The organism is Bradyrhizobium sp. SZCCT0231 (genome assembly GCF_018130245.1).
Lineage (GTDB): Bacteria > Pseudomonadota > Alphaproteobacteria > Rhizobiales > Xanthobacteraceae > Bradyrhizobium > Bradyrhizobium japonicum_F.
The window spans coordinates 167,693-225,363 of the sequence record NZ_JAFCKP010000001.1 but is presented as its reverse complement, the minus strand read 5'-3'; the positions used below and the strand labels follow the sequence as shown (position 1 = coordinate 225,363).

At 64.6% G+C, this 57,671-nt stretch carries 46 protein-coding genes and 1 pseudogene (2 of these 47 running past the window's edge); 19 read left to right on the top strand and 28 right to left on the bottom strand.

The annotated features are described in order from the left end of the window. Together JQ566_RS01060 and JQ566_RS01055 are read right to left on the bottom strand one after the other, a co-directional pair. On the bottom strand, positions 1 to 1,012 hold the 5' end (the start) of the coding sequence (locus tag JQ566_RS01060; RefSeq protein ID WP_212368333.1) for an amylo-alpha-1,6-glucosidase. 1,193 nt of this gene lie to the left of the window's left edge; only the first 1,012 of its 2,205 coding nucleotides appear in the window; its start codon is at positions 1,010 to 1,012; its stop codon lies off the left edge, out of view. A gap of 58 nt (positions 1,013 to 1,070) precedes the next feature. Further along, positions 1,071 to 2,834 (bottom strand): ABC transporter ATP-binding protein, encoded by a 1,764-nt coding sequence (locus tag JQ566_RS01055; RefSeq protein ID WP_212368331.1) that lies wholly within the window; start codon positions 2,832 to 2,834, stop codon positions 1,071 to 1,073. A gap of 276 nt (positions 2,835 to 3,110) precedes the next feature. On the opposite strand from JQ566_RS01055, the gene JQ566_RS01050 reads away from it, so the two are divergent. Further along, positions 3,111 to 4,181, top strand: coding sequence for a glycosyltransferase family 4 protein (locus JQ566_RS01050; protein ID WP_212368327.1), 1,071 nt, complete (start codon positions 3,111 to 3,113; stop codon positions 4,179 to 4,181). Positions 4,182 to 4,367: 186 nt separating this feature from the next. Here the strand turns inward: JQ566_RS01050 and JQ566_RS01045 are convergent, their stop codons facing one another. From JQ566_RS01045 to JQ566_RS01025, 6 genes and pseudogenes are all read right to left on the bottom strand, one after another. Continuing rightward, positions 4,368 to 6,296: an alkyl/aryl-sulfatase gene (locus JQ566_RS01045; RefSeq protein ID WP_212368324.1), complete on the bottom strand. Its 1,929-nt coding sequence runs from the start codon at positions 6,294 to 6,296 to the stop codon at positions 4,368 to 4,370. A gap of 235 nt (positions 6,297 to 6,531) precedes the next feature. Continuing rightward, complete coding sequence (locus tag JQ566_RS01040; RefSeq protein WP_212368321.1) at positions 6,532 to 7,680, bottom strand: GGDEF domain-containing protein; 1,149 nt, start codon at positions 7,678 to 7,680, stop codon at positions 6,532 to 6,534. A 127-nt stretch (positions 7,681 to 7,807) separates the two neighbouring features. After that, positions 7,808 to 9,088, bottom strand: a complete 1,281-nt coding sequence (locus JQ566_RS34940; protein WP_249139231.1) for a TRAP transporter large permease — start codon at positions 9,086 to 9,088, stop codon at positions 7,808 to 7,810. A 216-nt stretch (positions 9,089 to 9,304) separates the two neighbouring features. Then, positions 9,305 to 9,784, bottom strand: a pseudogene (locus JQ566_RS34935) (TRAP transporter small permease); the annotation flags it as partial. Between the two features lie 149 nt (positions 9,785 to 9,933). Then, a complete protein-coding gene (locus JQ566_RS01030; RefSeq protein WP_212368315.1) occupies positions 9,934 to 10,935 on the bottom strand; it encodes a DctP family TRAP transporter solute-binding subunit in 1,002 nt (333 codons plus the stop codon). 197 nt (positions 10,936 to 11,132) lie between these two features. Next, positions 11,133 to 11,903 (bottom strand): methyltransferase domain-containing protein, encoded by a 771-nt coding sequence (locus JQ566_RS01025; protein WP_212368312.1) that lies wholly within the window; start codon positions 11,901 to 11,903, stop codon positions 11,133 to 11,135. A 146-nt stretch (positions 11,904 to 12,049) separates the two neighbouring features. On the opposite strand from JQ566_RS01025, the gene JQ566_RS01020 reads away from it, so the two are divergent. Together JQ566_RS01020 and JQ566_RS01015 are read left to right on the top strand one after the other, a co-directional pair. Continuing rightward, entirely contained in the window at positions 12,050 to 12,793 is a 744-nt protein-coding gene (locus JQ566_RS01020; RefSeq protein WP_212371431.1) for an SDR family NAD(P)-dependent oxidoreductase, read from the top strand. A 135-nt stretch (positions 12,794 to 12,928) separates the two neighbouring features. Then, a complete protein-coding gene (locus JQ566_RS01015; RefSeq protein WP_212371429.1) occupies positions 12,929 to 14,656 on the top strand; it encodes a SulP family inorganic anion transporter in 1,728 nt (575 codons plus the stop codon). Positions 14,657 to 14,940: 284 nt separating this feature from the next. On the opposite strand, the gene JQ566_RS01010 is transcribed toward JQ566_RS01015, so the two are convergent. From JQ566_RS01010 to cax, 6 genes are all read right to left on the bottom strand, one after another. Beyond that, positions 14,941 to 15,558, bottom strand: coding sequence for a hypothetical protein (locus tag JQ566_RS01010; protein ID WP_249139153.1), 618 nt, complete (start codon positions 15,556 to 15,558; stop codon positions 14,941 to 14,943). Between the two features lie 25 nt (positions 15,559 to 15,583). After that, on the bottom strand, positions 15,584 to 16,213 hold the full coding sequence (locus JQ566_RS01005) for a hypothetical protein (protein ID WP_249139152.1): 630 nt from the start codon (positions 16,211 to 16,213) through the stop codon (positions 15,584 to 15,586). After that, positions 16,210 to 17,244, bottom strand: coding sequence for a TAXI family TRAP transporter solute-binding subunit (locus JQ566_RS01000; protein ID WP_434057809.1), 1,035 nt, complete (start codon positions 17,242 to 17,244; stop codon positions 16,210 to 16,212). Before JQ566_RS01000 ends, JQ566_RS01005 begins: the two co-directional genes overlap by 4 nt. A 72-nt stretch (positions 17,245 to 17,316) precedes the next feature. After that, positions 17,317 to 18,951, bottom strand: a complete 1,635-nt coding sequence (locus JQ566_RS00995) for a coiled-coil domain-containing protein (protein WP_212368305.1) — start codon at positions 18,949 to 18,951, stop codon at positions 17,317 to 17,319. A gap of 407 nt (positions 18,952 to 19,358) precedes the next feature. Continuing rightward, on the bottom strand, positions 19,359 to 20,927 hold the full coding sequence (locus JQ566_RS00990) for a calcium-binding protein (RefSeq protein WP_212368302.1): 1,569 nt from the start codon (positions 20,925 to 20,927) through the stop codon (positions 19,359 to 19,361). A gap of 1,048 nt (positions 20,928 to 21,975) precedes the next feature. Then, the gene (gene cax / locus JQ566_RS00985; RefSeq protein WP_212368299.1) at positions 21,976 to 23,076 is read right to left on the bottom strand and encodes a calcium/proton exchanger; all 1,101 of its coding nucleotides are present in this window, start codon (positions 23,074 to 23,076) and stop codon (positions 21,976 to 21,978) included. A 164-nt stretch (positions 23,077 to 23,240) separates the two neighbouring features. Here cax and JQ566_RS00980 point away from each other — a divergent pair, with 164 nt between their 5' ends. After that, entirely contained in the window at positions 23,241 to 23,453 is a 213-nt protein-coding gene (locus tag JQ566_RS00980) for a hypothetical protein (RefSeq protein ID WP_212368282.1), read from the top strand. Between the two features lie 52 nt (positions 23,454 to 23,505). Next, positions 23,506 to 24,894, top strand: a complete 1,389-nt coding sequence (locus JQ566_RS00975) for an MFS transporter (RefSeq protein ID WP_212368265.1) — start codon at positions 23,506 to 23,508, stop codon at positions 24,892 to 24,894. Between the two features lie 3 nt (positions 24,895 to 24,897). Here JQ566_RS00975 and JQ566_RS00970 read toward each other — a convergent pair whose 3' ends face one another. Further along, positions 24,898 to 26,499, bottom strand: a complete 1,602-nt coding sequence (locus tag JQ566_RS00970; RefSeq protein WP_212368248.1) for a B12-binding domain-containing radical SAM protein — start codon at positions 26,497 to 26,499, stop codon at positions 24,898 to 24,900. 338 nt (positions 26,500 to 26,837) lie between these two features. Here JQ566_RS00970 and JQ566_RS00965 point away from each other — a divergent pair, with 338 nt between their 5' ends. The 7 genes from JQ566_RS00965 to soxA all read left to right on the top strand — a co-directional run bounded on the left by JQ566_RS00965 (position 26,838) and on the right by soxA (position 33,010). Further along, on the top strand, positions 26,838 to 27,287 hold the full coding sequence (locus tag JQ566_RS00965; protein ID WP_212368245.1) for a (2Fe-2S)-binding protein: 450 nt from the start codon (positions 26,838 to 26,840) through the stop codon (positions 27,285 to 27,287). Positions 27,288 to 27,299: 12 nt separating this feature from the next. Then, entirely contained in the window at positions 27,300 to 29,486 is a 2,187-nt protein-coding gene (locus tag JQ566_RS00960; RefSeq protein ID WP_212368242.1) for a xanthine dehydrogenase family protein molybdopterin-binding subunit, read from the top strand. Positions 29,487 to 29,538: 52 nt separating this feature from the next. After that, positions 29,539 to 30,810, top strand: coding sequence for an NAD(P)/FAD-dependent oxidoreductase (locus tag JQ566_RS00955; protein ID WP_212368239.1), 1,272 nt, complete (start codon positions 29,539 to 29,541; stop codon positions 30,808 to 30,810). 216 nt (positions 30,811 to 31,026) lie between these two features. Beyond that, entirely contained in the window at positions 31,027 to 31,446 is a 420-nt protein-coding gene (gene soxX, locus JQ566_RS00950; RefSeq protein ID WP_212368236.1) for a sulfur oxidation c-type cytochrome SoxX, read from the top strand. Positions 31,447 to 31,449: 3 nt separating this feature from the next. Beyond that, a complete protein-coding gene (locus JQ566_RS00945; RefSeq protein WP_212368234.1) occupies positions 31,450 to 31,917 on the top strand; it encodes a SoxY-related AACIE arm protein in 468 nt (155 codons plus the stop codon). Continuing rightward, entirely contained in the window at positions 31,917 to 32,234 is a 318-nt protein-coding gene (gene soxZ, locus JQ566_RS00940; RefSeq protein WP_212368231.1) for a thiosulfate oxidation carrier complex protein SoxZ, read from the top strand. Before JQ566_RS00945 ends, soxZ begins: the two co-directional genes overlap by 1 nt. Then, on the top strand, positions 32,231 to 33,010 hold the full coding sequence (gene soxA, locus JQ566_RS00935) for a sulfur oxidation c-type cytochrome SoxA (RefSeq protein ID WP_212368229.1): 780 nt from the start codon (positions 32,231 to 32,233) through the stop codon (positions 33,008 to 33,010). The genes soxZ and soxA overlap by 4 nt, the downstream gene beginning before the upstream one ends. Before the next feature lie 53 nt (positions 33,011 to 33,063). On the opposite strand, the gene JQ566_RS00930 is transcribed toward soxA, so the two are convergent. From JQ566_RS00930 to JQ566_RS00920, 3 genes are all read right to left on the bottom strand, one after another. Then, on the bottom strand, positions 33,064 to 34,731 hold the full coding sequence (locus JQ566_RS00930) for a regulator (RefSeq protein WP_212368226.1): 1,668 nt from the start codon (positions 34,729 to 34,731) through the stop codon (positions 33,064 to 33,066). Between the two features lie 10 nt (positions 34,732 to 34,741). Continuing rightward, positions 34,742 to 35,440, bottom strand: a complete 699-nt coding sequence (locus JQ566_RS00925; protein WP_212368223.1) for a cysteine hydrolase family protein — start codon at positions 35,438 to 35,440, stop codon at positions 34,742 to 34,744. Between the two features lie 307 nt (positions 35,441 to 35,747). After that, positions 35,748 to 36,689, bottom strand: coding sequence for a hypothetical protein (locus JQ566_RS00920; RefSeq protein ID WP_212368221.1), 942 nt, complete (start codon positions 36,687 to 36,689; stop codon positions 35,748 to 35,750). Between the two features lie 157 nt (positions 36,690 to 36,846). On the opposite strand from JQ566_RS00920, the gene JQ566_RS00915 reads away from it, so the two are divergent. Then, on the top strand, positions 36,847 to 40,323 hold the full coding sequence (locus tag JQ566_RS00915) for an indolepyruvate ferredoxin oxidoreductase family protein (protein WP_212368218.1): 3,477 nt from the start codon (positions 36,847 to 36,849) through the stop codon (positions 40,321 to 40,323). Positions 40,324 to 40,649: 326 nt separating this feature from the next. Here the strand turns inward: JQ566_RS00915 and JQ566_RS00910 are convergent, their stop codons facing one another. The 4 genes from JQ566_RS00910 to JQ566_RS00895 all read right to left on the bottom strand — a co-directional run bounded on the left by JQ566_RS00910 (position 40,650) and on the right by JQ566_RS00895 (position 45,768). Beyond that, entirely contained in the window at positions 40,650 to 42,380 is a 1,731-nt protein-coding gene (locus JQ566_RS00910) for an FAD-dependent oxidoreductase (protein ID WP_212368215.1), read from the bottom strand. Between the two features lie 59 nt (positions 42,381 to 42,439). After that, the gene (locus JQ566_RS00905; protein WP_212368212.1) at positions 42,440 to 43,459 is read right to left on the bottom strand and encodes a S1C family serine protease; all 1,020 of its coding nucleotides are present in this window, start codon (positions 43,457 to 43,459) and stop codon (positions 42,440 to 42,442) included. Between the two features lie 92 nt (positions 43,460 to 43,551). Further along, the gene (locus JQ566_RS00900; protein WP_212368209.1) at positions 43,552 to 44,001 is read right to left on the bottom strand and encodes a hypothetical protein; all 450 of its coding nucleotides are present in this window, start codon (positions 43,999 to 44,001) and stop codon (positions 43,552 to 43,554) included. Between the two features lie 168 nt (positions 44,002 to 44,169). Further along, a complete protein-coding gene (locus JQ566_RS00895; RefSeq protein WP_212368206.1) occupies positions 44,170 to 45,768 on the bottom strand; it encodes a GMC family oxidoreductase in 1,599 nt (532 codons plus the stop codon). Positions 45,769 to 45,968: 200 nt separating this feature from the next. Here JQ566_RS00895 and JQ566_RS00890 point away from each other — a divergent pair, with 200 nt between their 5' ends. After that, the gene (locus JQ566_RS00890; protein ID WP_212368203.1) at positions 45,969 to 46,757 is read left to right on the top strand and encodes a thermonuclease family protein; all 789 of its coding nucleotides are present in this window, start codon (positions 45,969 to 45,971) and stop codon (positions 46,755 to 46,757) included. 230 nt (positions 46,758 to 46,987) lie between these two features. On the opposite strand, the gene cyoD is transcribed toward JQ566_RS00890, so the two are convergent. Genes cyoD through JQ566_RS00870 form a run of 4 tightly spaced genes read right to left on the bottom strand, consistent with a single transcriptional unit; the run spans position 46,988 to position 50,835 of the window. After that, the gene (gene cyoD, locus JQ566_RS00885; protein ID WP_212368200.1) at positions 46,988 to 47,374 is read right to left on the bottom strand and encodes a cytochrome o ubiquinol oxidase subunit IV; all 387 of its coding nucleotides are present in this window, start codon (positions 47,372 to 47,374) and stop codon (positions 46,988 to 46,990) included. Next, positions 47,371 to 48,012 (bottom strand): cytochrome (ubi)quinol oxidase subunit III, encoded by a 642-nt coding sequence (locus tag JQ566_RS00880; protein ID WP_212368197.1) that lies wholly within the window; start codon positions 48,010 to 48,012, stop codon positions 47,371 to 47,373. The genes cyoD and JQ566_RS00880 overlap by 4 nt, the downstream gene beginning before the upstream one ends. Next, positions 48,012 to 50,012, bottom strand: coding sequence for a cytochrome o ubiquinol oxidase subunit I (cyoB, locus tag JQ566_RS00875; RefSeq protein WP_212371423.1), 2,001 nt, complete (start codon positions 50,010 to 50,012; stop codon positions 48,012 to 48,014). Before cyoB ends, JQ566_RS00880 begins: the two co-directional genes overlap by 1 nt. Next, entirely contained in the window at positions 50,002 to 50,835 is an 834-nt protein-coding gene (locus tag JQ566_RS00870) for a cytochrome ubiquinol oxidase subunit II family protein (protein ID WP_212368183.1), read from the bottom strand. The genes cyoB and JQ566_RS00870 overlap by 11 nt, the downstream gene beginning before the upstream one ends. A gap of 245 nt (positions 50,836 to 51,080) precedes the next feature. On the opposite strand from JQ566_RS00870, the gene JQ566_RS00865 reads away from it, so the two are divergent. Further along, entirely contained in the window at positions 51,081 to 51,881 is an 801-nt protein-coding gene (locus JQ566_RS00865) for an SDR family NAD(P)-dependent oxidoreductase (RefSeq protein ID WP_212368180.1), read from the top strand. A 54-nt stretch (positions 51,882 to 51,935) separates the two neighbouring features. Here JQ566_RS00865 and JQ566_RS00860 read toward each other — a convergent pair whose 3' ends face one another. Further along, the gene (locus JQ566_RS00860; RefSeq protein ID WP_249139230.1) at positions 51,936 to 53,246 is read right to left on the bottom strand and encodes a PQQ-dependent sugar dehydrogenase; all 1,311 of its coding nucleotides are present in this window, start codon (positions 53,244 to 53,246) and stop codon (positions 51,936 to 51,938) included. 265 nt (positions 53,247 to 53,511) lie between these two features. On the opposite strand from JQ566_RS00860, the gene JQ566_RS00855 reads away from it, so the two are divergent. The 4 genes from JQ566_RS00855 (at position 53,512) to JQ566_RS00840 (ending at position 56,695) form a co-directional block, all read left to right on the top strand. Next, positions 53,512 to 54,702 carry a urate hydroxylase PuuD gene (locus JQ566_RS00855; RefSeq protein WP_212371421.1) on the top strand — a complete coding sequence of 397 codons (1,191 nt, stop codon included), beginning with the start codon at positions 53,512 to 53,514 and terminating at the stop codon, positions 54,700 to 54,702. Between the two features lie 144 nt (positions 54,703 to 54,846). After that, positions 54,847 to 55,704: a VOC family protein gene (locus JQ566_RS00850; RefSeq protein ID WP_212368174.1), complete on the top strand. Its 858-nt coding sequence runs from the start codon at positions 54,847 to 54,849 to the stop codon at positions 55,702 to 55,704. A 77-nt stretch (positions 55,705 to 55,781) separates the two neighbouring features. Then, entirely contained in the window at positions 55,782 to 56,069 is a 288-nt protein-coding gene (locus JQ566_RS00845) for a hypothetical protein (protein WP_212368171.1), read from the top strand. Between the two features lie 167 nt (positions 56,070 to 56,236). Further along, positions 56,237 to 56,695 (top strand): NUDIX hydrolase, encoded by a 459-nt coding sequence (locus tag JQ566_RS00840; protein ID WP_212368169.1) that lies wholly within the window; start codon positions 56,237 to 56,239, stop codon positions 56,693 to 56,695. A 24-nt stretch (positions 56,696 to 56,719) separates the two neighbouring features. Here the strand turns inward: JQ566_RS00840 and JQ566_RS00835 are convergent, their stop codons facing one another. After that, positions 56,720 to 57,671: the 3' portion of a Bug family tripartite tricarboxylate transporter substrate binding protein gene (locus JQ566_RS00835; RefSeq protein WP_212368166.1), read on the bottom strand. The gene runs 32 nt beyond the window's last position; 952 of the gene's 984 nt are visible here — the last part of the coding sequence; its start codon lies off the right edge, out of view; it ends in the stop codon at positions 56,720 to 56,722.

The window sequence follows — 57,671 nt, the reverse complement described above, 5'->3', positions numbered from 1 at the left end:
GCGCGAGCCGGCGCAAGACGCCCTTGGCAACGCGCGGATCGACCCAGAGCATCTGAAGCGCGGTGATGAGGCCGTCGCGCCCGAACGTCGTCGAGTACCAGGGAATGCCGGCATAGGGGTACCGCCCCTGCGGGGTCTCGGTCATCAGCATGTTGAGGTCGGCCATGGCCTGGCACAGCACCTCATTGAAGATGTTGTTTGAAGTCTCGATGCTGGCGGCACCTACCGCCTGATGCCGCATCTCGCGGCGGTGCGCCAGCAGACCCGGGAAGAACCGCACCGGCTTTTCCGTCACCGGCCGGTTGCAGGACACCGCCACGAACAGCGATTTGGCCTGGTGCGGCTCCAGGTCGAGCTCCCAGGTCGCGGCATTGACCGAGAGCCGCGTCGGACGCGGATCGAAATGCAGTCCGGTGGTACGTTCGGCGTCATCGAGGCCGCGATATTCGAACAGGACGTCGGTCGGCCCGAGCAGCCGGCTCGTTCCGATCCCGCGGCGCGGTCGCCGCTCGCCGCGGACCTCGAACAAATCGGCGAAGTCATTGCCGAACAGCAGCGTCAGGTCGAAGCTGCTGCGCCGGTCGCCATGGTTCTGCACGCCGATGCGCTGATAGGCCGTGCCGCGCCACAGGAAGATCGTTCGCACGATGTGCAGCAGGTCCTTCTGCAGAACCAGGCCGCCCTGCCGGTAGATGTCCGGATTGGTGAGGTCGACGGTCAACGCCGAATTGTCGTCGCGCAGGTTCGAGCCGAGCAGCAGTGGCTGGAGATCATCGAGCACGAGCTCGAGCCGCGCCAGATAGCGCGTATCGTGATGGAACAGGCCATCCGGCCCGCCGGCGGACGCGCCGATGTCGCCATGGCTGTCGAGCACGATGAAAGTGTCGTCGTGCTTGAGCGAACGCCGCGGGCGCGCCGAGGGCCCGGTCATCGGAATGTAGAAAGGCTGTTCCGCGACCTGTTCCGAGGTCCGCGTCACGGAGACGAATTGGGTTACGGCTTCGGCCGACATGAGCTGCTCCCCTGCGCTTGTTTCGCAACGCAACCGACTCGAGAACGCGCCTGTTGGTTTACGCGGCGGCTTGCGCGAGCCGGCTCATTTCCTGCGTGACCAGCTCACGATACGGCCCATGGCCCTGCATCAGACGTTCGGGCGAGCCGTCCTCGATGATCTTACCATTCCTCAGCACCACGACGCGGTCGAAATTGCGCAGCGTCGCGAGCCGATGCGCGATCGCGATCACGGTGCGGCCGCGCATCAGGCGCGACAGCGCCTCGCGGATCGCCTCCTCGGATTCGCTGTCGAGCGCGGCAGTCGCCTCGTCCAGCAGCAGGATCGGCGCATCCTTCAGGAAGGCGCGCGCGATGGCGATGCGCTGGCGCTGGCCGCCGGACATCTTGACGCCGCGGTCGCCGACCATGGTGTCGAGGCCGTCCGGCAGGCTCTCGACGAAGTCGCAGCGCGCCGCGATCGCCGCGCGCAGCACCTCGTCGTCGGTCGCGTTCGGCCGGCCATAGCGGATGTTCTCGCGAATGGAGCGATGAAACAAGGAAATGTCCTGCGGCACGACGGAAATCGCCTCGCGCAGGCTCAGCTGCGTCACCTTCGAGATGTCCTGGCCGTCGACGGTGATACCGCCATCGTCGACGTCGTAGAAGCGCTGGAGCAGCGTGAACAGCGTCGATTTTCCGCCGCCGGACTGCCCGACCAGTCCGACGCGCTGGCCGGGCTGGAGCCGCAGGCTGAACCGCTCGAAGATCTTCTCGCCGCCGGGATAGCCGAAGGTGACGTTGTTGAATGCAATGGCGGCCCCGCTCTTCACCAGCGGCTCGGCCTCGGGATGGTCGCGCAATTCGTGCGGCACCAGCAGCGTGGCGATCGCCTCGGTCAGCCGCGCGACGTGCTGGGTGACGTCGACCAACGCCACCGCGAGATCGCGCGTGGCGCTCAGGATGGAGATGCCAAGCGTACAGACCAGCACGACGTCGCCGGTCGTCGCTTCGCCCTTCTGCCAGAGCGAGATCGCCCAGGCCATCAGCGCAATCGTCAAAAGCACGGTTATGGCGGCATGCAACAGCCGCAGCTTTTCCAGATAACGCAGGCTGCGGCTTCGCGCGGTCAGCTCCTGGTTCACCGTCGCGTCGAACCGCTCATGCTCGTGGCTGATGCCGCAGAAGGCGCGCACCAGCGGCATGTTGCTGATGACGTCGATCATCTCGCCGTCGACCACCGCGGCCTTGTCGGCGAAATCGTCATGCAGCGGCTTGCCGGCCGCGGCCAGACGAAACATCGCAACCACCATGCCGCCGGCGATCGCGATCAGGCCGAGCGCCATGTAAGGACTGACGGTTCCAATCAGGGCAATTGCCGCAATTGTGGCAATGCAGGGCGGCAACACATTCCAAACGAACATATTCTCGACGGTGAACACGGCGTTCGATGTCGCCGTGATGCGGCTCGTCAGCATGCCGGGCATCCGGTCCGAGAAGTAGCTCGGCGCATGTCCGGTCAGATGACGAAATATGTCACGGCGTAAATCGCCCGTGACACGAACGAAGGTGAAGCTCGCCGTCCAGCTCGCGATCCGCCACAGGAAGTTGTCGGCCGTGATCAACGACATGAGTAAAATGAATGCCAGCCATACGCTGCCACCATATGATGGGCCGGCGGACAGGCTGTCGACCAGGGATTTGACGCCGTACTGGGTGCCCACGGAGCAGGCGACGGCCGCCACGACCGCGGTCAGGATCACCAGATGCGACGCGAGGCGACGCCGGAGATAGCGCAAGACAAAGGCAAATGGCCTGCGCGCGTATCCAGAAAGCTGATCCATATGGCCATCGCCCCGTTATGCTGATTTTCGTTTCGTCACTGGTCGAGTGAACATCGACCACTTCGCCTCGGTTCCCGGGCAAGCTCATCACGACATGCGGATGCGGACGATCTGCGAAGATGTGGTGGCAGCATCGCGACGATCTCCCGACGTGTCGAATATGTAACGTTTGGGGGAAGGAACTTCGCAGGTGCGGGAACGTTCCCTCGTCTGGCATTTGCCGGTGCCGTACAGGCGGGGGGTTTCAACATTCATGATCGCAGAGGAGATGGCGAGATGCGCATCGCGCAGGTAGCTCCGTTGACGGAGGCTGTTCCACCCAAGCTGTATGGCGGCACCGAGCGGGTGGTGCATTGGTTGACGGAAGAGCTGGTGGCCCTTGGACACGACGTGACATTGTTCGCCAGCGGCGACTCGCAGACGTCAGGCAAGCTGGATGCGTTGTGGCCGAAGGCGCTCCGTCTCGACGGTTCCGTGCGCGATCCCAATGCGCTGCACATGGTGCTGCTGGAGCGGGTGCGGCAAAAATGTGACGACGAGGAGTTCGATTTCCTCCACTTCCATCTCGACTACTATCCCTGGTCGCTGTTCCACCGGCAGCCGACGCCATTCGTGACCACGCTGCACGGCCGGCTCGATCTGCCGGAGCATCAGCCGGTCTTCAACACCTTCCCCAAGATGCCCGTCATTTCGATCTCCAACGCGCAGCGACGGCCGGTGCCGCAGGCGAACTGGGTGACGACGATCCACCACGGGCTGCCGGAGAATCTGCTGACGCCGAAACCGGCAAAGCAGGAATATCTCGCCGTGCTCGGCCGGATCGCGCCGGAAAAGGGCGTCGACCGCGCCATCAAGATCGCGACTCATTGCGGCATTCCGCTGAAGATCGCGGCCAAGGTCGATCGCGCCGACCAGGATTATTACGACGAGCTGATCCGGCCGATGATCGAGAACAATCCACTGGTGGATTTCATCGGCGAGATCAGCGATCACGAGAAGTCGGATTTCCTGAGCGGCGCGCTCGGCCTCCTGCTGCCGATCGACTGGCCGGAGCCGTTCGGTCTGGTCATGATCGAGGCGATGGCGTGCGGAACGCCGGTGGTCGCCTTCAACCGCGGCTCGGTGCCGGAGATCATCGACGAGGGCCTCACCGGCTTCGTCGTCGAGGATGTCATCAGTGCCGCGGGGGTGGTAAACCGCCTTCCGCAACTCGACCGCGCCGCGATCCGCAAGCAGTTCGAGACGCGCTTCACGGCACGGCGCATGGCGCTGGACTATCTCGCAGCCTATCGCAGCCTGACCGAGGCACAGGCGCCGCGGATCAAGCTGGTGAGCAGCGCGGAGTAAGGCAGAACCAAAAACGGTGTCGTCCCGGACAAGCGCGCCCAAAGCGCGCGCAGATCCGGGACCCATACCCACAGGACGTTGTTCGGCGAAGACTCGGAGTGACCAGTTTCGCCCGACAACTTCTCCCTGGGGTTATGGATCCCGGCCTTCGCCGGGATGACACTGAGTGTGTTGCGGCGGTGGTGGCTACCCCACCCCCGCCCGCTTCGGCTCCACGATCTCGAACATCCTTGGAAATTCGTCCATCAGGCCCATCAGCTCGGCGAGCTTCATTGGATTGCCCGCAAGCTTGACCTTGCCGGCAGCGACCGCCTCGGGGAAGCTCGTCAGCTTCGCGATCACCTCGTCGAGCGTTGCGCGCGCCAGCGTGAAGCTGGCGTCCGCATTCTCCGCCTGCACGCCCTCGGCGTAAGTGAGCGCGCAGTTCTCCAGATTGAGCACGAAGGTCTCGCCGGTGTCGGAAAAGCGCCAGTTCAGGACGATGTGCTTGCCTTCCGCCTTGGGACCGTTGAGGCGGATGCCGAGCACGTCCCAGAGCTGGGAGGTGCGCAGCGCGGCCAGCGTCTCGCGCGGCATCGGCGGGCGCGCCGGCACCTTCGGCATGCCCTGGCGCAATTCCTGCGCGCCGAACAGATAGGCGTTGCGCCAGGTCGCACTCTCGGCGGCATAACCGAGCTGCTCCAGGGTATCAGCCAGGAGTGAGCGCGCCGCCGCATTGTCAGGCTCGGCAAAGACGAGATGGCCGAGCACTTGGGCGACGAAACGGAATTCCCCGTTGTCGAAATCCGCAGCCGCCCGCGCGAGGATGGCGTCCGCACCGCCCATGTACTCGACATATTTCCTGCCGGACTCGACCGGCGGCAACGGATCGAGATTGACCGGATTGGCGTCGTACCAGCCGAGATACTTTTGGTAGATTGCCTTCACATTGTGCCGGATATGACCGTAATAGCCACGGCCGTGCCAGGCGCCCTCCAGGCTCTTCGGCAGCTGGATCGTTTCGGCGATTTCGGCCGCGGTGAGGCCATGGTTCATCAGGCGGATGGTCTGGTCATGCGCGAACTTGTAGAGATCGCGCTGCTGCCGGATCATCGTTCCGATGCGCTCAGCCCCCCACACCGGCCAGTGGTGCTGGCCGCACATCGCCTCCGCCTTGCCGTCCCACAGCCGCAAGGCCTCGCCCAGATATTTCGACCAGGCCAGCGCGTCGCGCACGTCGGCGCCGCGGAACGGCAGCAGATTGTGGAAATTATGCGTGCAGTTCTCGGCGAGGTTCAGAAGCTTGTAACGCGGGATGAAGAAGTGCATCTCCGCCGGCGCTTCGCTGTTCGGCGCCATCTGGAATTCGAACTCGACGCCGTCGATCACGCGCCGGTCGCCGGTCGCCATGATGAGGTCGGTCGGCCGCAGCAGCGCGACCGAGCCTGCCGCCATCGACTTGCCGAGACCGCAATCGACCTGCCCGCGCACGCCCTTGGCGAGTAGAGGCCCGAACTGATACTGCGCCCGGCGCAGCATCGCAGGTCCCGCGATGATGTTCTCGGAGACGGCGTGCTCCATGAACAGGTTCGGCGCGATGATCGGCACGCTACCAGCGGCGAGCGCATCCTCCTCCAGCACGCCCCGCGCGCCGCCCCAATGGTCGGTGTGGGTATGGGTGAAGATGATCGCCGCGACCGGCCGCGTGCCGCGGTGCTTGAAGTAGAGATCGAGCGCGGCGCGCGCGCCCTCGATCGAGGTCAGGGTGTCGACGACGATGACGCCGCTGTCGCCCTCGATCAGCGTCATGTTGGCGATGTCGAGGCCGCGCACCTGGTAGACACCGGGCACGACCTCGAACAGGCCGTGCTGCATGTTCAGCCGCGACTGCCGCCACAGGCTCGGATTGACCGTGGGCGGCGCCTGCTCGGCGGCTAGGAAGCCGTAGGGCTCGAGACTCCAGACCGTCCTGCCTTGCGGGCTGGTGATCTCTGCGTCTTCGATCGTGCCGAGGAATCCGCGCGCGGCATCGTCGAAATCCCGCGTGTCGGAAAACGGCAGCGCGGCCAGCATCGCCGTTTGCTGCGCGATGACGGACGGCGAGGCGTCCTTCGGCTCGCTGCTGGCTTCAGTCATGCTTATGTCCTCCCCGGCGTGCTGCGGGGCATCTAACCGCATCTCGCGGTTGATTGCCATCGCCGGTGAATGAGGACGCGTAGATCCGGATGGAGCGAAGCGCAATCCGGGGATCGTGCCGCAAGCGAGTCCGCCGCGGATTACGCGGAGCCTGTCATCGGGCGGCGCTTCGCGCCAACCCGTTGGCTCCATCCGGGCTACGGCTCTGCTCGCAAGGCTATTCGTGACGACTCGTCTACGCGGCCAGTCCTGAAGCCGCCGGCACGATATTGTCCGCCATCCGCAGGTCCCGCGCCAGCACATAACCGCCGCGTTCCTGCTTCGCCCGGTACATCGCCTTGTCCGAGCGCGATAGCAGCGCCTCCGCGGTGCGGCCGTCGTCGGGCGCGATGGCGACGCCGACGCTGACGCCGAGCTCGATCGCCTGTCCCTCGACATCATAGGGCGCGCCGATCGACTGCACGATGCGCTGCGCCATCGCCTCCGCATCATCAGCCGCGCGCTGCACCAGGACGAACTCGTCGCCGCCCATGCGGACCACGAGATCGTTGGCCGCAGCAAGCGCTTTGAGGCGCCCGGCGACCAGCTTGAGCAGCGCATCGCCGACGGGATGGCCGAACCGGTCGTTGGCTTCCTTGAAGCGGTCGAGATCGAGCGTATGGACGGCAACCATCCCGGCCGCGAGCATGGCGGGCAAGTCCGTCGCCAGCACCGAGCGATTGGACACGCCGGTCATGGAATCCGAGCGCGCGAGCTGCTCGAACTGCCGCTTCAGCGTAATCTGGTTGATCGAGGCGTTGAAGCTGAGCCGCACCATCTCGAAGCTCGCTGCGACATACATGAGGATGAGGAGCCCGAGCCCGACATGGCGCAGATCGGGCTGCATGAAGGTGACGATCGCGGCGGGGGCGGCGATCGCGACGAGATCGAGCAGCGCCGCGACGGGACGCAGCGCCAGCCGCGCCACCACGCCGGCGCCAAAGCCGAATCCGATGCCGATCGCCATCACCGAGCAGAGCGCATCGCCCAGCACGATGCTGCGCGCAGCAAACACGCCAAGCACTGCTGCCGTCGCGACGGTTCCGGCAATGTAACTCCGCTCCCAGCGCGCCGCTTCGGCCCGGCCGAGCTGCGGTGGGCGCGCGAGGCGACGACGGAAGGCAAAGATTTCGAACAGGCGGACAACGGCCACCACGACACCGGCGACCGTCAGGGCTGCCGTGACCATGTCGCCGGTCTCGTAGGTCGTGATGGTGCCGACCATCGCCTGGCAGGCCGCCGCGAGAACGGTCGGCATCGTCGTGCCGTGAAGGCCCGTGATGACTTCCATATGGACGGCGTCGGAAATCGACGCCCGTCCGGATTCCATTCTGTTGAACAACATGCCAGCCCCATCCCGCTGGCATGTTCCTACCCTATATCCGTAAAATGCGTTCCCCGCGCGAATGCAGCATTTGAACGCGCGGGTTTACCGCGCGTTAACCATGCCCTTTGGCGTCTCCGTCCGCCCCCTACATCCCCAGCAGCCGCGGCAGCCACAACGACAGGCCGGGCCAATAGGTCACCACCACCAGGAATCCCAGCATGGTCAGCAGCCACGGCCACACCGCAACCGTGAGCTCGGTGATGCCCATCTTGGCGATGCCCGAGGCGACGTAGAGGTTGAGGCCGACGGGCGGATGGCACAACCCGACCTCCATGTTGACCGTCATCAGGATGCCGAAATGAATCGGATCGATGCCGAGCTTGATCGCGACCGGAAACAGGATGGGCGCCATGATCAGGATGATCGAGGACGGCTCCATCACGTTGCCCGCCAGCAGCAGCAGGACGTTGACGAGCAGCAGGAAGCCGATCCACCCCAGGCCCTGGTCGATCATCCATTGCGCCAGCGCCTGCGGCACGTTCTCGTAGGTCATCAGGAACGAGAACAGCACCGCGTTGGTGATGATGTAGAGCAGCATCGCGGAGAGATTTGCCGACGACAGCAGCACGCGCGGCACGTCGCGCAGCTTCAAATCCTTGTAGATGAACACCGCGACGATGAAGGCGTAGACCGCGCTGACGGCGGCGGCTTCGGTCGGCGTGAACAGGCCGCTGTAGATGCCGCCGATCACGATCACGATCAAGAGGATGCCCCAGATCGACTTGCGGAATGCATCGAGACGCTCGACGAAGGTGGCTTTGCGCATCCGCGGATAGTCGTTGCGCCAGGCGCGATAGAACGTCGTGGCGCCGAGCAGCGAGGCCAGCACGAATCCCGGCACGATGCCGGCGATGAACAGCTTGCCGACCGAGCTGTTGGTCGAGACGGCATAGAGAACCATCGGGATCGACGGCGGAATGAGAATGCCGAGCGAGCCCGACGTCGTGATCACGCCCGCGCCGAACCGCTTCGGAAAGCCTTGCGCGACCATCGCGGGCAGGATCACCGAGCCGATCGCCACCACGGTTGCCGGCGAGGAGCCGGAGATCGCGGCGAACAGCGCACAGGCGACCACGCCGGACAGCGCGAGGCCGCCGTACCAATGGCCGACCAGCGAGGTTGCGAAGGTGATCATCCGCCGCGCGACGCCGCCATGGGTCAGGAAGTTGCCGGCGAGGATGAAGAACGGGATCGCCATGATCTCGAAATTCTCGATGCCGGTGAACAGCTTCAGCGCCACCGATTCCGTTCGCACGTCGGTCAGCGTGAACATGAAGCTGAGCACGGTCAGACCCAGCGCGATCGAGATCGGCATGCCCGTGAGCATCAGCGAGAGCAGAAGCGCGAACACGATGAAGACACGCAGGCCGTGCGGCAGGGTGATGACATGGGCCGCATGAGCGAAGCACAGGGCGACGATCAGGACCGGCAGCAGCATCAAAATCCAGCCGAGCGGGCTGCGCTCGTCGCGAACGACCTGGCTGGGCGTGACCGGGGCCGGATGCACCGGATCCGCCTCGACACCCTCGACGCCTGCCACGTCGTGATGCGGCAGCTCGCCGGTGCGGTAGAACGACCAGGCGACCTGCAGGAAGCGGAAGCACATCAAGCCGGAGCCGAGCGGGATGGTGAGATACACCATCCACATCGGTGCTTCCAAATCGTTGGACTGCTGGCCGGTCTGCCACATCTGGCTGACGAACGCGGCGCCGAAATAGGCGACGATGGCGGTGAACAGCGCGCCACAGAGCAGGCCGAAGGTGATCACGCGCCGGCGCGACCCGCCGGGGAGGATATTGACCAGCACGTCGACGCCGACATGGATGCCGGTCCGCACGCCGTAGGCGGCGCCGAACTTCGCCATCCAGATGAACATGTAGATGCAGAGCTCCTGCGCCCAGGAAAGGTCGAGCGCAGCAAGCCAGGCGAACGTCGCGCGCGCGGGGACGGCGAGGAAGGCCAGGTTGCGGGCTTCCGCCCATTTGGCGATGTCGATCGACAGCCCGGCGCCATAGCGGTGCAGCACCGCGACGAAGATGAGCGACGTCGCAGCCGCGATCATCGTCGCGATCAGCCACTCCTCGAGATGATCGAGAAAACGATTCAGCACACGCAGCAACTTGGTCCCCCCCGGATTGGATCGTTCAAGCGCAACGGCCGGGGAGCGCGATCCCCCCGACCGTTGGTAGTGTTCTTATTGGGCCGCAGCCGTCAGTTCATCTTGACGTCGAGTTCCTTGGCGACGAGATCGAGCACCTCCTGCCCGACCCGCCCCTTGGCCCATTTATAAGTCGGCTGCATCGCCTCCTGCCAGCCCTTGCGGTCGGCGTCGGTCAGATAATGCAGATTGGTCTTGCCGATCTTCTTGATCTCGGCGAGCGCCTCCTCGTTCTCCTGGCGCGCGATCGAGTTGGTGTAGTCGGTCGCCTCCGCCATCGCCTTGTCGAGCCGGGTACGGATATCGGGCGGCAGGCCGGACCAGAATTTCGAGTTGACGATCACGGCGTATTGCAGATGCGCGTGATAGGATACGGTGATGTCCTTCTGCACCTCGTAGAACTTCTGCGTCAGGTAGTTCGACGCCGTGTTCTCGCAGCCGTCGACCACGCCGGTCTGCAAGGCCTGGTAAACTTCCGAGAACGCCATGATCTGGGGGATCGAACCCATGATGCGGAGATATTGGTCGGCGACCTTCGATCCGGAGATGCGGAATTTAAGACCCTGGAAATCGGTCGGCTTCAGCAGGGGACGGTTGGCGGAGAGCATGTGAAAGCCGTTGTCCCAATAGGCAAGCCCGGTGATGCCCTTGGCCTCGAGCTTCTGGAACAGCCACTTGCCGACCGTGCCCTTCATCGCGCTGGCATAGGTCGCTTCGTCCTTGAACAGCCAGGGCAGGTCCAGCGCCTCGAACTCCTTGACGCCGAGCGGCGCGAATTTCGCGGTCGAGGGCGCGAGCATCTGCACCGAGCCGAGCTGCAGTGCCTCGATCTCCTCCTTGTCCTTGTAGAGCGTGGAGTTGGGGTAGACCTCGACCTTGACCTTGCCGTCGGTGTATCTTTCAGCGAGCTCCTTGAACTTCAGCGCGCCCTTGCCCTTCGGGGTGTCGTTGGCGACGACGTGGCTGAACTTGATGACAATAGGACTCTGGGCCTGGGCGATGGCGGGAGCCAAGAGAACAGCCGCGGCAGCGACCGCGGCAAGCAGCTTGCGCATGAAGGCACCTCCCAATAACCGCTGATGCGGGTTCTTTTTGTTCTTCAGGTCAGTAGTGGCAGCAATCCGCCACCCGAACAACCAGACCTAAGCTCAATTTGCCGCAGCCAAGCTAACTTGACGACCGCCGTATGCGCAACCCGGCGTCCGCGCGAGTCCAACGGAACGAGCGCTTATGCCGCATTGCGGCGGTGCAATCAGCCTTTGCGCTGGGCGACCATGAAGAGGCGCCGGAACGGGAACAGCGTCTGCCCCGCCGCATTCTTCGGATAGGCCTTTGCGACGCGCATCCCATAGGCGGCTTCGAACGCGGCCTTCTCATCGCCTTGCAGGACATCGAGATAGCGCGTCAGCCAGGTCCCCTTGGTCCATTCCTTCACGGGGTTCTCGCCTTCGAGCACCTGCAGATATTCGGTCTCCCAGATGTCGATGTTGGCCGACATCGGCGCAAGCAGATCGTGATAGAAGGCCGGCCCCTCGACAGGCGGCGGGATGACGAGATGCTCGACCTTGGACCGCCACGGACCATCAAGCGCGGTCTCGCCGATCAGCACATGCGAAGGCGCGAGGAAATTGCGCGGCATCTGCACCGCGAGCATGCCCCCACGCGCCACCTTCTCCATCAGCGACGGAAACAGTGCCGCATGATTGGGCAGCCAGTGCAGTGCGGCATTGGAATAGATCAAGTCGTACTGCCCGGCGGGACTCCAATGGCCGAGATCCTCATGCGACCATTCCACGTCCGGCGCCGCCTTGCGCCCGGCGGCAACCATCTCGGCCGAGCCCTCGATGCCGGTCACGCGTGCATCCGGCCAGCGCTCCCTGATCAATCTTGTGACGTTGCCGGCGCCGGCGCCGAGATCGGCGATTGCGCGCGGAGCAAAATCCGGAATCCGCATCAGCAGATCGACGGCGGGCCGGAGCCGATGGCCGGAGAACTTCAGATATTGCTGCGGGTCCCAGACCATGCTTCGACGCCTTTTCTTTTTCGTGTTTCCTTCGCCAAGGCTCTTGGTTACCACTGCTCGTCCCGGTCGGGCAATTCGCAAGCCCCGGGACGGGGCAGGAAACGAACAGCAAGAAAGCAAAGCGACAACCAAGAGAGCGTGTGACCATGGACCTCGGGCTCAAATCGAAAACCGCTGTCGTCACCGGTGCGAGCATCGGCATCGGCCGCGCCATCGCCAAGGGCCTGGCGGCCGAAGGCGTGCGTGTCGTCGGCGTTGCGCGCCGCACCGACCTGCTAGCCGAACTGATGAAGGAAGTCGGCGGCGGCTTGATCACGCCGTTGGAGCAGGACGTGATGGCCAAGGACGCCGCCGAGAACATCGCGGGCTTTGCCCTGAAGGAGCTCGGCTATGTCGATATCCTCGTCAACAATGCCGGCGGCAGCCGGCCCCTGCCCGTCGATGCGCCCGACAGCAAATGGGACGAGGCGATCGCGCTCAACTTCACCAGCTACCGCCGCATCGCCCATGCACTGCTGCCGCAGATGATCGAGCGCAAATGGGGCCGCATCGTCAACATCACCGGCAAGTCCGAGCCGGAGGGCCTCAACGCCGCCTTCGCCGCCAAGGCCGCCGTGCACGCCTGGGCCAAGGGCCTGTCGCGCGAGATCGGCGCGCACGGCATCACCATCAACTGCATCCCGCCCGGCCGCATCATGAGCGAACAGATCCGCCGCAACTATCCGGCGGATTATCGCGAGCGCTTTGCCGAGGAGGAAATCCCGGTCGGCTATTGGGGCGAGCCGGAGGATCTGGCGGCACTGGCAGTGTTTCTGGCTTCACCGGTGGCGCGGTACATCACGGGCACGGTGATCCCGGTGGATGGGGGCTTGCGGAGGTATCAGTTCTAGGGGGCGCAGGCTCTTGATGCACGTCCGAAGCATTGCTGCGTCGCCGAAGAGTGCAAGCATCGACAACGTTGATTTGCGTCAAGGGGCCGTCGAGCGGTTGCGAAATCCTCGCGCGTTAACGGCGGAGTGAGCGCGGTGAGCGGTTGGACGCGTTGGGTACCCGGGATCGATACGCTTCGCCATTACGAAGCTGATTGGCTTCGGCATGACGTTTTCGCAGGTCTCGTGCTGGCGACCATGCTGGTGCCGGTCGGAATTGCTTATGCCGTGGCGTCGGGTCTGCCAGGCATCCACGGCCTCTACGCGACCATCGTCCCTCTTCTGGCCTACGCGATGTTCGGTCCGAGCCGCATCATCGTGCTCGGTCCCGACTCGGCGCTGGCAGCAGTCATCCTCGGTGTTATTGCCCCGATGTCCGGCGGTGATCCCGCCCGCGCCGCAATGCTTGCCGCGATGATGGCGCTCGTTTCAGGAGCTGTGCTCATTGTGGCCGGCATCGCGCGGTTGGGGTTCGTGACCGAGCTTCTCTCCAAGCCGATACGGTACGGCTATATGAACGGGATCGCGCTGACCGTCTTGATCAGCCAACTGCCAAAGCTGCTCGGCTTCTCGATCGAGAGCAAAGGACCGCTGAGAGACCTGTGGGCGATCGCCGGTGGAATCGCCGACGGCAAGCTAAATTGGGTCGCATTCGCAGTCGGACTTGGCACGTTGATCGTCATCCTGCTGCTCAAGGACAGCAAACGGCTGCCGGGAATCCTGATCGCCGTCGTCGGAGCGACCCTTGTCGTCGCACTATTTGATCTCGGAACCGGTCATGGCGTGAAGGCCTTGGGGCCACTTCCTCAAGGTCTGCCGGCCTTCTCCATTCCCTGGATCGGCTATAGCGATCTGATCTCGGTCCTGGCCGGCGGCTGCGCCATCGCTCTGGTCTCGTTCGCCGATACCAGCGTGCTGTCGCGAAGCTATGCTGCTCGTTTGGGCGACAAGGTCGATCCGAACCAGGAGATGGTGGGTCTCGGGGCGGCCAACCTGGCAACCGGCTTTTTTCAGGGCTTTCCGATCAGCAGCAGCTCCTCGCGTACGCCCGTTGCCGAGACCGCCGGCGCGCGCACCCAGCTGACGAGCGTCGTCGGCGCGCTCGCGATCGCTTTCCTTCTGCTGCTTGCACCAAATCTGTTGCAGCACCTGCCCAATGCCGCATTGGCAGCGGTGGTGATCGCATCCGCGATCGGCCTGATCGAGATCAGCGATCTCAAACGAATCTACCGCATCCAGCGCTGGGAATTCTGGTTGACGGTGCTGTGCTTCGTCGGCGTCACCGTGCTCGGCGCGATTCCGGGAATCGGCCTTGCCATCGCGGTGGCCATTGCGGAGTTCCTGTGGGACGGCTGGCGTCCGCACTCCGCCATTCTGGGGCGCGCATACGGCGTCAAGGGCTACCACGACATCACGAGATATCCGGATGCCCGCCGGATCCCCGGACTGGTGCTGTTCCGCTGGGATGCGCCGCTGTTCTTCGCCAATGCCGAGTTCTTCAGGGAGCGAATTCTGGCCGCGGTCGAGACATCGCCGACACCTGTGCGCTGGCTGGTCGTCGCCGCTGAACCGGTCACGAGCGTCGACGTGACCGCCTGCGACACCGTTGCCGAACTGGACCGGGCGCTCCACGCCAGGGGCATCGAACTTTGCTTTGCCGAGCTCAAGGATCCCGTGAAGGACAAGCTGAAGCGTTTTGGTTTGTATGCGCAGGTCGGCGAAGCCCAGTTCTTTCCTACCATCGGCTCGGCCGTTTCGAGCTATCTGGACATCAACAACGTCGAATGGGAAGACTGGGAGGATCAGGTCAAGGTTGGTTCGTAGCCCGTAGGATTGTAGAGCGAAGCGAAACCGATCAAGGTCTCGCTCGGTGACAATACATGATGGGTTTCGCAAGTGCTCTACCCATCCTACGCGCTGGCAGTGCTTCTGGCCTCACCAGTGGCGCGGTACATCGCGGGCACGGTGATCCCGGTGGAAGGGGGACTGCGGCGGTGTCAGTTTTAGGGCGGAGCGCCTCTCGCCCACCGTCCGGCAAGCGGCCGGTTCGGTCGGAGACGACATGTTCTGCCAGCTGCGCACCCGGCGGCCACATTTGCCGGCGGACCTCACGGTTTGACGTAGGTCCAGCCCTGCTCCTGCAGCTCCATGACGCGCACGACACCGGATTTGACGACGGTCGCCTGCGGAACGAGGCTGATGTCCCTGTTCTCCGCCTTACGCATGTTTTCCCGGGTATTGCCGCAGGCCTTGAAAGAGATCTCGGGATGGCTCATCGCGAGCACTTCGATGCGCGGCTTTACCGGCGAAGTGTCATCGCGCAGCATGTGAAGGCCGGGGCCAAAGGTGACGACCTCGATCGACACTGCCTCACCGAGGTCGTGGTAGTATTCGGCGACGTTGGTCGCGTTGTTGAGGAGCAGGTTCATCATCGCAGGGTCGTTGGAATTGATCTGTAATATCAGCTGATGCGGTTTTTTGGCGATTTCGGGTTTTGTCGCCTGAGCCAGCGCCGCCCTGGTCGCAGGAGTTTGCTTGCCCGCGCGAGTCTGTCCCGGCTTGCTCGCCTGCGTCTGTTTACCCGGTTGCTTCTGATTGCTCGCCTGGCTCTTCTCGCTCGCCTGGGCGATTGGCTGGTTGTCCAGCTCCGCCTGCGCGCGTGATCCGACCAGGAGCAGCATCGCCAGGCCGCCGACGACTGCCATCGCCAACTTCAGATTGATCATCTTGCGTCTCCCCGTTCCATGACTATCACCTTCCCGGTCTGGCGACGGTCTGTGGCCATTTGCACGCAGCCGCCATTCTTTCACGCACGTTCTTGAATCCGCTGAGGAGGAAATGTCCCTCTTGCGCCGCGCCCGTGCGGGTGGAAAGACGCACGACGATGCGACCGTCGTCGGGTAACGACTTGAGCAATTGCACGACGTCGCCCCCGAAGGCGACGCCGGAGCCGAACGACGGCGAGGCTGCCGCAAGTTGAATTGGCGGATCGGAATTGAGCCGATAGGAGACGGTGTATTCGCCAGCGCTGCGTGAGAGCGCCCGTCCTGCGACCATGACCTCGGTGCGGCCCTTGCGGCAGTGGATCGCGAGCTGCATCGCGGCCCCATCCGAGCCGCTGACGGAAGATGCGGTGGCGGTGACGATCGGCGAATAGTCGACTGGCGAGGTGGTCTCGCTGACCAGCCAGTTATCGTCCGGCACCCGCCGGGCAGGCGGCGGCGACTTGCGCGATGAATCCTGAAGACATTCCAGCCGGGCCGATCCGTCCATCGCCGAGCAAGCCCGAAGTGCTTCCAGGGAATCGCTCGTGCTTTGCGCGTAGGCAATTCCGCAGGCAAGGTTGACGGCGACGGCGAGCGGAGCAACGGCAGTCTTCATGGCTTCGCCTGGGCGCTGCGCGCCTGGCGATCCAGCCATTCCTGCGCGGCTTGGAAACGGGTGAGCCCCGGGATGGTTGCGGCGAGATTGATCGACCGCCATTTCGGATCAAAGCCTGGCGCCTGCAGGCGGTCAATCCGCGAGAACAGGTAGTCGACGAGGCGCGCCACGCGTTGATAGCGATTCGAGCCTGGCCGCCAGTTGAACGCAACGAGCGCTGTCGGCACCGCGATGGTGGAGACCCGATCGCCCTGCTTGATCAGGTTGGGATACTCGATCGCGTCCAACGTCGCGGGCAGATAATAGTCCTCGAATCTCCTGTCGTAGTGGACGGGGAGAAACTTGAATCCCGCCTCCCAACGACCGCGTACGAAGGCGTCGACGGGCTTCGACGTGATGAACACGACGGCCGACATCTCACCCTTGCGCATCTGTTCCAGGGCAAGCTGATGCGGAATGAACGTCTTGTCGACGTCGATGCCGAGGCGGCTGAAGATCAGCGGTCCGGAATAGGCGGCTGCGGTACCCTGTGTATTGAAGTTCACTTTCTTGCCGGCAAGATCCTGCAGGCTCGTGATCTCCGGCCGCACGAAAATGTGCAACTCGGACGGGAACAGATTGAGCAAGTAGGTGATGCGGTTTTGGATCTGCGGAACCTGAATCTTGTACTCGTCGAGCGCATCGGAATTGATGATCGCGGTATCGACACCACGCAGATAGAGCAGCGCATTCAGATTGTCGGTGGCGCCCCGGGTGACGATCGGCAGGAGATGCAGCTCTGCTCCGTCGTCGACGACACGGGCCATTTCTGCCGCGAGGCGGATCGGCGCGCCCTCGAGCAGGCCGCCGGCGAGCCCGACGGTCCAGGCGTTCATCCGGTCCTTTTCGCTCTCATGAGAGAGCGGCCGTCGGACTATTTGTGCATCCGCCTTGGCGGTTCTTGCGGTTTGTGCTTCCAGGCAAGCCGGTTGAAGCAGCACGGCAATCGGCACCAGCGCGGCGAGCAGGAGCGACGAGAGCGACCTTGGCATCTTGTTCATGTCGTTCCTTTCCGGATGACCCACCGCAACCACTCGTCCCAGCAACAATGCAAAAGCCCACTCTCAGTGATGCAATGCATCCAGTCGTTCCTTGGCTCCGCGAATACCGCTCCTCTGTGCCTTCGCGTAGAGCTCTCGCGCCTTGGCCGCCTCGCCGCGCGTTCCATAGGCACCCCAGGCGGACAGAACCGCCGGATCATATGTCTCCGCGAGCATGAAGGTCGCCTGCGCAATGTTCTTTTCAGCAGCGAGCTCGAGTACAATCCGCGCTGCACCAATATTGCCCTGATCGAGCAACGCTCTGGCACGCGGGATCAATCGGGCCTCCACCTCGTCCTGGCCTGGACTCATCGGCGGCTCCGCTGCGATCGCGTTCTGCGCCGCCGACGAGATCGGGCCTTGGCTGCTTTGCTCCACCGGGGCACGCTCACCGGTGAGGCGCGATACCGAGGCGAGGTCTCTCTCCCTGGCTTCAGTCCTGCTCCGCTCCTGTTGCAGCGACTGCCGCAGTTCGGCGATCTCTCGGTTCGCGGCCTGTCTCTGCTGCGAGGCCGCATCGTTCGCCTCGCGCAAATGCCCGTTCAGGATTTCGATGTCCCGGCGCGTTTGCGCAAGTTTGCCCTCCAGCGCGGCAGCGTGATCCTGGGCCTCTTCGAGGGCACGGCGTTGTTGCTCAGCGTTCGCCGTTGCCGACCGCGCGGCGTCCGCCTGTTGCGTGAGGGCTGCGTTCCTATCGCGCTCCTGCTGCAGGGACTGCCGCAATTCCGCGATCTCCCGTCCCGCCGCCTCGCTTTGCTCCGCCGCCGCACCGTCGGCCGTGAGCGATCCGCGAGGCATGCCGGCAAGTTCGCTCGCGAGCGCCGCGGCGCGTGATTGCGCCTCGTAGCGTTCTTGCTCAGCGCTTGCCGCTGCCGCCTGCGCGGCGCTCACCCGCTTCGCCAGGACGGCGCTCTTGTCCCGCTCCTGCTGCAGGGACTGCTGCAGCTCAGCGATCTCCCGCGCCGCCGCATCTCTATGCTGCGCGGCCACCTCGTCCGCGCTACGCGCCTGCGCGATACGGGCCTCGATTTCGCGGCGGGTTCCGGCAAGTTCGTCCGCGAACGCGGCGCTGCGGGCTTGCTCCTGTTGAAGAGACTGCCGCAGCTCCTCCGCGGCAATTTCCGCTGCGTGCGTGCGCTGGACCGCCTCATCAAGCTCCCTGCGCGCGCCGGCCAGCTCACCGGAGAGTGCGTCACTGCGCGGAGCGTCTGCCTCGAGCCCTTGCCCAGCGCGCACCGTGCTTGCCGGCACCGCCAGCATCAGAGGCCCGGTCGTCTCGCGCTGAAAGAGCGCCAGCGATCCGGTCGCGGTTTCCGGGCGCTGATCGAGGCCGACGGCGCTCTCGCCATCGATCCGCGCCCTTTCCATAACCGTTTGGGCCTTGAACGGGTCGAACGCACCGAGCAGGGCCACCCCGACGAAGATGATGGGGACCAGAACGATGGCCGCAGCGAGCCAACTGCCCGATTTTTCGTCCTCCGGATCGACATCCTCGGCTTCTAGATACCAATGGGCCGGTGAAAAGCAGATGGGGGAGCCGTCCTTCCCAACCCATCTACCCGCCTCGGGCGACCAGTGACCGGCCTCAACAGCCCCCGCCGCATCTCCTGTCGAGATGTTTTCTCCATCCCTGGGTGCAGTATCGATTGATCGGCGCATGTATCACGCCTCTCTCGAGAGCAACTCCAATGGAGCGATCGCTCGGCCTGTTCGCATGGTTTCGGTACCCGATAACACGCGTGGATCGAAATAATGTCCCGGCGCGGCGAGGCGCCACATTAAATGAATAAATCAATTAAAATCCATATAATTTTGACCGGATGAAAAGTCAAATTAAATCATCGGCGCGTTCGCCGGTGTGAGGCTGGATCCCACCTGCTTGGAACGCACTCGCTGCGCCGAGCAAGGGCACCCCCTTCTCCACGCCTTCTCCACGGCAGACCTGTATCTGCAGCTCGAACCCGGCTCGAACCACTGACCAAGAGGACCGTGAAATGCGGTCCGCCTGGTGGCGGCGTTAACGCCGCCTTCGCCATGACCGATAGTCAAGCACCGCGACACTCGGCTCAGATCAATAACTGGTTCTGATGTGGCGCGAAGATGAAATCCTCGGGCCTGAGCGCTGCCTCGCTATGCACGACCACGTCGTTGCCCGGACTGAACGTGATCGTACTCTCGTGTGTTGCGGGATCAAATTGTGAGATACTGAGATCGCTGAAGGCCGCGAGACCGAGGGCCGAGACATCGATGTGATCGGATCCCAAGCTCGACAGCGCCTGCCCGAAATCCTCGATCCTGTCGTGGCCGCTGTCGAAGTTGAACACGAACGTATCATTCCCACCTTTGGCGAAGCCGAGCATCACCTGCGCATCGCCCCAGATGTCGTCGTTTCCGGTGCCGCTTACCAGCTTGTCGCTGCCGCCGCTCGCGTAGTCGGACATCGACTGGGCATCGCCGACGAGAGTGGTCTCGTAATTGCCCGCCGGATGCGGATTGGGATCATCGCCGCCGACCAACGTGTCGTTGCCGCCGTGCGCGTGGCCCGACATGGTCGACGCATCCCCATACGCCTGATTGGCGAGCTGGGGAAAAACGTTGCCGCCGATATAGGTATCATCGCCGCCGGCGGCCTGATCGCCCATATTGCCGCCGGCATCGCCGTAGAAGACATTTTGGTCTTGCGTGCCTGAAGCCTGGAAGACGTCATTGCCGCCTTGGGCGCGATCAGACATGTCACCTGCGGCGTCGCCGTAGAACGTGCTTCCCCCTAATCCGGTCTTGTTGAATGTGTCGTCCCCTCCGCGGGCCAGACCGGACATGTCCCCGCCCGCATCGCCGGCAAAGACATTGCGGTCGGCGAGCGTCGCATCGCTCGAATCGTTGAACGTGTCGTTCCCGCCAACGGCGGAAGCGGACATGTTTCCACCAGCGTCGCCAAAGACGAAGTTGAACGGATTGATCCCGCTCACCGCAAAACTATCGTTACCGCCGGCTGCATGGCCGGCCATGTCACCCCCGGCATCACCATAGAGATGATTGTTGTACTCGGATCCGCTCGCGGTGAAGCTGTCATGTCCGCCGCGGGCATACCCGAACAGGCTTCCGCCGGCGTCGCCATAGAACTCAAAACTGCTGTCCGGTCCGGTGTGACCAACGAATGTGTCGTTGCCACCGACCGCGCAATTGATCAGGTTGCCGCCGGCGTCTCCATACACGGCGACTGTTTGGTGCCCGCCGCCGGAAACGCCGAAATGATCATCACCTCCACGAGCTTGACCGGCCAATGTTTCGCCCGCGTCGCCATAGGCATTCACTCTCACGCCGGGCGTGAAAGCCAGGGGCAGTTCGACATTGAGGCTGTCATTGCCGGCAAGGGCCCGGCCCGAGATGCTGCCTCCGGCATCACCGTACATGTTCAGAGTGAAAGTCTCGCCGGGGATGATGGCAGACGCCGGCACCTGGGCGGACAAGGTGTCGTTGCCGCCCCGCGCATGATCAGAAATGTTTCCACCCGCATCGCCGAACAGGCTTCCGGATCCGGAAGTCAGCAATGTGTCGTTGCCGCCGACCGCGCGGTCGCGTAAATCCACGCCGGCATCTCCGAACAGCACGTCCGTCGGATCGGAGCCGACCAATGTTTGGGCTCCACCGTGGCGCCGGCCCGTGAGTGATCCACTCGTGTCGCCAAATAGAATAGCCACGTGCCCCTCCCTCGTGCTTGCGGGTTCGTGCGGGATGTGGCGCCAACGTTTACAACGTCTTGTTTCTTAAATTAAATCACAATTTTTAATCAAATTGACTCATTCGTTTAAATCAGGATGGGCATATATAATAAGGGCACGGAATTGCGGTGGTTTAACCGACGGTCCGAGTTTACCTGCCTCACCGGCGCGGCGCCCCCGGCGCAAGGCCCCGATGACGTCAAATCGGAGTTCGTCCGCACTCCTGTAGCGAGTCCTGCCCCATCGCACGGGATTTCAGTCAAGCACGTTGCCGGCCTACGGTTGGTCGCACGCCAAAGCTCGTACATCGCATGGAGTATAGGCACGGCGCCGCGAATATGCGTATCTGACCGTGTTCTCGTCGCGTCGCGGAGCCGAGGAGTGACCGATGCGCATCGCATTGCCCTATCTAGGAATTGGCGTCTGCTTGTCCGTTGCGACCTGGTTGGCGCTGGGGCTTGTATCCTAGCGGTGATGGTCCCGCCGACGAGCTCGAAGCGGACTTGGACTCTCGCTCGAAATCACCATCCAACAGCGGTTTGATCCCTGCCACACCCCAATACCGCGGCCCACGTCTCCTGCCGTGCGTGCCATCTATTTCACACCTTGTGAATGAACCTGTGTTACCGTCATCTAAACGCATAGGTTTAAGCCCATTTTGTTTTCTCGCCCAACGTCGGCCATTTTTTAACAGTCACAGTTTAGGGGCGCGTCATGAGTACTCGTGGTCAGGTGTGCGACCGTATTGTGGTTCTGCGTCAACGTGTTTCGTCGCTCAGCTCTCAATTGGCAGAGCTCCAGAACCTTCGTACCCGACTGGAGAAGGCCGAAGAAAGACGAATCCGCAGACGTTCAAAAGTCAGTGGTATCTGGGCGATGCGGCGCCGATCTTGGCAGTAGCGGCGAGTCGACAGCCGCAAGCCCGCTAATAGTTCGCAGCGCCCATGGCGGCGAGCGCACTTCATCCCTGGCCCGCCGGCGGCACCACGTACAGCGTCATCGCAAACACCGCATAGATGAACAACATCAGCGCGCCGACGAACCATGCCGAGCGCCCGCTGGCGGTGACGAAGGCCGACGTCACCGTTGCGATCATCACCATGGTGACGGCGCCCGGCCAGAACTGCAGGTCCATCGGCTTCGGCCCCACGACGTAGCTGAGCAGCACCAGCGCCGGTGCAACGAACAGCGCGATCTGCGAGGCGCTGCCGAGCGCGATGCTGACGGCCATATCGAGCCGGTCCTTGCGCGCCGCGGCAAAGGCCACCGCAAATTCGGCGGCGGCGCCGACCAGCGAGACGACGATGAAGCCGACAAAGGCCGGGCTCATCCCGAAGGTTTCCGCCGCCTTCTGCACCGATTCCACGAAGATTTCGCTGACCAGCGCGACCAGCGCCGTGACGACCAGCAGCGTGCCAATGGCTATTCCGATCGGCCAGTGCGCCTCCTTGTCGTCGCCGTGATCGGCGCTCGCGAACAATTCCTTGTGCGTTCGAAGCGAGAACAACAGGCCAAGCCCGTAAGCCAAGATGAGCAGGATCGAAATACCGAGGCTGAGCTTGTTCAGGATGCCTGCGCCTTGCGGCAAGTGCTCGAGATCGGCCACTGCCGACGGCGCAAGAAGGGCGACAGTTGCCATCAGCAACAGGCCGGAGGAGAGCCGCGCACCGGCGCGATTGTACTCCTGCACGTGATAACGCAGGCCGCCGAGCAGCAGGCAGGCCCCCAGCATGAACACCGCGTTGGTGACGATCGCGCCCGCAATCGAGGCCTTCACCAGCATGTACTGGCCCGCCCGCAGTGCCGCGATGGCGATGATCAGCTCCGTCAGATTGCCGAGGGTGGCATTGAGCAGTCCGCCCACGGCATCGCCGGTCTTCGCGGCGACCGCTTCGGTGGCATGGCTGAGCAGCGCCGCCAGCGGCACGATCGCAAGCACCGAGAGCACGAACAGCAGCGTGTGGGAATGCGGGGCCACCGCCTCGACCACCAGCACGATGGGCACGAAGGCCAGCATCCAGAGCAAAGGGGTATTCCGGATTTCCCTGAGCAGAATCTGCATGTCGGCCGCCCTTTCCATCGATGCGCTGATGGAAAGGTCTGGCGGCCCTGCGAGCGGAGTGTTGATCTGCCTCAACGTCGGCTTGGGGAGACAGCGCGCGGCCTGCTCCCGGCCCGATCGCTGCCACGTTGGCATCCTGCCAGTGTTTTGCCCGACGGGTCAACTTGATCGCGGCCGCGCATGTCGTCACGACACGGCTCGAAAATCCCTTGCAAATCAAAGGGGCTCATACTGTGCATGGGGTTGTTTTTCGACTTTTTGTTCTGGCCCCCATGCGCTCGCAGCACGCCCATGTGATCGGCGCGCAGCCGCATCGCCTGACCTTCGCGCATGCACAGCATGCAAGCCTGTGCCTGTGGAAGGCGGCCGGGCCGTAGTACATGCCGAAAATCGCCTATCGCGACGACACCGGAGCAACGCGCGAACGCAATGACAATCACGTTACCTGCCGCCGCGCGCGAGCCCGACCATTCCATCGCCGACGGCCTTCCGGCCACGCAACGGCGCTGGGCGATCGCCGCGATCTTCACCGCGCTGGCGATGGCCTCGCTCGACACCGCGATCGCCAACATCGCCCTGCCCGCCATCGCCGCAGATCTGCATGTCAGCCCGGAGCAGTCGGTCTGGGTGGTCAACGTCTACCAGATCGCACTGGTGGCGACGCTGCTGCCGCTCGGGGCGCTCGGCGAGATCGTCGGGCACCAGCGCATCTATCTCGGCGGCCTCATCCTGTTCACCATCGCCTCGCTGTTCTGCGCGGTGGCATGGTCGCTGGACAGCCTGCTCGTCGCACGCACGCTGCAAGGCCTGGGCGCGAGCGGCATCATGAGCGTCAACACGGCGCTGGTGCGCTTCGTCTATCCGGGCCGGATGCTGGGCCGCGGCTTCGGCCACAACGCGCTGGTGGTCGCAACCGCCTTCACCTTCGGTCCCTCGATCGCCTCCGCCATCCTCGCCATCGGTCCATGGCCCTGGTTGTTCGCCGTCAACATTCCGTTCGGTCTCGTCGCCATCGGCATCGGCTTTGCGATGCTGCCGAAGACGCCTCGCGCCGACCACGGTTTCGATTTTCTCGGCGCGCTCCTCGCCGCCGCCTGCCTCGGCCTGTTCATCACCGGCATCGGCAGCGCCGCGCATAACCTGTCGCCGGTGGTCGTGGGCGTCGAGCTGGTCATCGCCCTCGCGCTCGGCTTCATCCTGACCCGCCGCCACGCCGATCATCCCGCGCCGATGCTGCCGATCGACCTGTTCGCCAGGCCGATGTTCGCGCTGTCGGCGGCAACGGCAGTGTGCTCCTTCGCAGTCCAGGGCCTCGCCTTCGTCTCGCTGCCGTTCTATTTCGAGGACGTGCTGGGACGGTCGCAGGTCGAGACCGGCTTCTTCATGACGCCGTGGCCGCTGGTGGTCGGCATCATGGCGCCGATCGCCGGGCGCCTCTCCGACCGGCACGCGGTCGGCCTGCTCGGGGGCATCGGGCTCGTGCTGCTCGGCCTCGGCATGGCGCTGCTCGCGACGCTTCCGGCCAATCCCGCCATCGCCGACATCATCTGGCGGATGGTGATCTGCGGCATGGGATTCGGCTTCTTCCAGGCGCCGAACATGAAGGCGGTGATGTCGAGCGCGCCGCCCCATCGCAGCGGCAGCGCCTCCGGCATCGTCGCCACCGCACGCCTGACGGGACAGACCACCGGCGCGGCGCTCGCCGCCTTGTGCTTCGCGCTCGCCGGACACGAGGGCGCAACGCTGGCGCTGGCGCTCGGCGCAGGTTTCGCCGCGCTCGGCAGCGTGATGAGCTTTTTGCGGCTCGCAGTGAAGTAAGCGTCAGGCCGCCGTCACGCCGACAGCAGGCGTGACGGTCTCGTTGTCCAGCGCAGCCAGGCGCTCATCGATGGCCGCGATGACCTTGCGCGAGAACGGTCCGAGATGCGCATAGGCCGCAATCATCTGCACGGCGATGCGTGCCGATGACGTGTCGCGCTTGGCGCAGTTCATGAACGTCTGCCAGAGCGGCCCCCGCGCTTCGGGAAGGGCGGTGACGATCTTGTGCACCGTCTCCATCGCCCCGAGCCTGGAGCGGATGTCTCCTTCGGCGAGCTCGGGGCGCTGCCTGGATCGGTCGAGCAGGGTCATCAGGCGGTCGACGCGTCGCGCATAGGCGGCCGGGCTGTAGATGTGCTCCAGCACCCGCTTGTAGTCCGTCAGGATGTCGCGCAACGGGCGGACCGGATCGAAATTGATGCCGGCCGTGCACTGATCGGCGCCGATGGTCGGTGCCACGTCGTGGCCCTGATGCAGCCGGCCTTCGCGTTCGAGCCGGCGCGTGAGCTGCGTGTTTGGCAAGGCATAGAGCAGGCCGACCATGGCGACGGGAATCGCCGCCTCCTCGATGAATTCGATCATGGACTCCGCCATCGAGACCTTCTCGTTGTCGAAGCCGACGATGAAGCCCGCGGTGACGAGCATGCCGGCGGCATAGATCTTGTGGATGCTCTCGGCGATGTTGCGCCGCGTGTTCTGCTTCTTCCGCATCGCGACCAGCGTCTCCGGGTCCGGACTTTCGATGCCGACGAAGATGCCGAAGAAATTGGCCGCACCCATCAGCTCCAAGAGCTCCGGATCGTCGGCAAGGTTGACCGAGGCTTCCGTGGAGAATTCGAAGGGATAGCCGTGCGTACGCTGCCATTCGGCGAGCTTCGGCAGGAATTGCCGCAGCGACTTCTTGTTGCCGATGAAATTGTCGTCGACGAAATCGAGATGGCCGCGGTAGCCCATCTTGTAGAGCGTCTCGAGCTCGACGAACATCTGCTCGATCGTCTTGGTCCGCGGCACGCGCCCATAGAGCTCGATGATGTCGCAGAACTCGCAGGTGAAGGGACAACCGCGCGAATACTGCACACCGAGATAAAGATAGTCCTCGAAGTTGAGCAGGTCGAAACGCGGCACCGGCGTCTTGGTGACGTCGGCCTGGAACTTCGGTGCGGTGAAGACGCCGGACCGCGCGCCGCTCTCCCAGGCCGCGATGAATTGGTCGATGACGCTCTCGGCCTCGCCGAGCACGCGGAAGTCGGCCCGCTCATAGATGTGCGGGCTCGAGGTGGGATCGGGACCGCCGACCACCACCGGCTTGCCAGCCGCGCGGCAGAGCTCGATCAGGCGCAGCGTGTCGGCCTGCTGCGGCATCATTCCGCCGGTGAAGACGACGTCGGCCCAGGCGAGATCCTCGTCGCCGAGGGACGCCGTGTTGCAGTCGATGAGCCGGACCGTCCAGCTCTTGGGCAACATCGCGGCAACGGTGATCAGGCCCAAAGGGGCGGCCGGACGCTTGACGCCCATCACTTTGCAGGATTCGCCAAAGCTCCAGAAGGACTCTGCCGAGAACAGCGGGTAGAGCATCAGTACGTTGCAGGGACTCGGCACGTTCATGGAACTCCTTTTGCGTCGGCGCAGTGTACCAAAGCGCCCGCGTCTTGCACCCCGGCAAAAGAGACAAACTGTCGCCACTATGCAAGCCGCGATCCGGTCGGGAACCGGCCTTCACAGCCGGACGTCGCCTAAAGCCGCGAATTGGCGCCCATGGAAGGGGCGTCATCCGAATCGATTGCGAAGGGATGAGGCAAAACAGCGCCCCGGTCCATACTCCAAAGCGGCAGGGCCATGCATCCCGGCCACCCCTCGGACTGTTGATTTGAACCGTTCCAGTTTGCCGGACACATTGCGCCCCTGAGTTCAATCGGTGGATTGGGCCAATCAGGGGACTTGCGATGGCAAACCTAACAATCAACGGAAAAACCCTCACCCTCGATGTCGAGCCGGATACGCCGCTGCTCTGGGCGATCCGCGAGAATGCCGGTCTGACCGGCACCAAATACGGTTGCGGCATTGCACAATGCGGCGCCTGCACGGTTCACATCGATGGCGTGGCGATGCGCTCCTGCGGGATCTCGGTCAGCGAGGCCGAGGGCAAGAAGATCACCACCATCGAGGGGCTCGCCTCGGGCGATACGCTGCACAAGGTGCAGGACGCCTGGATCGCCCAGGACGTGCCGCAATGCGGCTATTGCCAGAGCGGCATGATCATGGCGGTGGCGGCGCTCTTGAACGAGAAGCCGAAGCCGACCGACGCCGACATCGACGAGGCCATCACCAATATCTGCCGCTGTGGCACCTTCCAGCAGGTGCGCGAAGCGATCCACACGATCGCAAGCGCGTAAGGAAATCCCCACATGAATAAGCATATCTCGCCGCGGCTCAACCGCCGCGCCTTCGTCATCGGCACGGCCGCGGTCGGTGCCGGCCTCGCCATCGGTCTCGACATCCCCTTCGGCGGCCCCGCCGTGGTCCGCGCCGCCGACGGCTCGCCCGAGATCGGCGCCTGGGTCGTGGTCAGGCCCGACGACACCGTGGTAATCCGCATCGCCCGCTCCGAGATGGGCCAGGGCTCGCTGACCGGCCTCGCCCAGCTCGTCGCCGAGGAGCTCGAATGCGACTGGACCAAGGTCACCACCGAATATCCGACCCCCGGCCAGAGCGTCGCCCGCAAGCGCGTCTGGGGCGATTTCTCGACCGGCGGCAGCCGCGGCATCCGCTCCTCGCAGGACTATGTCCGCAAGGGCGGCGCCACCGCGCGCGTGATGCTGATCCAGGCCGCCGCCGACGCATGGAAAGTCCCGGCGTCCGAATGCACGGCCGCGAACAGCGTCATCACCCATGCGCCCTCGGGCCGGACCACGACCTACGGCAAGGTCGCCGAGGCCGCGGCGAAGCTGACGCCGCCGGCGGACGTCAAGCTGAAGGACCCGAAGGACTGGAAGCTGATCGGCAAGGGCGTGAAGCGGCTCGACACCGTCGACAAGACCACCGGCGCCATGATCTACGGCGTCGACGTCAAGCTGCCGGGCATGCTGAACGCCGCGATCAAGGACTGCCCCGTGTTCGGCGGCAAGCTGAAGAGCTTTGACGAAGCCAAGATCGCCGGCATGAAAGGCGTCAAGAAGGTGGTCAAGGTCGGCGACACCGCCGTCGCAGTTGTCGCCGACACCTGGTGGCACGCCAAGACCGCGCTGGAGGCGCTGCCGATCGTCTGGGACGAGGGCGACAACGCCAAGGTCTCCAGCGAGTCGATTGCGAAATGGCTGGCCGAGGGGCTCGCCGACGCGCAGCCGGCCTATGTCGGCAACAAGAACGGCGACGCGAAGGCCGCGATCGCCGGGGCCGCGAAGAAGGTCGAGGCCATCTACAGCTATCCCTACCAGAACCACGCCACGATGGAGCCGATGAACGCCACCGCGCTCTACACGGCGGACAAATGCGAGGTCTGGTGCGGCACGCAGAACGGCGAGGCAGCCTTCGCGGCAGTGCTGGAGGCTTCCGGCCTGCCGGCCGAGAAGTGCGACGTGCACAAGGTGATGCTCGGCGGCGGCTTCGGCCGGCGCGGCCAGACCGACTATGTCCGCCAGGCGGTCATGATCGCCAAGCAGATGCCGGGCACGCCGGTCAAGCTGCTGTGGTCGCGCGAAGAGGACATGGCGCACGGCAGGTATCACCCCATCACCCAGTGCAAGATGACCGGCGCGTTCGATGCCAATAACAACCTGATCGCGCTGCACTACCGCCTGTCCGGGCAATCGATCCTGTTCTCTCTGCGCCCCGAAGCGCTGCAGAACGGCATGGATCCCGTCGCATTCCAGGGCGTCGCCCAATCCGGCGATGCCGCGTTCGGCTATTCGGTGCCGAACCTTCTGGTCGAGCATGCGATGCGCAACCCGCACGTTCCGCCGGGCTTCTGGCGCGGCGTCAACGTCAATCACAATGCGATCTACATGGAATGCTTCATGGACGAGCTGGCCCAGGCCGCAGGCCAGGACCCGCTCGAATTCCGCCGCAAGCTGATGGGCAACCACCCCAAGCATCTCGCGGTGCTCAATGCGGTTGCCGAGAAGATCGGCTGGAACACGCCGGCGCCGCAGGGCGTCTATCGCGGCATCGCCCAGGTCATGGGCTACGGCAGCTATGTCGCCGGCGCGGCCGAGATCTCGGTGACCGACGGCAGCAAGATCAAGGTGCATCGCATCGTCGCCTCCACCGATCCGGGCTACGTCGTCAATCCGGCGCAGGTGGAGCGGCAGGTCGCCGGCTCCTTCGTGTATGGCCTCTCCGCGCTGTTCTACGGCGGCTGCACGGTGAAGGACGGCAAGATCGAGCAGAGCAACTTCGACACCTACAACTCGATGCGCATCAACGAGATGCCGAAGGTGGAGACGGTGATGGTGCCGAGCGGCGGGTTCTGGGGCGGTGTCGGCGAGCCGACCATCGGCGTCGCGGCGCCGGCGGTGCTCAACGCCTACTTCGCCGCGACCGGCAAGCGCGTCCGCTCGGTGCCGCTACGCGACCAGAACATCACTTTCGCGTAACAAGAGCTGCGGCGGCCATATCGGCCGCCGCGGCATTTTCCGGATAAGTCTCATGAATGCGCCGGTGACGCGGCGGAATGCCGTCCTCGGCATCGCCGCCGCGGCGACATCGCTCGCCGCACCTTCGATCCTGCGCGCGCAATCGGCGGACCACGTCGTCGTGGTCGGCGGCGGCTTTGGCGGCGCGGCTTGCGCCCGCGCGCTCAAGCGCGCCGATGCAAGATTGCAGGTCACCCTGATCGAGCCGAACAAGACCTACATCTCTTGCCCCTTCAGCAACGAGGTGATCGCGGGCCTGCGCGAGATCGAGGAGCAGCAGTTCGGCTACGACAAGCTCGCCGCCGAGGATATCCGCATCGTCGCTCAGGCTGTGACGACCATCGACACGCAAAAGCGCAGGGTGACGACGGACGATGGCACCGCGTTTGGCTATGACCGGCTTGTGCTCTCGCCCGGCATCGACTTCCATCTCGAAGCCCTGCCCGGCTACGACGACGCCGCGTCGGAGACGATGCCGCACGCCTGGAAAGCCGGCGCTCAGACTCTCTTGCTGCGCAGGCAGCTGGAGGCGATGGCGGATGGCGGCACGGTGGCCATTGCCATTCCGGCCAACCCCTCGCGTTGCCCACCTGCGCCCTACGAGCGCGCCAGCCTGATCGCGCATTATCTCAAGGCCAACAAGCCGCGCTCGAAAGTCCTGATCCTCGATGCCAAGGACAATTACTCCCAGCAGCGGCTGTTCGAGAAGGCATGGAAGGAACTTTATGGGGAGATGATCGAACGCGTGGCACTGTCGCAAGGCGGCCGCGTCACCTCCGTCGATCCCTCGACCAGAACCATCGTCACCGAGTTCGGCAACTACACCCCTGATGTCGCCAACGTCATCCCGCCGCAACGCGCGGGGCGCATCGCCGGGATCGCGGGCGCTGCGGACGCGACCGGCTGGTGCCCGATCGATCCCGTCACGTTCGAGTCGAAGCTCGTTCCGAACGTCCACGTCGTTGGCGACGCCTGCCTTGGCGGCGGCATTCCCAAATCGGCATCCGCTGCAAGCGCGCAAGGTAAGGCCTGCGCTGGCGCGATCGTCAATCTGCTCGCGGGCCGCGCGCCGGAGACGCCGCGGCTGACAGGCGTCTGCTACAACATTGTCGCCCCCGGCTACGGCTTCTCGCTCGCCGGCAACTACCAGCCGAGGGGCGACATCTTCGCCGAGGTCGAGGGCGGCGCCACCAGCCCCGTCGATGCTCCGCGCGAATTGCGCGCCCGCGAGGCAGCTGAAGCCGAGCGCTGGTTTCAGGCCATCACGGCGGAGACGTTTGGCTAGGGCATGATGAGACGAGCATGTCGCCATGAACGCGGTGCGCCCCCTCCCCCGCCTGCAGGGGAGGGTTGCGGAGAGGGTGTCTCCGCTCGCGAGAACCCCCAAGAGGAAAGAGCCCTCACCCTCGCCTTCGGCTCGACCTCTCCCGCAAGCGGGAGAGGTAAGTGGAATTCGCGGCGACTTCAGCCATCGAATCCAATACCTGCAATTGCGGCGCTCATGGTGGCGAGTCTTGCCTTCGCCCTGCCCGGCCGAGCGGACGAGCGGCCGCCCTACAAGATCGTCGGCGACGGCATCCCCGCTTCACTCACAGGCTCCCCCGGCGATGCCGCGCGCGGGCGCGCGCTGATGCTCGCGCGCACCACGACCTGCATCCTCTGCCATTCCGGCCCCTTCCCGGAAACCCGGTTCCAGGGCGACCTTGCGCCTGATCTCACCGGCACCGGGAACCGGTGGTCGGTGAGCCAGTTGCGACTTCGACTGGTCGATGCCTCGCGCTTCAATCCGGACACCATCATGCCATCCTACTATCGCAACGACGGCCTCGTCCGCGTCGGACGCAACTTCGCCGGCAAGCCGATCTTGTCGGCTGCGGAGATCGAGGACATCGTGGCTTTTCTTGCAACGCTTCGAGACTAGGTCATGCCAACCACGCGACGACAATTCCTGAGCCTCGCCGGAGGCGTGACAGTCGCCGGCACGATCCCGATCGTCACGCTGCGACCGCTCGAGGCAACACCGGCGATGCTCAACACCGCGATCCGCAACATCGTCGGTGAAGCACAAATTCACACCGGCAGGGTCAAGCTCGACATTCCGCCGCTGGTCGAGAACGGCAACACCGTGCCGATGACGGTGAGCGTTGCCAGTCCCATGACGGCGGACGACCACGTCAAGAGCATTCACGTCTTCAACGAGAAGAACCCACAGCCGAACATCGGCAATTTCTATTTCGGCCCGGCCTCCGGCCGGGCTCAGGTCTCGACGCGGATTCGGCTCGCCGACACCCAGAAGGTGGTCGCGATCGCGCGCCTCTCCGACGACACGTTCTGGCAAATTGCCGCCGAAATCGTCGTGACGCTGGCCGCCTGCACCGAGGAGATGAACTGATGGCCGCCCTCATCAACGTTCCCTCGAAGGCCAAACGCGGCGAGATCATCGAGATCCGCACGCTGACCTCACACATCATGGAGACCGGCTTCCGCCACACCGCCGACGGCAAGCTGGTGCCGCGCAACATCATCACGAGCTTCGCCTGTCGTTACAACGGCACTGAGATTTTTCGCGCCGATCTGTTTCCGGCGATCGCGGCGAACCCGTACTTGTCGTTCTTCACGGTCGCGAAGGAAAGCGGCAAGTTCGAGTTCGAGTGGATCGGCGACAACGGCTATTCGTCCACCGCATCGGCATCGATCACGGTCGAATGATTTCTTGGCGCGCGATAGCGGCGGCAACATTGTTCGCCGCGGCCCCTGCCCTGCTTGCCGGTGAAATCCCGCCCGATGCGCGCCGCTCCGGCTATGTCTTCATGGGGCCCGACACGCGGGCGATGCAGGACGACGACACCTCCAATCCCGGCATGCTGTTCGTGCTCGACGGCGAGCAGCTGTGGGCGAAGAAGACCGGCAGCGCCGACAGAGCCTGCGCCGATTGTCATGGCGATGCGCGCAGCAGCATGAAGGGCGTCGCGGCACGCTATCCCGCCTTCGACAAGGCCCTCGGCCGTCCCGTCACGCTCGATCAGCGGATCAATCTCTGCCGCGCCAATCATCAGCAGGCGACGCCGCTGCCCTACGAGAGCCGCGATCTGCTCGCATTGTCCGCCTTCATCGCCCACCAGTCGCGCGGCACTGCGATCACGGCCGGTGACGATCCGCAAGCCAAGCCCTTTGTCGAGCAGGGCCGCGCGCTTTACATGCAGCGCGAGGGCCAGCTCAACCTCGCCTGCACCAACTGCCACGACGACAATTTCGACAAGCGTCTCGCCGGCGCGCCGATCACGCAAGCGCAGCCGACCGGCTATCCGCTCTATCGCCTGGAATGGCAGACGCTGGGGTCGCTCGAGCGGCGGCTGCGCAGCTGCATGACCGGCGTCCGGGCCCAGGCCTATGACTACGGCTCGCCCGAGCTCGTCGCGCTCGAGCTCTATCTGATGTCGCGGGCGCGTGGCCTGCCGATGGAGACGCCGGCGGTGCGTCCCTGAAACAGGAGCGGCCGGGCCATTGGCCGGCCGCTCCACGAGATTTGAGGCCAAGCCTACTCCGCCGGCGCGGCCGACATCTCCGGATGCGCGGCGTAGGGCTCGCTGGCGCCGAGCTTGGCGGCGGCGAACAGGCCGGCGGCCATCACGGCGTAGGCCAGCGCGACCGCGGGCGCCACGCCAAAGCCGCCGCCGATGCCGACGGACTCGCCGTGCATGAAGCCGAAATAAGTCAGCACCGCCCCGACCAGCGCAAAGGCGGACGCCTTCTCGAAATCCCGCTCGATGATGAAGACGCCGATCGCGCCGAGGATGAGGCCGCCGAGGATGGAGCCGCCGCCCATCACCTCGAGGCCGTGATAGAACACGCCCTGCTGCGGCAGCGCGGCGATCGCGGCGGCCTTGACCGCATCGGCCTTGTCGGCCGCCATGCCGCCGACGGTTGCCGCCGCGTTCATGGTGGAGCCGAGCATCGTGTCGATCTGGAGCTTGGCCCAGGCGGCAAGGTGCGGGGTCAACGCCAGCACGATCGCAGGCGCGTGCTTGACCGGCGTGGTCTGGAACGCCTGCGCGCCGATCAGCATGCCGATGTAGAGCAGGATCGGCGAGATCGCGACGACGGGCACGAGCGCCAGCAGCACCGAGATGATGCCGAACCAGGACAGCACGACCACCATGATGCCGGTCGCAGCCGAATAGCCGATGCGCCCGCCCATCGCCTTCCAGCCGGGATGGCCGATATAGACGGCGTTGATGAAGGGATTGCCCATCAGGCAGCCGATCAGGCTGACGACGCCGTCAGCGGTGAGCACGCGCGTGGTCGGATATTCGTCGCCGGCCGCTTCCGCGCTCTCCACATTGTCCATGGCCTCGACGAGGTCGTAGATGCCGAACGGGATGGCGGTGACCAGGATGATGCCGAGGAACTCGAAGCCGGAGAAGACATAGCCTACCGCCGGGATCGGCACCGAGAAGCCGAAATTGGCAAAGGCCGCGCCGACGCCTTTGAGGCTCAAGCCGCCGAGACCGAGCCCGAACAGGTTCGAGCCCCATGCGATGATCATGCCGGCCGCGATCGCGACGAGTCCGGCGGGAACGCCGCGCCAATACTTCACACCGCCGAACCAGCTCACCAGGATGATGGCGAAGCAGACGAGGCCGATCTGCGGGGTCATGTACATCTCCAGCGCCGGCCGCATCGAGATGAAGGTGACGGAGACACCTGCAAGCGTGCCGAGCAGCGCCGCGCGCGGCGTGATCTTGCGGATGAACGGAGCGATGAAGCCGCCGATCATGAGAATGAAGCTCTGGAAGAACACCCAAACGAGGCCCGCCGACCAGCCCTTGAGCGGATCGCCGGTCTTGAGCGTGATCGGCAGCATGATCACGAAGGTGACGATGAACATGTGCGGCACGCTGACGCCCGACGGCAGCGCGCAGACGTCATTGCGGCCGGTCTTCTGCGCGAGGCGATAAGCGAGATAGGCGTAATAGAAGGTGGAGAGACACATCATCAGCCCGAGCGCGGGCAGGATGCGGCCGAACACGAGACTATCCGGCATCTTCAAGACGAAGCGCAACAGGCCCGTGAGCACCAGCATGTTGACGAGGATGTTGGTGCCGAAGCCGAAAAACGCGTTCCAGTCGCCCGACGTCCATAGCGCCGGCTTGAAAGCGGGCTTGTTCAGATCAGAACTGCCGGCCGTCCCCGTCAATGTGCTCATGATAATACCCCTATGTGGTCGAAACTTTCATTGCCTCCAGAACTGCGGCTGAGCTCGCGACCCAGCCGAAGATGCCACCCTGGGCCTTGATCATTTTCAGGCCCATCTCGTGAAATTCGGGGAAGTAGGATGCGCAGCCGTCGGAGATGACGACGCAGCGATAGCCGCGGTCATTGGCCTCGCGCACGGTGGTGTTGACGCACACTTCGGTGGTGACGCCGCACACCAGCAGATTCTCGATTCCGTACTTCTCCAGGACGTCGCCGAGCTCGGTGGCGTAGAAGGCGCCCTTGCCGGGCTTGTCGATCACGATCTCGCTGTCGAGCGGATAGAGCTCGGGAATGATGTCGTGGCCGGCCTCACCGCGAATGAGGATGCGTCCCATCGGACCGGGATCGCCGATGCGAAGGCTCGGCGCGCCGCGCTCGACCTTCGCCGGCGGTGCGTCGGAGAGATCAGGCAGATGCCCCTCGCGGGTGTGGATGACCAGCATGCCGGTGTCGCGCGCCTCCGTCAGCACCGCGCCGATCGGCTTCACCGCGCGCGCGAGCTGGCTGACGTCGTTGCCGAGCGTTTCGCCGAAGCCGCCGGGCTCGAGAAAATCGCGCTGCATGTCGATGATGAGGAGCGCGGTGGCGGGCCAGTCGAGCGTGATCGGCTCGGGCTCGGCGCTGACGACTCCCTTTGTCGGCTTGGCTGAGTTCAACATGACGCAGGCCCCGCGAGAACTCTCTTGGCCAGGAGTTCTGCAAGCGCCGTGCCATTGTGTACAATTGCGTTGGGGCGCGGGCGGCGAGGGAATTTACAGTGCGCTCAGAAACTTACGCGAAAAGCCGGCGTCTGCTTATTCGCTGTGCGACGGCTTTGCGACGTGCATTTGCTTAAAGGATGAGCGCTCTCCGTCGTCATTCCGGGGCGCGACGAAGTCGCGAGCCCGGAATCCATCGGGCGGCAACGTATGAGGTGAAATGGATTCCGGGCTCGCGCTGCGCGCGCTCCGGAATGACGAACAAGGACTACCGCCCTGCCCCATACTGCCGCCGATATTCATCCTCATACGGCGCATACGAGTCCTTCAGCGTTGCCATGTTCAGCAACATGGTCGCCACCATCGTGCCCGCCTTGTCGAACACGCGCGTCTTGACCCAGGCGCTTTCGGTGCGGCGGCTGCCGGAGAGCGCGACCACTTCGCGCTCGACCTCGTACTCCTCGCCCTCGAAGAGCGGGCCCTTCAGCAGGCGGATCTCCTGGTCGGCGAACAGGCCGACGGCCGGGCCCTTGGCCGGCAGCGGATCGTCCTTGGAGCGATACTGAAACAGCACGCTCAGCATCTCCATCGGGATAATGGGCTTGCCCCACGGATTGTCCGCGGCCGCGTAATAGGGCGAGTTCTCGGTGATGACGGCGAGCTTCTGCCGAAGCGAGAACGGATAGAGGTCGCCCATGGTCTGGTCGAACGCCATCCGCACCGCCTGCCGCTTGCTCTTCATGCCGACCTTCATATCGCGAAGGATGACGGGATCGGGGAGCGGCTTCAACTCACGGAGGCGCAGGTCAAGGGCAGTCGGGCTGTCAACGACGGAGGCAGTGCCGCGTAGCACCTCGGTGCCGTCGCGCTTGACCATCTGGATCTGACACTCTGGTTGCTCAACTGAGGAAGCCATCAGGATCGCCTGCACCTCTTCGCCCTCGTAGCAGACGCTGCGGTAATGCGCAGAGAGGCAGCCGCTCTCGAACCAGACCTGCCCCCATTGTCGCTCGCACAGCGGCGCAAACTGGCTGAAATGCGTCGGCCCCTCGATCGTACCTCCCTTGAAGCCGAGCTTTTGCGCGGTCACGTCATCGTGGATCGAGGCATGCGCGTCGTAGGTTTGCGCCTGCAGCATCTGCCGCGGCCTGCGCCACGGTCCGATCAAGGCGCCTCCGGTCTGAGTGATCTGGGTATCGAAGCCCGTCATGCTCTCTCCTCCGCTAGTAAGCCATGACTAACAGGACCGCCACGGATGCGGCCAGCGATATTGACTTCGCTGTGGCATGCTTTTGACTGTCACAATTCGCGACGCGCAGCCGCAATCCCTCCCGCAGCGCAAACCCCGAGAGCCAAGGACTTCCGAAATGACGCTGATGCAGGTCGAGCTGGACGACAAATACCGGCTCGAATCGAAGCGGATCTTCCTGTCAGGCACGCAAGCCCTGGTCCGCCTGCCCATGCTGCAGCGCGAACGCGACCGGCTTCAGGGGCTCAACACCGGCGGCTTCATCTCGGGCTATCGGGGTTCCCCGCTCGGCATGTACGATCACGCGCTGTGGCGCGCGAAGGCGCATCTCCAGCAGCACGACATCGCCTTCGTCCCCGGCCTGAACGAGGATCTGGCGGCAACCGCGGTCTGGGGCAGCCAGCAGGTCGGCCTGTTTCCCGGCGCCAAGGTCGATGGCGTGTTCGGCATTTGGTACGGCAAGGGCCCAGGCGTCGACCGCTCGGTCGATGCGCTCAAGCACGCGAATGCGGCCGGCACCTCGCTCAACGGTGGCGTGCTGGCGCTCGCCGGCGACGATCATGGCTGCCAGTCCTCGACCCTGGCGCATCAGAGCGAGCAGGTGTTCGCGGCGGCGCTGATCCCCGTGATCAATCCCGCGACGCTGCAGGACTATCTCGATCTCGGCCTCTACGGCTTCGCGCTGTCCCGCTTCTCCGGCTGCTGGGTCGGGTTCAAGGCGATCAGCGAGACCGTGGAGAGCTCGGCCTCGATCTATAGCGACCCCGAACGTATCCAGATCAAGCTGCCCGACGATTTCGAGATTCCGCCCGGCGGCCTCAACATCCGCTGGCCCGATCCGCCGCTCGAAGCCGAGAAGCGCCTGTTCGGCCCGAAGATGGCCGCGGTGCAGGCCTTTGCCCGCGCCAACCAGCTCGACCGCATCGTGCTCGATTCCAAGCCGGCACGTCTCGGCATCATCGCGACCGGCAAGGCCTATCTCGACCTGCGCCAGGCCCTCGCCGACCTCGGCATCACCGACAAGGACGCTCAGGATCTCGGCCTTCGCATCTACAAGGTCGCGCTGACCTGGCCGCTGGAGGAAAGCGGCGCCAAGCGTTTCGCCGAAGGTCTTCAGGACGTGCTGGTGGTCGAGGAGAAGCGCGGCTTCATCGAAGACCAGCTGATGCGCATCCTCTACAACATCGATGCGTCCAGGCGCCCAACCGTCACGGGCAAGCGCGACGAGCGCGGTGCGCCACTCTTGCCGAGCGAGGGCGAGCTGACGCCGACCATTGTCGCGTCTGCGCTTGTGGCGCGCTTGCGCAAGCTCGGTCACCACAGCCCAGTGCTGGAGCAGCGCCTCGCCCGGCTCGAGGCGTTCGACAATCCCGTCACCACCAGCACGCAGATCAAGCTGGCGCGCACACCGTTCTTCTGCTCGGGCTGCCCGCACAATTCCTCGACGCGCGTGCCCGACGGAAGCCGCGCCATGGCCGGCATCGGCTGCCACGGCATGGCGCTGAGCATGCCGACCCGCCGCACCGATCTGATCTCGCATATGGGCGCCGAGGGCGTGAACTGGATCGGCCAGTCGCCCTTCACCACCGAGACGCACATTTTTCAGAACCTCGGCGACGGCACCTACACCCATTCCGGGCTGCTCGCCCTCCGCGCGGCCTCGGCCGCCGGCATCAACATCACCTACAAGATCCTCTACAACGACGCCGTCGCCATGACCGGCGGCCAACCGGCCGAAGGTGCCTTCAACGTCGCCCAGATCGCGCATCAGGTCTGGGCAGAAGGCGTCAAGCGGCTTGCGATCGTCTCGGACGATCCAGGCAAATACCCCGAAGGCAATTACTTCCCGCAGGGCGCGACCATCCATCATCGCCGCGAGCTCGATGCCGTGCAGCGGGAACTGCGGGACATCAAGGGTCTCACGGTTATCATCTACGACCAGACCTGCGCCGCGGAAAAGCGCCGCCGCCGCAAGCGCGGGCTCTACCCGGATCCGGCCAAGCGCGCCTTCATCAACGAGCTCGTCTGCGAAGGCTGCGGCGATTGCTCGCAGGCCTCCAACTGCGTCTCGGTGCAGCCGCTCGAGACCGAGTTCGGCCGCAAGCGCCAGATCGACCAGTCGAACTGCAACAAGGACTTTTCCTGCGTCGAGGGCTTCTGCCCGAGCTTCGTCACGGTGCATGGCGGCACGCTCAAGCGGATGAAGACCTCGGCGGTGGACTCCGGCCAGCTGTTCGCCGATCTGCCGCTGCCGCCCGCGCGTGAGCTGGACGGCCCCTACAACATCCTCGTCACCGGCATCGGCGGCACCGGCGTCATCACCATCGGCGCGCTGCTCGGCATGGCCGCCCATGTCGACGGCCGCGGTTGCTCGGCGCTCGACTTCACCGGCCTCTCACAGAAGAACGGCGCGGTGATGAGCCATGTCCGCATCGCACGGAGGCCGGAGGACATCTCCGCGGTCCGCATCACCACGGGCGGCGCCGATGTCATCCTCGGCTGCGACATGATCGTCTCGGCTGGCCCGACCGCGCTGAGCCGCACCGAGCGCGGCGTGACCAAGGCCTACATCAACGCCGATTTGCAGCCGACCGCGAGCTTCGTGCAAAACCCCGATCTCGATTTCGAGATGGGCACGATGCAGACGGTCCTGCACGATGCGATCGGCGACAAGAACCTCGACATCATCGACGCCACAGGCATTGCCGCGGCGCTGATGGGCGACAGCATCGCGACCAATCCCTTCATGCTCGGCTTCGCCTTCCAGAAGGGCGCAATCCCGCTGTCGCTGGAGGCCCTGCTCCGCGCCATCGAGATCAACGGCGCCGCCATCGAGATGAACAAGCTCGCCTTCACCTGGGGCCGCCTCGCCGCCCACGACATGTCGCGCGTGCGCAGCGTGCTCCAGTTCAAGGCTAGGGCGTCCGCGCCGGCGAAATCGCTCGACGACATCATCGCGACCCGCGCCGAGTTCCTGACCGGCTATCAGGACAAGGCCTACGCCGACCGCTATCTCGCGGCGGTCGCCAGGGTCCGCAAGGCGGAGAATGCCGCCTCGCCGGCGTCCATCGAGCTGACGGAAGCCGTGGCGAAAAACCTGTTCAAGCTGATGTCGTACAAGGACGAGTATGAGGTCGCACGGCTCTACACCGACGGCAGCTTTGCGAAGAAGGTGTCCGAAAAATTCGATGGCGACTTCACGCTGAAGTACCATCTGGCACCGCCGATCTTCGCAAAGCGCGACAAGGCGACCGGGCATTTGCAGAAGCAGGAGTTCGTCAGCTGGATGATCCACGCCTTCCGCGTGCTGGCCAGGCTCAAGTTCCTGCGCGGCGGCGCATTCGACCCGTTCGGCCGTACCGAGGAGAGGCGGACCGAGCGAAAGTTGATCGAGGATTATCTGGCCATGATCGATCAGCGGATCGCCGGGCTGAGGGCGGAGCAGATTCCGCTGCTGGCACGGCTCGCGCGCGTGCCGGAAACGATCCGCGGCTTCGGCCACGTCAAGGAAGCCAACGTCAAGCTGGCGGCAGCCGAGACGGCGCGGCTGGAGGCGGAGCTCGAGAACAGCCGCTTTGCGGCCGCGGCAGAGTAGCGGGGGAAGCCCCAGCTCTCTCCCCGTCATTGCGAGGAGCCCTTGCGACGACGCAATCCAGAGTCATTCCACGGAGACAGTCCTGGATTGCTTCGCTGCGCTCGCAATGACGAGATTGTGGGACGCGTTCGCCACACACACAATGTCATCGCCCGGCTTGACCGGGCGATCCAGTACTCCGAGACAGTTGTGGTTGAGTCGATAGGCCGCGGCGTACTGGATGCCCCCCGCCTGCCGCCTTCGCTAAAGCTTCGGCGCTCCTGGACCTTCACCCCGGCGAAGCCTTGGCGTAGCCGGGTCGCGGGGCATGACAGCCGTGGGGATGGCTAGACTGGTGCTGTGGCGACGCTTGGTCGCAGCGCCGCCGCCCCTCCCTCCGCCAGATGCCGCCCCGCGACATACCCGAACGTCAGCGCCGGTCCTAACGCAATGCCCGGCCCCGGACAATTGCCGTTCATGATCGAGCCCATGTCGTTGCCGCAGGCGTAGAGGCCAGCGATCGGCGTTCCGTCCTTGCGCAGCACGCGGGCCTGCGCGTCGACCTTCATGCCGATCGCGGTGCCGAGGTCGGCGGGATAGATCCGCATCGCGAAGAACGGCGCGCGGACGATCGGTGCGACGCAGGGGTTCGGCTTGTGGGCGGCATCGCCGAGATGACGCTGATAGATGCTGCTGCCGCGGCCGAATTCGGGATCGCGGCCTTCCTTCGCATCGGCATTATAGGCTGCAATCGTGGCCGAGAGGGAAGACGGCTTGATGCCGATCTTCGCCGCCAGCTGCGCAACGTCAGGGGCCTCGATCAACTCGCCGCTTGCGACATAGCGCCGGACACTGCGCGTGAACGGCTTGATGCGGCCGAGGCCATAGCTCCACAGGAAATCGCGGTCGCAGATCAGATAGAACGGCCGATCCGGCTCACCATTGCCATCGCGCAACATCGCGAGCACGAACTCGTGGTAGGATAGCGCCTCGTTGACGAAACGCCGGCCTGCCGCATTCACCGCGATCACGCCGGGCTTGGCGCGGTCGGTCACCATGTGCGGGAACACGCCGCGGCTGCCATCGGCACGGCGGAACAGCGAGGCCGGCACCCAATAGGCTGCGTTCGTCGCATCCGTGTTGAGCGCTGCACCGGCCATGGCCGCAAGCCGAAGCCCATCGCCGATACTTGATGTGTTGGTCGCTGAGATAAAATCTGCGCCGGCCGGGAAGAGGCGTTTACGCAAGCTCGCATCGTGCGAGAATCCTCCAGTCGCGAGCACGACGCCGCGGCGCGCTGCGATCAGGCGGTCGCGGGCGCCATGGCGGATCACCACGCCGGCGACGCCATCGCCCTGCATCGACAAATCCTCGACATCGGCGCTGAAGAGAATCTCGACCTGCCGCGCCAGCAGCGAGGCGTAAAGCCGCGCGGCGAGCGCATTGCCGAGATACAGCGTCGTGCCGCGCGGCGAGCGGAGCCGCTGCAACACGTATGCGGAAACCAGTCGCGCCGCGCGCAGGGTCGAACGCAGTGATTTTCCGACACGCCGCAGATGCGGAATGTCGAGCCGATTGACCATCATCCCGCCGAACAGCGTGAATTCCGGCAGCGGCGCCCGCAAGCGCGCAAACGCCTTGCCCAGCCGCATGCCTTCGAACGCAACCGGCTCCAGCACGCGGCCGCCGGGCGTTGCGCCCAGCCGTTCCGGATAATGGTCCGGACAAGCTTTCACCGGCTGGAGCCGCAGTTCGGTGTTGGCTTCGAGATACGCGATCGCTTCCGGCCCACGCGCAAGGAAGGCGGCGCGCAGGCCGGCATTGACCGGCTCCGGCACCGTGCTCGACAGATATTGCACGGCATCCGTGATGCTGTCCGACAGCCCCGCCTCTTTCATCCTGGCATTGGCGGGGATCCAGACCATGCCGTCAGACCACGCGGTGGTACCGCCGACCAAGGCAGTCTTCTCGATCACCAGCACGCGCAGGCCTTCGGCAGCGGCCACAACCGCCGCCGTCATGCCGCCGGCACCGGCGCCGATCACGATGACGTCGTAGGTCGCATGCGCCGGCATCATACGGCGGGGTTCCGGAAGCGAGGCATGACACCGTCATACCCCGCCCCGACGGTCGAGCGCTAGCGTTGCGGCTTGCGCTCGATCGGGTCGATGTCGATCGCGCGGAGGCGGCCGAGCCGCAGCACGTCCATGGCGAGCCGCCGGCCGATCCGGTCGCGGTCGAGCACGCGGATCAGATCGTCGACGCCGTTGATCTCGACGCCGTCGAGCCTGATCACGACGTCTCCGGGTAGCAGGCCTGCCTTGGCCGCAGGTCCATCAGGCTCGATCTGCATCAAGAGCGCACCCATCTTGTTCTCGACACCGGCCAGCACCGCATGCCGCCGCGGGACCGGTGCGGTCTGTCCGGCCACGCCGATATAGGCGCGACGGACATAACCATGGCGGATGATCTCCGACAGCACGAATTGCGCGGTGTTGCTGGCAACCGCAAAACAGATTCCTTGCGCGCCGTTGATGATGGCGGTGTTGATGCCGATCACCTCGGCATTCGACGACACCAGCGGCCCGCCGGAATTGCCGGGGTTGAGCGCGGCATCGGTCTGGATCACGTCCTCGATGGTGCGCCCGCTCACCGAGCGGATCGAGCGCCCCAGCGCCGAGACCACACCGGCGGTCACGGTCGATTCGAAGCCGAGCGGATTGCCGATCGCGATCACGAGCTGGCCACGCCTTAGAGTTTTGGAGTTGCCGAGCGCGGCAAAGGGCAAGTGGCGCACGCCGTTGGCGCGCAGCAGTGCGAGGTCCGTATCGGGGTCGACGCCGAGCACCTGGGCCTCGCCGACATGACCCTCGACGTCACGCAGCCGGATCTCCTTGGAGGAGCCGACCACGTGGCTGTTGGTGAGGACGAGCCCGTCCGGCGAGATCACGATGCCGGAGCCGAGCCCGCCGCGCTCGCGGCCGTTCGGCACCTTGGGACCGGTCTCGACCCGCACCACCGCAGGGCCGACGCGGTCGGTGACGTCGATCACGGCATTGGAATAGGCGTCCAGCACGGCCCGGTCATCGACCGGGGCGGCCGCCGTCGTTCGCGATGACGGTGCGTCATCGGCGATATCTGAGGTGAAGTCCAACATGGCAAGTGTCCTTGAGGCTCACACAGATGGTGGCCTGTTCCCGCCAGCGCAAGTGGCCCGCTGGGAGCGCAAGGCTATACCTGCCAAGATGGCTAGGGCGCGCGTCGCAGCGCGCCTCCCCTCGCCTTGACCGGATCGAGCAGCGACCAGTCTCCGTCCGGCAGGACGTGACCTCCTGGGAATGGCGCGCGAAGCTCCAACCCAAGCGAGCGCAGCACGCGGTCGTCGCGGTAGTAGCATTGCAGAACCACCCGAACGAGGGTTGCGGCGGCGACGCCGCCGGAGATGCGGAACTGCTGGGCAACGCCGTCGCGCGCGGCGGGCTCGAGATCAGCCAAGGGCATGCCGGCCAGCCGGGCCAGATGATCCAGCGCCGCCACGACCTGTTTGGTGTCGCGGCCGAGCGTTGCGAGGATGTCGGCCTGGATGATGTCGTCATGGGCGCCCGGGACGCGATATTCCTCGCTCGGTGGAACGATCATCGCGGCGATGGTGCGGAGGTCATCGCGCTGCCGCGGCGTGAGGGTGAGTTGATCAGACATGGCGTGCTCTTCTAAAGCTCGTGCGGCGATGAAGAAAGCGGGGGAGGGAGCAGACCCGCAGAGAGACTCCCCCAGCGGAGGGAGCCCTCACCGGGCACTGCGTGCCGATCTCTCCCGCACGCGGGAGAGGTGCAGCGAGCGCGTGGCTGGGTCTGAACATCATCATTCTCAATCAAACAAATTGGCGAGGCGCTGCTTCATCTGGTCGGCGATGTAGAGCGCGAGGGCCTGGATGGTGGAGGTCGGGTTCACCCCGCCCGAGGTGACGAAGATGCTGCCGTCGACGATGAAGAGGTTCTTCACGTCGTGCGAGCGGCCCCATTCGTTGACAACGGAGCGCTCGGGGTCGGTGCCCATCCGCGCGGTGCCGAGCAGGTGCCAGCCGCCCCACGGGATCGGCGAGTTGACGCAGATGTCGGTCGCGCCCGCCGTTTCAAGGAACTCGCGGCCGCGCGCCAGCCCATGCTCCATCATCTTCCGGCTGTTCTCGCTGATGGTGTAGTCGATCTTCGGCGCGGGAATGCCGTGGCTGTCCTTCAGGACGGGATCGAGCGTCACGCGATTGTGCTCCTCCGGCAGGTCCTCGCAGATCGCGGAGAAACCCAAGCGGTGGCCGTTGAGCTTGCGGAAGACGCGGTGATGATCGGCGCCCCAGGGCAGAATGCCCTTCTGCTCGCTGACGACGGCCTCGAACACCGGCCCGGCGCCGCGCACGAACTGCACGCCATAGCCGCGCACGAAACCGCGCGACAGGTCCGTGTCATACCACTGCTTGCTCCACAGGCAGGTCGGCGGCGCGCGGTTGCTGTCGGTCGGCTCCTGCACATAGCCGTAGATCTGCGCATAGGGATGGAACATCAGGTTCTTGCCGACGAGGCCGGACGAATTGGCAAGGCCGTTCGGGAAACGCGAGGACGCCGAGTTCAGCAGCAGCCGCGGCGTGCCGACGCCGTTGCAGGCGATGATGACGACATGGGCGGGCTGAAACTGCTCGACACCGTCCTTGTCGTAATAAACCACGCCCGAGGCCATGCCGTTCTCGTCGGTGGTGATCTCGCGCACCCGGCAATGGGTGCGCAACTCGACGCCGGCGCGGATCGCGTGCGGCCAATAGGTGATGTCGGTCGAGGATTTTGCACCCTGCGCGCAGGCGGGCGTGCAATGGCCGAGATTGATGCAGCGCGCCCGGCCCTCATAATCCATCGTCGCGACCGTCGTGTCCGACGGCCACCAGTGCCAGCCGAGCTTGTTCATGGCCTTGCCGATGATGGCGCCGGACAATCCCATCGGCTGCTGCGGCATCGGCGGATGCGTCAGCGGGGAGAGCGGATCGCCTGACAGGCCCGACGTGCCCATGATCCGGTCGTTCTCTTCGAAGAACGGGGTCAACGCGTCGTAATCGATCGGCCAGTCGTCGGCGACGCCGTCGAGCGTCTTCACCTTGAAATCGGAGGGATGCAGCCGCGGCCAGTGCGCGGTGTACATCACGGTCGAGCCGCCGACCGCGTTGTAGTTGACGACCTTGATCGGCGAATTGTCGTCGTTGATCGGGTAGTCCTCGGGCCGGCCGCGAACGTTGGGGCTCGACGACCACTCGCCGTAGAACTTGGCCTCCCAGTCGCGGCCCGTGCTGGGATATTCCGCCGGGTTCATCCAGCCGCCCTGCTCCAGGCAGAGGATATGCATCTTGGTCTCGGCCAGCGACCACGCCACCGCCGCGCCCGAAGCGCCGGCGCCGATGATCAGGACGTCCACGGGGTCTTTCATCGCAACCTTGTCCTCCCCCTCGCCGCTTTCCGGGCGATTCGGCCTCTCGCGGTCCGCGAGGCCGGCGAACGATAGGATCAGAGCAACGGCGGAGTAAAGCCGCGAGGCCGGAATGTCGCACTTCGCAGGGCGCAGACCATTGGTATCGCCTCGGCCGGATGCTAGGAACAGGGCGCACGAGCCATCGATAGCGAGACCGTATGTCCTTCCGAAATTTCTTTGCCGCCGCCCGCGCTTTTGCGCTCGTTTCGTTTCTCGCCTTGCCCGGATTTCTGGCCTCGTCCGGGCCGGTCGCCGCGCTGACCGGCGCCGCGACGGTCCGTGACGGCAACTCCATCCAGCTCGGCGACGTCACCTACCGGCTCGACGGCGTCGACGCGCCCGAGCTGGACCAGGTCTGCATCGACGATCACGCCGATTCCTGGACCTGCGGCATCGAGGCCCGCGACCAGCTGACGAAGCTGATCAACAAGCGGACGGTGCGCTGCGACGATGTCGGGCCCGAGAAGAGTTTTGGCAAGCGGCACCGCGCCATCTGCACGGCCGAAGGCGACAAGGCCAGCTTGAACGAGCAGCTGATCAAGCTCGGCTTTGCCCTCGCGCGCGAGCCGATCAAGGCCAACGTCAAGCCGGCAGCCACCGAGGCCAAGACGGCGGCGGCTGGCATCTGGAAGGGCTGCTTTGTTGCGCCGCAAGATTTCCGCAGCGGCAAGAAGGACGGCGCGCTGCTGGGCGCCGCCTGCCGGCCCGATCGCGACAAGGAGATCCGTGCCGTGCTGTTCCCGGACGAGCTGACGATGCCTCCGAGCTGCAGCATCAAGGGCAAGCTCGCGGTGCGCGCCCGCGTCACCGGCAATATCGGCATCTATCATCTGCGGGGCTGCCCGAGCTATCCGGCGACCACCAAGCCGGACCGCTGGTTCTGCTCCGAGGACGACGCCCAGGCCGCCGGCTTTCGCAAGGCCTACAATTGCCGCCGGCCGAAGTGAACATTTCCTTCACGCACGCGTGAGTGGTAGTCCGAGACCGTATTGATCCGGAATTGAACTTCATCGGGAGTTGCTGCACTTTATCAAAGTGCGCACGCGCTTTGCGCGAGCGTTTCCTTGGCAGACGATCCTCATCGGATTGTCTTTGCTCGGGCGTTTCCTCCCTGGACTTGGGCCGCTTGTCACCACAAGCGGCTCTTCTTTTTGGGCGGGCCCTGCATCCTCCCCCGCTACTGACGCATCATGATCTGGTCCATCGGCGGCATGTTGGCGTTCAGATGCGCCATGATCCAGACCGTGCCTCCGACCACCAGGAAGACGATCAGGAGCCCGAAGGCGAGCGCAAGCACGTTGTTGGTGTTGTCGGGGCCCGTGGTGATGTGCAGGAAGAATACGAGGTGCACGCCCATCTGTGCGATCGCAAGCACGATCAGCGCGACGGGAATCGAAGGCTGCCAGACCAGATCGGTGCCGGCGATGAAGAACGACGTCGCCGTGAGCAACAGCGCCAGAACAAGACCGACGACATAACCCAGGATCCGCTCACCGACGCTATGCTGCTCTTCCTCGCCCGGTGCGAGGTCGTGCCCGGCCGGAATATGCGTCTGATCGCTCATGGGGCACCCCCAAGCAGGTAGACGACGGAGAACACCCCGACCCAGATGATGTCGAGTGCGTGCCAGAACAGCGCAAAGCACATCATCCGCCGCAGCACGTCGGCGCGAAAGCCTTTTGCAAAGACCTGGGCCATCATGGTGAGCAGCCAGAGCACGCCGGCGGAGACGTGCAGGCCGTGGCAACCGACCAGCGAGAAGAACGCGGTCAGGAACGCACTGCGCGACGGGCCGTAGCCACGCGCGACGAGGTCGGCGAATTCGCGGAACTCGATTGCCAGGAATATGAGGCCGAGCACGCAGGTCACGGTCATGCCGAGATAGAACCAGAACCGGTTGCGCACGTCGGCGGCGATGCTGGCCATGCCGCAGGTGAAGCTCGATAGCAGCAGGCAGACCGTCTCGATCGCGACGTTCCTCTGCTCGAAGATCTCCGCCCCTTTCGGGCCGCCGGCGGTCTGGCCGACCAGCACGGCATAGGCCGCGAAGAAGCAGGAGAACATCACGATGTCGGAGAGCAGGAAGATCCAGAAGCCGTAGGCGGTCACGATCCGCTTCGGCGCGGGGCCGGGATGCTCGATGACGACGCCGATGTGATGGGGATCGGCACGGGCGTGGCCGACGGTCGCGGTTATCGCCATCAGACCGCTCCCGCCATGCTGACGAGGCTGCGCCGTTCCTCGATATTGATGCGGTCGATGCGGGCGACCTCCTCGGCCGGGATGACGTATTCGTCATGGTCGCGCCAGGCGAACACGACGAAGGTCGCGAACGCGCCGATACCCCCCAGGATCACCATCCACCAGATGTGCCAGATCAGCGCGAAGCCCATGATAGTGGCGAAGAACGCGCAGACGAATCCGGTAGGAGAATTGCGCGGCATCTCGATGTCCTGATATTCGGGCTCTTCATGCTCGAACGATTGCTGCCGGGCATGCGCCTTCATCTCCCAGTAGGCATCCTCGCCACGCACATCTGGATTGAACGCGAAATTGAACACCGGCGGCGGCGACGAGGTCGCCCATTCCAGCGAGCGCCCGTCCCAGGGATCGCCGGTGCGATCGCGCAGCGCCTCGCGATTGCGGATGCTGACCACGAGCTGCACGATCTGGCAGATCACGCCGATCGTCAGCACGGCCATGCCGACTGCCGCAACGATCATCCAGGGCCGCCACGCCGCGACGTCGTAGTGCTGCATGCGGCGGGTCATGCCGAGCATGCCGGCGATGTAGAGCGGCATGAAGGTGACGTAGAAGCCTGTGAAGGTGAACCAGAACGCGGCCTTGCCCCAGCGCTCGTCGAGGCGGAAACCGAACGCCTTCGGAAACCAGTATTCGAAGCCGGCGAAGGCGCCAAACAGCACGCCGCCGATGATGACGTTGTGGAAATGCGCAACCAGGAACATGCTGTTGTGGAGCATGAAATCGGCCGGCGGCACCGCGACGAGGACGCCCGTCAATCCACCGATGATGAAGGTGACCATGAAGCCGACCGACCACAGCATCGGCGTCGCAAAACGGATGCGGCCGCCATACATCGTGAACAGCCAATTGTAGATCTTCACGCCGGTTGGTATCGCAATGATCATGCTGGCGATGCCGAAGATGGCATTGACGTCGGGCCCAGCCCCCATCGTGAAGAAATGATGCAGCCAGACCATGAAGGAGATGACGCAAATCGCCATGGTCGCCAGCACCATGGAGCGATAGCCGAACAACGCCTTGCCGGAGAAGGTCGAGACCACCTCCGAGAAGATGCCGAAGGCGGGCAGCACCAGGATGTAGACCTCCGGATGTCCCCAGGCCCAGATCAGGTTCATGAACATCATGACGTTGCCACCGGCCTCGTTGGTGAAGAAGTGGAAGCCGAGATAGCGGTCGAGCAGCAGCATCGCGAGCGTCGCGGTGAGGATCGGGAACGCGGCGACGATGAGGAGGTTCGAGGCCAGCGTGGTCCAGCAGAACATCGGCATGCGCAGATAGTTCATGCCCTTCGTGCGCAGCTTCAGCACGGTGGTGACGAGATTGATGCCGGCCACCAGCGTGCCGACGCCGGATATCTGCAGCGACCAGGCGTAGTAGTCGACGCCGACGCCGGGCGAGTAGGACAATTCCGACAGCGGCGGAAAGGCGAGCCAGCCGGTGCGCGCGAACTCGCCGACCACGAGCGAGATATTGACCAGCAGCGCGCCTGTCGCGGTCAGCCAGAAGCCGACGGAATTGAGCGTCGGAAACGCGACGTCGCGCACGCCGAGCTGGAGCGGCACGATCAGGTTCATCAGCCCGATCACGAACGGCATCGCCACGAAGAAGATCATGATGGTGCCGTGCGCCGAGAAGATCTGGTTGTAGTGCTCCGGCGGCAAATAGCCCTGCGACTGGTAGGCCACCGCCTGCTGGATCCGCATCATGATGGCGTCGCTGCCGCCGCGCAGCAGCATCACCGAGGCGAGCAGGATGTACATGACGCCGATGCGCTTGTGATCGACGCTGGTGATCCATTCGCTCCAGAGATAGGGCAGATGTCCCTTCACCACGACCCAGGCCAGCACGCCGAGGATCGCGACCAGCACCATCGCGCCGGCAACGAGCGGAATCGGCTGATCAAACGGAATGGCCGACCAATCGAGCTTACCGAGCATCATGGCCTCCACTGTGCGGCCGGCCTGCTTCGGATGCGAGCTCCGGCCCGGGCCCCGGCGGAATGTGCTGGGTCGCGATCAGGTCGAACAGCCGGGGATCATCCAGGCGGTAGACAGGCCGGCCCTTCTCGACGCCCTGCTGCATCAGCTTCTTGTAGCTGTCCGCATTGAGCACGGCATCGGTCTTCGCAGTGGCCGCCACCCACTCCGGAAAGGCGAGCGGCGAGATCACGTTGACGTCGAACATCATGTCGGGGAAACCGTCGCCGGAGAAATGCGCGGACAGGCCCTGAAGCTTGCCTTCATTGTCGGCGCGCAGGTTCAGCTTCGTCACCATGCCGTTCATGGTGTAGATCATGCTGCCGAGCTGCGGGATGAAGAACGTGTTCATCACGCTCGACGATGTCAGCTGGAAGTTCAGTTCGGCGCCGGCGGGCACCGTCAGCGTGTTGACGGTGGCGATGCGCTGGTCCGGATAGATGAAGAGCCATTTCCAGTCGAGCGACACGGCCTGGATCCGCACCGGGCTGCCGGTGCCCGGCACCGGCGCGGCCGGATCGAGCTGGTGCGAGCCGATCCAGGCGACGCCACCGAGCAGAATGACCGTGAGTGCAGGGATTGCCCACACCACCATTTCAACGCGGCCGGAATAGACGAACTCAGGCTGGTAACGCGCTTTGGGATTCGAGGCGCGAAACCAGAAGGCAAAAGCCAGAATCGCGAAAATGGTCGGCACCACGATCACGAGCATGATGAAGACGGAATCGACCAAAATGGTGCTGTTGGCCGCAGCCACGGGCCCTTGCGGATCGAGCAGATTCATCGGCAAGCCACTGGCGGTTGGGAAGCCCCGGGACTGAGCCTAGCGCGGGAAAGGCTCCCGCAGCAAACGCTGCGACCTCGGAACGGTTCCTGGATTGCAAGGTTCAGCCATGCGCGACGGACCGGGCGCAACATGCAATTCCATGTGATGTCAATGACATGAACGCAGAAGCCACGCCCTTCTCTCCGGTCGGGGCGATTGCTAATCTGCACGAAAATAATGAACCAGCGTGGGAGTGAGCCGAGATGCGCTTGAAGGACAAGGTCGCGATCGTCGTCGGGGCCGGGCAAAGCCCCGGCGAAGGCATGGGCAACGGCCGCGCCACCGCGCTGACCTTCGCGCGCGAGGGCGCGAAGGTGTTGTGCGTCGACCATCATCTGGAATCGGCGCAGGAAACGGTGGCGATGATCACCGCAAAACATGGCACCGCCGCGGCCTTCAAGGCCGACGTGACCAAAGCTGCGGACATCAAGGCGATGGTTGCCGACACGCAGTCGCGCTGGGGCCGGATCGACGTGCTGCACAACAATGTCGGCGTCAGTCTGTCGGGCGGCGATGCCGAGCTGCTGCAATTGACCGAGGAGGCGTTCGACCGCGTCGTTGCCATCAATTTGAAGAGCTGCATCCTGGCGGCGAAAGAGGTGATCCCGATCATGCGCGTGCAACGCAGCGGTGCCATCATCAACATCTCGTCTATGGCGGCGATCACGACCTACCCTTACGTCGCCTACAAGGCGACGAAGTCGGCGATGATCGCCTTCACCGAACAGCTCGCCTATCAGAACGCCGAATACGGCATCCGTGCCAACGTCATCCTGCCCGGCCTGATGAACACGCCGATGGCGGTCGACACCCGCGCCCGCGAGTGGCACAAGACCCGCGCCGAAGTCGAAGCCGAACGCGACAGCAAGGTGCCGCTGCGCAAGAAGATGGGCACCGGATGGGACGTCGCCAACGCCGCGCTGTTTTTGGCGAGCGATGAGGCGAACTTCATTACGGGTGTGACGCTGCCGGTGGATGGTGGAGCGAGTGTGAGGAGGGGGTAAAGCGAGCGCGGTGCTCTTACCCTCCCCTGGAGGGCCCTCCAGGGGAGGGTGAAGTCAGCGCACGCTCGTCACCCGCCAGATCGTGCCGTTGCCATCTTCCGACACCAGCAGCGATCCATCCTTGGCCACGGCGATGCCGACCGGACGCCCCCACACCTCCGAGTCGCTCACCACGAACCCCGTGACGAAATCCTCGTACTCCCCGGTCGGCCTGCCGTCCTTCATCTTGATGCGGATGACCTTGTAGCCGGTGCGCTTCGACCGGTTCCACGAGCCGTGCTCGGCGGCGAAGGCGTCGCCCTGGTATTCGGACGGAAACTGCAGGCCCTGGTAGAAGGTCATGCCGAGCGAGGCCGAGTGCGGCTGGATCAGCACGTCGGGCACTGTCACCTTGTCCTTGAGATCGGGCCGCGCGCCGGCGTGGCGCGGGTCCTCGTTGCCGCCGATGTAGAACCACGGCCAGCCGTAGAACGCGCCCTCCTTCACGCTGGTGACGTAGTCGGGCACGAGGTCGTCGCCGAGGCCGTCGCGCTCGTTGGTCGAGCACCAGGGCAGGCCGGTCTGCGGCTGGATTGCGAGGCCGACGCAGTTGCGGAGGCCGGTGGCGTAGATCTTCCGCTCCTTGCCGTCGGGATTGAAGGCCAGCACCGCGGCGCGCTCGAGCTCGCTGGCCCATGTTGCGCCAAGCGGTTGCGCTTTCGCCCACGCCTCCATCCCGCCCGGCGGCGTGCCCATGCCTTCGGCGACGTTGCTGAGCGACCCCACCGACACCAGCATGCGCTTGTTGTCGGGCGTGAAGGCGATATCGCGGGTGGAATGGCCGCCGTCATGCGGCAGGCTCGCCACGATCGTCTCCACCTTGCCACGCGCCTTGAGATCACCGGCCTGATAGGGGAAGCGGACGACGCTGTCGGTGTTGGCGATGTAGATCCATTGCGGATCGTCGCCGTTCGGAAAGAAGGCGATGCCGAATGGCTGCCGCAAACCGCTCGCATAGACCTCATTGGTCGCGACCTTGCCGCCCTCTCCAGCACGAAGCACGCGGAGGGTGCCCGCCCGCGTTTCCGCGACGAAGATATCGCCATTCGGCGCAACCCTCACGATGCGCGGCGCGCGCAGGCCCTCGGCGAACAGCTCGATCTTGAATCCGGCCGGCACCTGGAGCGCGGCCTCCGGCGGGCGCGGCACCACGCGTGACGAGCTCGCAACCGACCGCGTGGCGCCGGGCCTGACCAGATCCTGCGGCCGGATCAGCCTGACCGTGCCGGGCTTGTCGGCCCGCCAATCGCCATAGGCGTCCTTGCCTTGCAGCACCGGCTCGGCCTGCGCGCCGGCCGCAACTGCGACCGGCAGCCCTGCGAGCATCGCCACGAACGATATCCTGTTGCCCACGTCGTCTTTCTCCTCGCCTTGCAAAGGTCGCGCGTCAACGCCGATCACCCGCAAATGGTCTGCAGCAGGTCCGACGCCTGCCGAATCCCACATCAGCTCATGCCCGCACGATGTGCATCAGCTGCAGCCCATCATACTGGAAAACGCAGCTGATCGGTGCGACACATTGCGAGGGCGACGACGGCCGGTCGCGGTCATCGAGGCTTGCGGCATGGCTGTCGCGACTGATGGGAAGATCATGTGGGGATCCGTCATATCGGAATGGGCGAGCCTGCTGCTGCGCTGGCTGCACGTGGTGGCCGCGATCGCCTGGATCGGCAGTTCCTTCTATTTCATCGCCCTCGATCTCAGCCTCAGGCCTAGAGGCGATCTGCCTGATGGCGTGCAGGGCGAAGCCTGGCAGGTCCATGGCGGTGGCTTCTACCGGATCATGAAATACCTGGTGGCCCCGAGCCAAATGCCGGACGAGCTGACCTGGTTCAAATGGGAAGCCTACACCACCTGGCTGTCCGGTTTCGCATTGATGGTGGTGGTGTACTATCTCGAGGCCGATCTGTTCCTGGTCGACAAGTCGATCCTCGACCTCACGCCATTTCAGGCCGGCCTGTTCAGCCTCTGCAGCCTGGCGCTGGCGTGGCTGCTCTATGAAGCCGCCTGCCGCACCGGGCTCGCGCAGCGCGAGCTGCCCTTTGCCGTCGGCGGCTATCTGTTCCTGGTCGCGCTCACTTACGCCTTCACCCATGTGCTGAGCGGACGCGGCGCCTTCAACCAGATCGGCGCGATCATCGGCACCATCATGGTGGCTAATGTCTTCGCGCTGATCATCCCGAACCAGAAAAAGATCGTGGCCAGCCTCATCGCGGGCCGGGCTCCCGATCCAAGACTCGGCAAGGCCAGCAAGGAACGCTCGGTCCACAACAACTATCTGACGCTCCCCGTGGTCGTGCTGATGATCAGCAACCATTATCCCCTGCTCTACGCCACGCGCTTCAACTGGATCATCGTCGCGATCATCCTGGCGCTGGGGCCGGTGATCCGCCACTTCTTCAACGAGCGCCATGCCGGGCGCAACTCGCCGTGGTGGGTGTGGGGCGTGGCGGCCGTGGGCGTGATCGCGATCCTGTTCCTCTCCGCCGCCGGCCCGCGCGAGGTGAAGACGGGGGCATTGTCGATGCCGCCGACGCGCGCCAATGTGGAGGAGATCGTGATCTCCCGCTGCAGCATGTGCCACGCGGCCGAGCCGGTCTGGGCCGGCATCGTGACCGCCCCGAAAGGCATCCTGCTCGACGCGCCCGAGCACATCCATCGCAACATCCGCCTGATCGGGCGTGCGGCCGCCTGGTCCAATGCCATGCCGCCGGGCAACATCACCGAGATGACCAGCGAGGAGCGCGCAATCCTCGCCGCCTATATCGAGCAGGCGCGCTGACGTGCGCCGCACGAGGATGCCTTGCGCGGAATGAAATTCCGCCTCCAGCGCTGAATTGAAAATGACTTGGCCGCCTATCCGGCGTAGACATGACCGGCAGCCGCCGGCGCGGCCCAAAGTCAGCTTGAAAATCGGGGAAGAACAGTGGCCCTCAAGAACATCATCGGTATCGACCACGCCGTGGTCATGGTGAAGGACCTCGACAAGGCCGCCGAGAATTATCGGCAACTCGGCTTCACTATCTCCCCGCGCGGCACCCACAGCGTCCACATGGGCACGGGCAACTACACCATCATGTTCGACCCCGATTATATGGAGCTGCTCGGCGTGCTCGCTGCGACCGAGCTCAATGCGCCGGCGCGCGCCTTCCTCGACAAGCGCGGCGAAGGCATCGAGCGCATCGCCTTCACCGCAGTCGATTCCGCCGCCGGCGCCGAGGAGATTCGTGCACGGGGCCTGGAGCCGATCGGCCCGACCGATTTCGAACGTCCCGTGACGCTGCCAAACGGCACGGTCTCGGCGGCGAAATTCCGCACCTTCATGTGGCCGACCGCGGAAGCGCCGGGCGGCGTGCGCATTTTTGCGTGTCAGCACAAAACCCGCGAGACCGTGTGGATTCCCGAGTTGATGACCCACGCCAATGCGGCCAAGCGGATCAGGCAGACGCTGATCGCCACGCCCGAGCCGGCGCAGGAGGCCGTGCATCTCGGCCGGATCATCGACCGCGAGCCGACGACCGACGCCGACGGCGCCGTTACGGTGCTCTCCGGCGGCGATCGCGCCGACTTCGTCTATCTGACGCTGGACCAGCTCGCCAAGCGCTATCCCGGCGTGCCGCTCGCGGGACTCTCCGAGCGCGGCGGGGCCGCGCTGGTGCTGGTCAGCGGCGATCTCGCGGCGACGGAAAAGGCGCTGGGTTCAGCCGCCGTGCGGAGCGGGGCTGCGATCTGCGTGCCGCCGGCCAAGGCCAACGGCACCCTGCTCGCCTTTGTTGCCGGCTGATTTGAACTAATTCTTTAACGGGTGTTTACCCGGCGGCTGTAGGTTTCCCGGCGATCCAAGCCACCGGGACCAAGCGCATGTTCAAAGAGGGATCGCCGATCGCCTATGACGCGCCGGCCGAGCTGAAGAAGTGGCCGTCGCTCAAAGGCGAGAGGCAGAAGGATCGAGGCCCGCCCTATCTCGTCTACAACGGGACGCTCGCCGACTGTGTCCGTGAGCTCATGGGCAAGCCGATCAAGGGCATCTCGCTCTACGACATCATGACGAAGCCGCAGGCCGCCTTCGACCAGACCGTGCTGTCGCCCGGCGATGCCGCCGAGATCGCGATGCGCAAGGATTTTCCCAAGGATTCTCCCAAGGCGTAAGCGCCGACCGGCCACCCGTCCGGTTAGTGATCGGAGCCGCTCGCTTGCGCGGCTCCGATCTCGATCGTCTAGTCGATCTCTCGATCACCCGACGCTCGCGCGGCTCGCTCTGTTCCGGTATTTTCCCGAACCAATAGGCTGCCGCCCACGCCTGCACGGAACCTGCAATGCCATCGAAGAGTGCCGGGATCATCGCCTATCGCAAGCGACGGAACATCGAGGTGCTCCTCGTCCATCCCGGCGGGCCGTTCTGGCGCAACAAGGATTCCCGCGCATGGTCGATCCCGAAGGGCGAGTACGCGGACGGAGAAGACGCAGAGGGTGCCGCGCGACGCGAGTTCGCCGAGGAGCTCGGGCTTGAGCTGTCCGTGCCGCTGAGCCCGCTTGGCGAGGTCAGGCAGCGCGGGGGCAAGCTCGTCACCGCGTTCGCGGCAGAGCTCGACATCGACGTGCGCAGCATTCGCAGCAACACGTTCGAGATGGAATGGCCGCCGCGCAGCGGCAAGCGGCAGGCCTTTCCGGAAGTCGACCGCGCCGAATGGTTCACCCTCGACGCGGCACAGGAGAAGATCAATGCGGGACAGCGTCCGCTGCTCGATCGGCTGGAGCAGCTGATCGGCGGATAGCGCGTCGCGCTCGCCGGCCGCGCCTCACTCCGCCTTGATGTTCGCGGCCGCGACCACCTCGGCGAGCTCCTTGGTCTCCTTCGCGATCTTCGCGGCGTAGTCGGTCTGGCTGAGCACGCTGACGACACCCTGCGAGCCGAGCTTCTCCGCGACCGCCGGATCCTTGGCGGCAGTGACGATCTCCCGGTGCAGCGTCTCCAGGATCGGCGCGGGCGTCGCCTTCGGCATGAAGAAGCCGACCCAGAACGAGATGTCGAAGCCGGGATAACCTGCTTCCGCCACGGTCGGCACGTCGGGCAGCGCCGGCAACCGCTCGGCCGACGACACCGCCAGCGCGCGCAGCTTGCCGGCCTTCACCAGTGGCACGGCGGAGAGCGGATCGAACACCGCCAGCACCTCCTGCGCGAGGATGCCGACCTCGGCGGCCGAACCGCCGCGATAGGGCACGTGGATCAGCTTGATGCCGGCCTTCTGGCTGAGCAGCTCCATGGCGAGATGGGCGAGGTTGCCGTTGCCGCCGGAGCCGTAGGCGAGCGCGCCGGGCGCGGCCTTTGCGGCAGCGACGAGATCGGCCACCGACTTGATGTTCGCCGTCTTGGGATTCTCGGGATTGACGACGAGGACGAGCGGGGCCGACACGACCGTGGTGAGCGGCGCAAAGTCGACTTGCGGATCGTAGCGGATCTCCTTGAACAGCGTCTTGTTGAGCGTGATCGTCGACGAGTTGCAGGCGAGCATGGTGTAGCCGTCCGCATCGGCGCGCGCGACGCCTTCGGCGGCGATCATGCCGTTGGCGCCGGCACGGTTCTCGACCACGAAGGGCTGGCCGAGCTTGTTACCGAGGCGATCGCCAATGATGCGCGCGACGACGTCGACCGGACCGCCCGCGCTGAAGCCGACCATGACCTTGACCGGCCGCGACGGGTATTTCTGCGCGAGCGCCTCTGTCGCCGGCACCGAAGCGCACAATCCGGCG

Excerpts from the sequence above, each read along its gene's own strand:
- JQ566_RS00970 (WP_212368248.1), bottom strand. The coding sequence starts at position 26,499 with ATGAACGTGCCGAGTCCCTGCAACGTACTGATGCTCTACCCGCTGTTC.
- JQ566_RS01025 (WP_212368312.1), bottom strand. The coding sequence starts at position 11,903 with ATGGTCTGGGACCCGCAGCAATATCTGAAGTTCTCCGGCCATCGGCTC.
- JQ566_RS01005 (WP_249139152.1), bottom strand. The coding sequence starts at position 16,213 with ATGAAGACTGCCGTTGCTCCGCTCGCCGTCGCCGTCAACCTTGCCTGC.
- cyoB (WP_212371423.1), bottom strand. The coding sequence starts at position 50,012 with ATGCTCGGTAAGCTCGATTGGTCGGCCATTCCGTTTGATCAGCCGATT.
- JQ566_RS00965 (WP_212368245.1), top strand. The coding sequence starts at position 26,838 with ATGGCAAACCTAACAATCAACGGAAAAACCCTCACCCTCGATGTCGAG.
- JQ566_RS00855 (WP_212371421.1), top strand. The coding sequence starts at position 53,512 with ATGTGGGGATCCGTCATATCGGAATGGGCGAGCCTGCTGCTGCGCTGG.
- soxX (WP_212368236.1), top strand. The coding sequence starts at position 31,027 with ATGGTGGCGAGTCTTGCCTTCGCCCTGCCCGGCCGAGCGGACGAGCGG.
- JQ566_RS00880 (WP_212368197.1), bottom strand. The coding sequence starts at position 48,012 with ATGGCGATAACCGCGACCGTCGGCCACGCCCGTGCCGATCCCCATCAC.
- JQ566_RS01040 (WP_212368321.1), bottom strand. The coding sequence starts at position 7,680 with ATGTTGTTCAACAGAATGGAATCCGGACGGGCGTCGATTTCCGACGCC.
- JQ566_RS00840 (WP_212368169.1), top strand. The coding sequence starts at position 56,237 with ATGCCATCGAAGAGTGCCGGGATCATCGCCTATCGCAAGCGACGGAAC.
- JQ566_RS01030 (WP_212368315.1), bottom strand. The coding sequence starts at position 10,935 with ATGCGCAAGCTGCTTGCCGCGGTCGCTGCCGCGGCTGTTCTCTTGGCT.
- JQ566_RS00930 (WP_212368226.1), bottom strand. The coding sequence starts at position 34,731 with ATGAGCACATTGACGGGGACGGCCGGCAGTTCTGATCTGAACAAGCCC.
- JQ566_RS00960 (WP_212368242.1), top strand. The coding sequence starts at position 27,300 with ATGAATAAGCATATCTCGCCGCGGCTCAACCGCCGCGCCTTCGTCATC.
- JQ566_RS00910 (WP_212368215.1), bottom strand. The coding sequence starts at position 42,380 with ATGATGCCGGCGCATGCGACCTACGACGTCATCGTGATCGGCGCCGGT.
- JQ566_RS01020 (WP_212371431.1), top strand. The coding sequence starts at position 12,050 with ATGGACCTCGGGCTCAAATCGAAAACCGCTGTCGTCACCGGTGCGAGC.
- JQ566_RS00925 (WP_212368223.1), bottom strand. The coding sequence starts at position 35,440 with ATGTTGAACTCAGCCAAGCCGACAAAGGGAGTCGTCAGCGCCGAGCCC.
- cyoD (WP_212368200.1), bottom strand. The coding sequence starts at position 47,374 with ATGAGCGATCAGACGCATATTCCGGCCGGGCACGACCTCGCACCGGGC.
- soxA (WP_212368229.1), top strand. The coding sequence starts at position 32,231 with ATGATTTCTTGGCGCGCGATAGCGGCGGCAACATTGTTCGCCGCGGCC.
- JQ566_RS01010 (WP_249139153.1), bottom strand. The coding sequence starts at position 15,558 with ATGATCAATCTGAAGTTGGCGATGGCAGTCGTCGGCGGCCTGGCGATG.
- JQ566_RS00870 (WP_212368183.1), bottom strand. The coding sequence starts at position 50,835 with ATGAATCTGCTCGATCCGCAAGGGCCCGTGGCTGCGGCCAACAGCACC.
- JQ566_RS00860 (WP_249139230.1), bottom strand. The coding sequence starts at position 53,246 with ATGCTCGCAGGGCTGCCGGTCGCAGTTGCGGCCGGCGCGCAGGCCGAG.
- JQ566_RS00920 (WP_212368221.1), bottom strand. The coding sequence starts at position 36,689 with ATGACGGGCTTCGATACCCAGATCACTCAGACCGGAGGCGCCTTGATC.
- JQ566_RS01000 (WP_434057809.1), bottom strand. The coding sequence starts at position 17,244 with ATGCCAAGGTCGCTCTCGTCGCTCCTGCTCGCCGCGCTGGTGCCGATT.
- JQ566_RS00865 (WP_212368180.1), top strand. The coding sequence starts at position 51,081 with ATGCGCTTGAAGGACAAGGTCGCGATCGTCGTCGGGGCCGGGCAAAGC.
- JQ566_RS00915 (WP_212368218.1), top strand. The coding sequence starts at position 36,847 with ATGACGCTGATGCAGGTCGAGCTGGACGACAAATACCGGCTCGAATCG.
- JQ566_RS00975 (WP_212368265.1), top strand. The coding sequence starts at position 23,506 with ATGACAATCACGTTACCTGCCGCCGCGCGCGAGCCCGACCATTCCATC.
- JQ566_RS00995 (WP_212368305.1), bottom strand. The coding sequence starts at position 18,951 with ATGCGCCGATCAATCGATACTGCACCCAGGGATGGAGAAAACATCTCG.
- JQ566_RS01055 (WP_212368331.1), bottom strand. The coding sequence starts at position 2,834 with ATGGATCAGCTTTCTGGATACGCGCGCAGGCCATTTGCCTTTGTCTTG.
- soxZ (WP_212368231.1), top strand. The coding sequence starts at position 31,917 with ATGGCCGCCCTCATCAACGTTCCCTCGAAGGCCAAACGCGGCGAGATC.
- JQ566_RS00945 (WP_212368234.1), top strand. The coding sequence starts at position 31,450 with ATGCCAACCACGCGACGACAATTCCTGAGCCTCGCCGGAGGCGTGACA.
- JQ566_RS00905 (WP_212368212.1), bottom strand. The coding sequence starts at position 43,459 with ATGTTGGACTTCACCTCAGATATCGCCGATGACGCACCGTCATCGCGA.
- JQ566_RS01050 (WP_212368327.1), top strand. The coding sequence starts at position 3,111 with ATGCGCATCGCGCAGGTAGCTCCGTTGACGGAGGCTGTTCCACCCAAG.
- JQ566_RS00895 (WP_212368206.1), bottom strand. The coding sequence starts at position 45,768 with ATGAAAGACCCCGTGGACGTCCTGATCATCGGCGCCGGCGCTTCGGGC.
- JQ566_RS01045 (WP_212368324.1), bottom strand. The coding sequence starts at position 6,296 with ATGACTGAAGCCAGCAGCGAGCCGAAGGACGCCTCGCCGTCCGTCATC.
- JQ566_RS00845 (WP_212368171.1), top strand. The coding sequence starts at position 55,782 with ATGTTCAAAGAGGGATCGCCGATCGCCTATGACGCGCCGGCCGAGCTG.
- JQ566_RS00890 (WP_212368203.1), top strand. The coding sequence starts at position 45,969 with ATGTCCTTCCGAAATTTCTTTGCCGCCGCCCGCGCTTTTGCGCTCGTT.
- cax (WP_212368299.1), bottom strand. The coding sequence starts at position 23,076 with ATGCAGATTCTGCTCAGGGAAATCCGGAATACCCCTTTGCTCTGGATG.
- JQ566_RS00955 (WP_212368239.1), top strand. The coding sequence starts at position 29,539 with ATGAATGCGCCGGTGACGCGGCGGAATGCCGTCCTCGGCATCGCCGCC.
- JQ566_RS00900 (WP_212368209.1), bottom strand. The coding sequence starts at position 44,001 with ATGTCTGATCAACTCACCCTCACGCCGCGGCAGCGCGATGACCTCCGC.